Origin of the sequence: Novosphingobium sp. GV079 (assembly GCF_003058045.1) — a bacterium.
Classification (GTDB): Bacteria; Pseudomonadota; Alphaproteobacteria; order Sphingomonadales; family Sphingomonadaceae; genus Novosphingobium; species Novosphingobium capsulatum.
Genome location: NZ_QBUE01000015.1, coordinates 1 through 56,008, shown reverse-complemented (window position 1 = coordinate 56,008; position 56,008 = coordinate 1). Strand labels below are relative to the sequence as shown.

Here is a 56,008-nt window from a genome sequence, read left to right as displayed (position 1 = left end):
GCGCGGCCAGCATGGCGGCAACGATGACGACGGCGGGGGCCAGGTGCGCTGCCCGTCGATGATGCGCGATGCGTGCGGCTGGAATCATCCTGCGCGGCCTCCTGCGACGGCGGTGATGCCGGGCAGAGCCGATCATTGCCCAGCGCGCCGTCGCTCGCAACCACCGAAAACGCAGCGCCACCATCGCGTGGGCGTTGCACCGCCGCTGCCGGCTGGCTATGCCCGGCGGGCCTGGCGGGATTTCCGCTGGGCAAAGATCGCGCCGGTGCCCGGAAGGGCTCAATCGGGAATGCGGTGCGGGGCCATGGCGCCCCAAATCCGCGGCTGTCCCTGCAACTGTAAGCGGCGAGCGCGATGCATACCGCTTTCCCCGATATCGGCGGGGAGGGCAGCCACTGGGCCGGACGCCGAGACGGGCGAGGCCTGGGAAGGCATGCATCAAGCCTTGACCCGCAAGCCAGGAGACCGGCCGGCGCTTGGTCGCTCATGCCTTGGTCCAGGGGATGGCCGCGGCACGGTTCATTCCGTCAGAGCGACGCCGCCTGGCCGGCGTGTGGCTGCGTGGGCGCCTTGTGGCGTGCGCGTGGCGTCACACGTCCGGCTCCGTCGCCATTCTGGCCGGAGTATTCCGCTCGTGCCTGTTTCCTTTCCTTTTCGCCGTCTGCTGGCCCGTTCGGCCGTGCCCTTGCTGCGCCGGCGTATCGCTGCTCTTTTGGCCGCGTTGCTGCTGGCCAATGCCCTGGCCTGGCTGTGGGCGCTGGGCCTGTTCCACGATCAACCGCTGATGCTGGGCACCGCCGTGCTCGCCTGGGGGCTGGGGCTGCGCCACGCGGTCGATGCCGATCACATCGCCGCGATCGACAATGTCACGCGCAAGCTGATGCAGCAGGGGCAGCGGCCGATCGCCGTGGGCCTGTGGTTTGCCCTGGGCCACGCCACGATCATCGCCATCGCTTCGGTCCTGGTGGCGCTGACGGCCACGGCGCTCGCCCGGTTTGGCGCCTTTCGCGAGGTGGGCGGGATGATCGCCACGACGATATCGGCGCTGTTCCTGTTTGCCATTGCCGCCATGAACCTGGTGATCCTGCGTGGGGTGTGGCGCACCTTTGCCCATGTGCGCGCAGGGGGCACCTATGTGGAGGAAGACCTTGACCTGCTGCTGTCGGGCCGGGGCCTGCTATCGCGCCTGTTCCGCCCGATGTTTCGCCTGGTCACGCGATCGTGGCACATGGCGCCGCTTGGCTTTCTGTTCGGGCTGGGTTTCGATACGGCCACGGAAGTCGCGCTGCTCGGCCTGTCCGCCAGCCAGGCGGCGAGCGGCCTGGCGTTGGGCACGATCCTGGTGCTGCCCGCGCTGTTTGCGGTGGGCATGGCGCTGATCGATACGATCGATGGTGTGGTCATGCTTGGCGCTTATGAGTGGGCCTTCGTCAAGCCGATCCGCAAGCTCTATTACAACATCACCATCACGCTGGTTTCGGCCCTGGTGGCGATCGTGATCGGCGGGATCGAGGCGGCCGCACTGATCGGCCAGAAGCTGGGCCTGACCGGTGCGCCATGGCGATTGGCGGCCGATCTTGCCGGCAATTTCAATGGGCTGGGCTTTGCCATCATTGCCCTGTTCGCGTTGTGTTGGATGGCCAGTGCGGCGATCTATCGCTGGCAGCGGCTGGACGAGATCGAGGTGGTTCGCGCAATCTGATGTCATGCCCGGTTGGCTTGGCCGGCGAACTCGGCTAGGAGGGCAGGGCAGGCGCCGGTTTCGGCCGGTGCCGTGCAAAAGATCGTGTCGGTGCCCCGAGAGGGGCTTAATCGGGAATGCGGTGCGGGGCTTCGCCCCAAGTCCGCAGCTGTCCCTGCAACTGTAAGTGGCGAGCGCGATGCACTGGTCCCCGCACGACGGGGATGGCCACTGGGCCCCAAGCGGGCCTGGGAAGGCGTGCATCAAGCCCTGACCCACGAGCCAGGAGACCTGCCGGCGCACTGGTCGCTCTTGCCTTGATCCAGGGGATGGTCCGGGCACGGTAACGCTTCCGTCTGGGCGACGAAAACTTGTGCGGCTGGGGCTGCACGGGTTGCGTTGTGGTGGGCGCTATCGTGCGCCGGCCCGCTGCCGCGCGCCTGGCCGGATCGTTTTCCGGCAAGCCCTGCCGTGTCGCTCGTCTGGCGCCGCGGAAGGGTTTTGTGCATGCCGGATCTGGCAAAAGTGCCCGTCACCATCGTGACCGGTTTTCTGGGCGCGGGAAAGACCACGCTGATCAGCCATTTGATCCGCCACGCCGGCGGGCGCCGCCTGGCCGTGGTGGTCAACGAGTTCGGCACGCTGGGGGTGGATGGCGATATCCTCACGTCTTGCGCCATTCCCGATTGCCCGGCCGAAAACATCGTCGAACTGGCCAATGGCTGCATCTGCTGCACCGTGGCCGATGATTTCATCCCCACGGTCGAACGCCTGCTTGCGCTCGAGCCCCGGCCCGATCACATCCTGATCGAAACCTCGGGGCTGGCGCTGCCGAAACCACTGCTCAAGGCGTTCGACTGGCCGGCGATCCGCAGCCGCATCACGGTCGATGGCGTGCTGGCGCTGGCCGACGCAGAGGCGGTGGCCGCCGGCCGCTTTGCCCCCGATCTGGCCGCGCTCGACGCGCAGCGTGCCGCCGATCCGGGGATCGACCATGAAACCCCATTGGCCGAAGTGTTCGAAGACCAATTGGCGTGTGCCGATCTGGTGCTGTTGACCAAGGGGGATCTGGCCGGCCCGGAGGGCTTGGCCAAGGCGCGGGTGATCATTACTGAGACGGCGCCGCGCGCGGTTCCGGTGATCGACATGGCCGAAGGCGCAGCCGATCCGCGCGTGATCCTGGGGCTGAACGCCGCAGCCGAAGACGATATCGCTGCCCGCCCGTCGCACCACGATGGCGCCGACGATCACGAGCATGACGATTTTGCCAGCACCGTGGTGCCGCTGGGCGAGGTATCCGATCCGGCCGACCTGGCCGTGCGCATCGCCCGCCTGGCCACAGAGCACGGCGTGTTGCGCGTGAAAGGCCATGTCGCCGTGGCGGGCAAGCCGATGCGCCTGCTGGTCCAGGCGGTGGGCGCGCGCGTGCGCCATCAGTATGATCGGCCCTGGCAGGCGGGAGAGCCGCGCACCGGGCAACTGGTGGCGATTGCCGAGCGCGACAGGCTCGACCCCCAAACCATCAAGGCGGTGCTGGCGGCCTGAGCGGCGGCACCCCCCATGCACGTTATCTTCCGCGAAAGCCACGGGCTTGAGGAAACGGCCGTGCCCCAGGATCTGGAGCAGGTGCCGGCGCCGCTCGTCGTCCTGTCGTTTTCCGACAGCGACCTGGGCGCCTTTGCCGCTGGCTGGCACCTGGCGCGCCAGGCCGATCCGGCGTTCCCGCTGCTGCGCCTGGCCAATCTGGCCGCGCTGGAACATCCCTTGTCGGTCGATACCTATATCGAGCGCACGCTGGTTGGCGCGCGGGCCATCCTCATCCGCCTGATCGGTGGGGTTTCGTGGTGGCGCTATGGCCTGGGGCAGGTGGCGGCGCTGGCACGCGCACGCGGCGTTGCGCTGGCGGTGTTGCCGGCAGACGGGCGGGCCGATCCGCAGCTTGACGAAGCCTCTACCCTGCCGCGCGAGGCCCTGCGTGATCTGGCCGCGCTGTGCGAGGCGGGCGGCGCCGATGCTGCCCATTGCGCGCTGATGCAGCTGGCCCAGGCAGGCGGGCTGGCGATAAACGCGGCGGCCACTCCGCCGGTGGCGCCGCTGTCGGCGGCGGGCCTGTGGCATCCCCATGGCAAGGCGGTGGACGCCGCGCGCCCGCTGGTGCTGGTCGTGTTCTACCGCGCCTATCTCACCGCGCGCGATGTTGCGCCGGTAACCGCGCTGATCACCGCGCTGGAGGAAGCAGGCCTGGCCGCGCAGGGGCTTTACGTCACCTCGCTCAAGGAACCACAATCGCGCGCGGTGGTGGCGGCAGAACTCGGGCGGCTGCGCCCGGCCGCGATCATCAATGCCACGGCCTTTTCCGCGCAGGACGATGCCGGGCAGAGCCCGCTGGACTTAGCCGGCGTGCCGGTGTTCCAGGTGGCGCTGGCCACTGGCACGCGCGAAAACTGGACTGAGGCGGTGCGTGGCTTGGCGCCGGCAGACCTGGCCATGCATGTCGTTTTGCCAGAGATCGACGGGCGGCTGTTTGCCGGCGTTGCCAGTTTTAAGGAACCCTGCGCGCAGGATGCCGATCTCGGCTTTGCCCGCCACATGCACCGGCCCGATCCGGCGCGGATCAATGCCATCGTGGCGCGGGTGGCTGGCTGGATCGCGCTGGCCCGGCGCCCCGTGGCGCAGCGGCGCCTGGCCTTGGTGCTGTCAACCTATCCGGGCAAGGCGCATGCCATGGCGCATGCAGTGGGCCTTGATGCTTTGGCCTCTACTACAGCGTTGCTCGCCGATCTGGCCCAGGCCGGGTATGAAGTTGCGCCGCCCGGTGACCTGGCACACCGGCTTGGCCATGAGACGCTGGCCTTTCCGCTCGCCGCCTATCGTGCCGCGCTGGTGCAGCTGCCGGCCGCGCTGCAAACCGATCTGGCACAAAGCTGGGGCGCGCCGGAAGACGATACAGCAGTCCGCGATGGCGCCTTCCACTTTGCCGCGTTGCGCGCGGGGCAGGCGCTGGTGGCGTTGCAGCCCGAGCGCGGCGATCTGGTCGGGCGCGACGAAGCCTATCACGATCTGTCGCGCTGCCCGCGCCATGGCTATGTCGCGTTTTATCTGTGGCTGCGTGCGCAAGGGATCGATGCCCTGGTGCACATGGGCGCGCACGGCACGCTGGAATGGCTGCCGGGCAAGGCCGTCGCGCTGTCGGGTGCCTGCTGGCCCGAGGCGCTGATCGGCAGCCTGCCGGTGATCTATCCCTTCATTGTCAACGATCCGGGTGAGGCGGCCCAGGCCAAGCGTCGCATCGGCGCGGTCACGCTGGGCCACATGCCGCCGCCGCTGCGGCGCACGGAAAGCGGGGCGGGCCTGGCCGGGCTGGAGGCGCTGCTTGACGAGTTTTCCGGCGCGGTAGGCCTCGATCCGGCGCGGCGCGACCGGCTGATCGTGGCCATCCGCGCGCAGGCGCAGGCGCTGGGGCTTGAGGCAGAGCTGGGCATCGATCCGGCCGCCACCCCGGCTGAAGCGATTGCCCGGATCGACCGCTTTGTCTGCGACGTGAAGGATAGCCAGTATGGCGATGGCCTGCACATATTCGGCCGCGGCACGCAGGGCGGGGCAGAGTGCGATGGCGTGCTGGCCGCGCTCGACGGGCGCCGGGTTGCGGCGGGGCCGGCTGGATCGCCGTGGCGCGGGCGTACCGATGTGCTGCCCACCGGGCGCAATCTCTACGCGATCGATCCGCGCGCCGTGCCCAGCCGCGCCGCCCATGCGCAAGGCGTGATGCTGGCGCAGGAACTGGTGCGCCGCCACCTGCAGGACCACGGCGATTATCCCCACGCCCTGGTGGTGGACCTGTGGGGTTCGGCCACGATGCGCACCGGTGGCGAGGAATTTGCCATGGCGCTGCACCTGTTGGGCGCGCGGCCGGAATGGGATGCCGCCTCGCAACGGGTGACGGGGATCGAGATTCTGCCGATCGCTCGGCTCGATCACCCGCGTCTGGATGTGACGCTGCGTATTTCGGGCCTGCTGCGCGATGCCTTTCCGCTGCTGCCGGTGCTGTTCGGGCAGGCGGTGCGCGCCCTGGCCGCGCGCGACGAGCCGGCGGAGTGGAACCCGTTTGTCGGCAAGGCGCCAGGTGCGCGGGTCTATGGCCCGGCGCCGGGGCGCTATGGCCTGGGCATGGGGCAGACGGCGCAGACTTATGACGCCGCCGGCCGCCACGCGGCGGGTGAAGCCTGGCTGGCGGCATCGGACCACGCCTTTGATACCGCCGCGCCGCAGGCAGACCCGGCCGGTCTGCGCGCCCGGGTCGCGGCGGCCGGCGCCTTTGTCCACGCCCAGGATCTGCCCGAAACCGATCTGCTGCTCGCCGCCGACTATGCCGCACACGAAGCCGGCTTTGCCGCGGCGCAGGGGGTGGTCGGGGGTGGGGCGGCGCTTTATCACCTCGACAGCCGCGACCCCGCGCGGCCCGTGGCGCGGCCCTTGGGCGAGGAACTGGCCCGCGTGGTGCGCGCCCGTGCCGCCCATCCTGGCTGGATCGCCGGCATGATGCGCCATGGCTTTCGCGGCGGGGCAGAACTGGCTGCCACGCTCGATCATCTGGGCGCCTTTGCCCACCTTGCCCCCGGCAGTGTGCCGCCGCAGCTGTTTGATCTCTATTACCAGGCCACGCTGGGTGATGCTGCCGTGCGCGCATTCCTGGCGCGCGAGAACCCTGGCGCCTTGGCCGCGATGCAGCAGGGCTTTGCCGCGCTGCATGCCGCAGGCCTGTGGGCCACGCGGCGCAATGCCATTCTTGCCGATCTGGCCGATCACGCCGGGGGCAGGGCATGAGCGGCTTTCGCGTGGCGGGGTGGTGCCCCGATGCCTGGCGCCCGATGGCGGCGGGTGATGGCCTGTTGCTGCGGATCAAGCCGCGCCTGGCGCGCCTGTCTCGTGATGCGGCGCGCGCGGTCTGCGCGCTGGCCGTGCGGCATGGCAATGGCCTGATCGATGTGTCGCGGCGGGGCAACCTGCAGCTGCGCGGGCTCGATCACGCTGGGTGGCAGGCCGCGCTGGCCGAACTGCTGGCGCTGGGCCTGGTCGATGCCGATTCGCTGGCAGAGGCGCGGCGCAACCTGCTGGTGGCGCCCGGTTGGCGCAATGGCGATGACACGCAGCGCATCGCCCAGGCCTTGCTTGCCCGGCTGGATGAACTGCCCGCGCTGCCGGCCAAGGCCGGGTTCGTGATCGATGCCGGCGCGGCGCCGGTCTTGCTGGCAGAGCCGGGCGATTTCCGGGTCGAGCGCAGCAGCCATGGTGGCCTGATCCTGCGCGCGGCTGGGCGCGCCCATGGCGTGGCCTTGGCGCCCGGGGCAGAGGTTGATGGGCTGATCGCACTGGCCCGCTGGTTCGTGCAAAGCGGCGGGCAAGGGCGCATGGCGCGCCATCATGCCCCGCTGCCTGCGTGGGCGGCTGGGCAGGATCTTCCAGCGGCGTTGGCGCCGGCCTGGCGGCCAGGGCCTTGCGCGCTCGGCATGGTGCATGGCGCGCCATTCGGCCGGGTTGCAGCGCCGGTGCTGGACGCGGCGCTGGCCGAACCCGGCGCCCAAGCGCTGCGCATCACGCCCTGGCGTCTGCTGGTGGTGGAAGGCGCCGGCGGCGATGCCGTGCCCGGCCTGATTGCCGATCCGGCCGATCCGCTGCTGCGGGTGGAAGCATGCCCCGGCGCGCCGGCCTGCCCGCAGGCGCATGTGCCCACGCGCGATCTTGCCATCGCCCTGGCGCCGCATGTGCGCGGCACGCTGCACGTATCGGGCTGTGCCAAGGGCTGCGCCTGCACCCGCGCCACCGATCTTGTGCTCACCGGCCGCGCCGATGGCCGGTTCGACCTTGCGCGTGATGCCGCCGCCGGCGCGCCGCCGTGCCAGGCGCCGCTCACCGCCCAGCAAGTGCTCGACCAGTTTGCAAGTTGCCCCAGTGCGGAGCTGCCCAATGCCCCATGTCTATGAAACCGATGGCGCGGCCATCTATCGCCAGTCTTTCGCCATGATCCGGGCAGAGGCCGATCTGGCGCGCTTTTCGCCTGCCGAAGAGCCAGTGGCGGTGCGCATGATCCATGCGGCTGGCCTGGTCGACCTGGCGCCGCACATCCGCTTTTCCGCCCAGTTCGCCCTGGCCGCGCGCGCCGCGCTGCGCGCCGGGGCACCGATCCTGTGCGATGCGCGCATGGTGTCGGAAGGGGTCACCCGCGCGCGCCTGCCTGCCGCCAATCCGGTGCTGTGCACGCTGCATGATGCGGTGGTGCCGGCCCTGGCCCAGGCCATGGGCAACACCCGCTCTGCCGCCGCGCTGGAGCTGTGGCGCCCGCACCTGGCCGGCAGCGTGGTGGCGATCGGCAATGCGCCCACGGCGCTTTTCCACCTGCTGACCATGCTGGAAGACCCAGCCTGCCCGCGCCCGGCGGCGATCATCGGCTGCCCGGTTGGCTTTGTCGGCGCTGCCGAATCCAAGGCCGCGCTGTGGGCGTGGCACGGCGTGCCGTGTTGCATCGTCGAAGGGCGCCTGGGCGGCAGCGCGATCACCGTGGCCGCGATCAACGCCTTGGCGAGCGACGCGGAATGAGCGCGCCAGTCCTTGCGCCGGTTGGCACGGTCCACGGCGTTGGCCTTGGCCCCGGCGCGCCCGATCTGTTGAGCGTGCGCGCCGATCGGCTGGTGCGCGGCACGCGCCACATCGCCTACTTTCGCAAAGCCGGGCGGCCGGGCCAGGCGCGGCGCATCGCGGCAGACCTGCTGCGCGCCGATGCCGTGGAAATTCCCATGGAATACCCCGTCACCACCGAAATCCCGGTCAGCGATCCGCGCTACAACGCCTGCCTCGCCGCGTTCTATGCCGCGTGCGCCGTGCGCCTGGCTGATCTGGCCCGCAGCGGCGAAGACGTGGTCGTGCTGTGCGAGGGTGACCCGTTTTTCTATGGCTCGTTCATGCACTTGCACAGCCGCCTGGCGGGGCAGGTGCCGGTGCAGGTGGTGCCGGGCATCACCGGCATGGCGGGCGCGTGGAATGCCACCGGCGTGCCCATCACCTGGGGCGATGATGTGCTCACCGTCGCCATGGCCACCCTGCCCGAGGCGGAACTGACCCGCCGCATCCGCGATACCGATGCCCTGGTGGTGATGAAGATCGGCCGTCACCTGGCCAAGCTGCGCCGCGCCGTGGCTGCTGCGGGACGCGAGGGGGAGGCTTGGCTGGTGGAACATGCCGCCATGCCCGGCCAGCGGGTTACGCCGCTGGGTGAGGCCCAGGCCGTCACGCCCTATTTCTCGATCCTGTTGATCCACGGCCAGGGGCGCCGGCCATGAGCGGCACATTGGCGATCGCCGGGCTCGGCCCGGGCAGCGAAGCGATGATCACCCCGCAGGTGCGCGCGGCACTCGATGCCGCCACCGATGTGCTGGGCTATATCCCCTATGTCGCGCGTGTGGCGCCGCGCCCCGGCCTGGTGCTGCATCCATCGGACAACCGGGTGGAGCGGGAGCGCGCTGCTGATGCGCTTGACTTGGCTGCGCAAGGCCGCCGGGTGGTGCTGGTCTCATCGGGCGATCCCGGCGTATTCGCCATGGCCGCCGCCGTGTTCGAGGTGTTGGAAAGCGGCCCGCAAGCGTGGGACGATGTCGCGATCGAGGTGCTGCCGGGCATTACCGCCATGCTCGCCGCCGCCGCGCGCGCCGGGGCGCCGCTGGGCCACGATTTCTGCGCGATCAACCTCTCGGACAACCTCAAGCCGTGGGACATGATCGCGCGGCGCCTGCGCCTGGCGGCAGAGGCGGATTTTGCTATGGCGCTCTACAATCCGCGCTCTCGCGCGCGGCCAGTGGGCTTTGCCCGCGCGCTGGAATTGCTGCGCACATGCTGCGGCCCGCAGCGGCCGATCCTGTTTGCCCGCGCCGTCTCCACCCCGCAGGAAGACCTACGCATCGTCTCGCTGGCCCAGGCGCGGCCCGAGATGGCCGACATGCGCACCGTGGTCATCGTGGGATCGAGCCAGACGCGGATCGTGGCGCGTGCCGCTGGCCCGCTGCTCTACACCCCGCGCAGCGCGGGCGGGGTGGCGCCATGAGCGATCCAGTCCAGCACTTGCGCTGGCTCATGCACTTCCTGGCGCGGCGGGATGAACGGCCGGTCGATCATGATCACCGGCAGGCCCAGCGCGCGCGCGGCGATCAGCTTGGCCTGCGCGCCGCTGCCGCCGGCGTTCTTGCATACCACCACGCCGATCGCCTGGTCGCGCAGCAGCGCCAGATCGCCCGCCACAGTGAACGGCCCCCGGTCCACCACCAGGCGATGGCGCGGCAACAGCGGCGGTGCGGCGGGCGCGTCGACAAAGCGCAGCAGATAGTCATGCTGCGGCTGGGCGAGGAAATCGGCCACGTGCAGCCGCCCCAACGCCAGCATCACACGCCGCGCCGGGCCAGCGAGGGCCGCTACGGCGCCGGCCACGTCTGGCACCATGGTCCAGCGGTCTTGCGGCTGGCCCTGCCAGGCCGGGCGGGTAAGCGCGATAAGCGGCACCCCGGCCTGCGCGGCGGCGGCGATGGCATGGGCGCTGATCTGCGCGGCAAAGGGATGGGTGGCATCGACCAGGTGGGTGATGCCTTCCTCGCGCAGATAGGCGGCCAGCCCGGCCACGCCGCCAAAGCCGCCGATCCGCGTGGGCAGGGGCTGCGCCAGCGGGGCGTGGGTGCGCCCGGCATAGCTCAACCGGGCGGCAATGCCTTGCGCGGCAAGCAGGCGGGCCAGCGCGCTGGCCTCGCTCGTTCCGCCCAGCAGCAGGACATTGGCCATGGCTGATACCCCTTTGCGCGCATGGTTGACGATCATCGGCCTTGGCGAAAACGGCCGCGACGGCCTGTCCCCGGTGGCCTTGGCCGAACTGGACGAGGCCGAGGTGGTGATCGGCCCGCCGCGCCACCTGGCCCTGCTGGGCCCGCTTAGGGCCATGGCGGTGGAATGGCCAGTGCCGTTTGCCGATGGCGTTGCCCGTCTGCTCGCCCTGCGCGGGCGCCGTGTGGCGATGCTGGCATCGGGCGATCCGTTCTGGTTCGGCGCGGGCAGCAGTGTCATCGCCAACCTCGCGCCACACGAATGGCTGGCCCATCCGCAGCCATCGACGTTTTCCCTGGCGGCGGCGCGCCTGGGCTGGGCAGTGCAGGATTGCGCCTGCCTGGGCCTCCACGCCGCGCCCCTGGCGCGCTTGCGCCCGCATCTCGCGCCCGGCCAGCGCGTGATTGCCCTGCTGCGCGATGGCGCGGCGGTGGCAGACCTGGCCGCCTATCTCGTCGCGCTGGGCTTTGGCGCCAGCACGCTATGCGTGCTCGAAGCGCTGGGCGGCCCGCGCGAGCGGGTGCGTTGCTTTGAGGCGCAGGCTTTTGCCCTTGGCGATGTCGCCCATCCGGTGGCGGTGGGCATTGTCGTTGCCGGGCAGGGGCTGGCTCTGCCGCTCACGCCCGGACGGCCCGATGCGCTGTTCGCCGCCGATGGCCAGATCACCAAGTCAGCGGTGCGCGCGCTCACCCTGGCGGCGCTGGCGCCACGCGCCGGTGAACTGCTCTGGGATATCGGCGCCGGCTCTGGCTCTGTCGGCATCGAATGGCTGCTGGCCCATCCCGCCAACCGCGCCGTGGCGATCGAGGCCGATCCGCAGCGTGCCACCCGCGCGCGCGGCAATGCCGTGGCACTGGGCGTGGATCGCCTGCGCGTGATCACCGGCCGTGCGCCGGCGTGCCTGCCCGATGATCCGCCGCCCGATGCGGTGTTCATCGGCGGTGGGCTGTCGGCCGCGCTGCTCGATGCGCTGTGGGCGCGGCTGCCGGCCGGCACGCGGCTGGTCGCCAATGCGGTGACGTTGGAATCGGAGGCGCTGCTCGCCGCCTGGCATGGCCGCGCTGGCGGCAGCCTGCTGCGGATCGCACTGGCCGACGCCGCGCCGCTCGGCACGCGGCATGGCTGGAAGGCGCGCTATCCGATCGTGCAGTGGAGCGTGGTGCGATGACCATGATCGTCGCCGGCCTGGGCTTTCGCGCGGGCGCCCCGCTTTCGGCCCTGCGCGCGGCCTTTGCCCTGGCGCAGGAAGGACTGCCCGCCGCCACCCATCTGGCCACGGCGGCAGACAAGGCCCCGGCTGTGGCGCCGCTGGCGCGCGCGCTGGGCCTGCCGCTGATCCCGGTGGCGGCCGATGCCGTGCAGCGCTGCGGCACGGCCACGCAATCCGCCGCCAGCCTGCGCACGCGCGGCACTGGCAGCCTGGCTGAAGCAGCCGCGCTGGCCGCAGCGGGGCCGGGCGCGCAGTTGCTGTGCCACCGCCAGATATCGCCCGATCGCATGGCCACTTGTGCCCTTGCTCAGGGCCATGCCCAGGAAATTGAACAATGACGGTCCATTTTATCGGCGCCGGCCCCGGCGCGCCCGATCTCATCACCTTGCGCGGGCGCGATCGTATCGCCGCGTGCCCGGTGTGCCTCTATGCCGGGTCGCTGGTGCCCACGGCACTGCTCGCCCATTGCCCGCCCGGCGCGCACATCGTGAACACGGCGCCGCTCTCGCTTGACCAGATCATGGACCACATCATCCAGGCCCATGCCGCTGGCCACGATGTCGCGCGGCTGCATTCGGGCGATCTGTCGGTGTGGTCTGCGCTGGGCGAGCAACTGCGGGCCTTACGGGCGCTAGGCATTCCCTTCACCATCACGCCCGGCGTGCCCGCCTTTGCCGCCGCCGCCGCTGCACTGGAAAGCGAGCTGACGCTGCCGGCGCTGGGCCAGTCGGTGGTGCTGACCCGCACGCCGGGCCGGGCCAGCGCGATGCCACCGCGCGAAAACCTGGTGGCCTTTGCCCAGACCGGCGCGACGCTGGCCATTCACCTGTCGATCCACAACCTGGCGCAAGTGGTGGCCGATCTGCTGCCCGATTATGGCGGCGATTGCCCGGTGGCGGTGGTGTGGCGCGCCAGTTGGCCCGATGAGCGCGTGGAGCGCGCCACGCTGGACACGATAGTGGCCGCCGTGGCCGGCACGATGGAGCGCACCGCGCTGATCCTGGTTGGCCGCGTGCTGGGCGCTACTGATTTTGCCGAAAGCAGCCTCTATGCCGCCGATTATGATCGGCGCTTTCGCCCGCAGCATGGCGGCGAAAGCGACGGGGCGCCCGCATGAGCGTGCCGGGCCTGATGATCGCCGCGCCCAGTTCGGGCGCGGGCAAGACCACGCTTATGCTGGGCCTGCTGCGCGCGCTGCATGGCCAGGGGCTGGCGGTGCAGCCGTTCAAGAACGGGCCGGACTATATCGATCCGGCGTTTCACCAGGCCGCCTGCGGGCGCGCATCGTTCAACCTCGATAGCTGGGCCATGATGCCCGGCCTGATCGATGCTCTGGCAAGCCAGGCTGGTGGCGCCGATCTGGCCCTGGCTGAAGGATCGATGGGCCTGTTCGATGGCGTGGCCAGCCCGGGCGCCACCGGCAATGGCGCCAGTGCTGATGTGGCGCGCCGGCTGGGCTGGCCGGTGGTGCTGGTGCTCGATGCATCGGGCCAGGCGCAATCGGCGGCAGCGACGGCGCTGGGCTTTGCGCGGTTTGATCCCGCGCTGCCGGTGGCCGGCGTCATCCTAAACAAGGTGGCAAGCGCGCGCCATGAAAGCTTGCTGCGCGCCGGCATGGCGGCGATCGGCATGCTGGTGCTGGGCGCCCTGCCGCGCCGCGCAGACCTTGCCTTGCCAGAGCGGCACTTGGGCCTGGTCCAGGCGGTGGAGCATCCCGATCTGCCCGCCCGCCTGGATGATCTGGCGGCGTTCGTGCGCGATCATGTCGATCTGGCGGCGCTGGTCGCAGTGGCGCGCGCAATGGACACCCCGCACGCCGCATCAGCCGCGCTGCCGCCGCCCCCTGCGCAGCGTCTTGCCGTGGCGCGCGACGCGGCATTCTCGTTTCTCTATCCCCACCTGCTGAACGGCTGGCGGGCGGCCGGCGTGCAGATCCTGCCGTTCTCGCCGCTGGCCGATGAACCGCCGCCGGCCGATGCGGACATGGTCTGGCTGCCCGGCGGCTATCCCGAACTGCATGCCGGGGCCATCGCGGCGGCGGGGACTTTCCTGGCGGGCCTGCGCCGCCACGCGCAGACCCGGCCGGTGCACGGTGAATGCGGTGGCTACATGGTGCTGGGCCAGGGCCTGGTCGACAAGGCCGGTGCGCGCCATGCCATGGCCGGGCTGCTGGCGCTGGAAACCAGCCATGCGCAGCGGCGCCTACACCTGGGCTATCGCGCGGCCCGGCTGCTGGCGCCGGTGGGCAGCATGGCGGCCGGCACCGCGCTGCGCGGCCACGAATTCCACTATTGCACCATCCTGGCTCAAGGCGATGCGCCACTGGCCACGGTGGTCGATGCCACCGGCGCGGCCGTGGCGGAAAGCGGATCGCGGCGCGGGCAGGTGACGGGCACGTTCTTCCACATGATTGCGGGGGCCGTGTGATCCAGCTCGATCTTATAGGGATAGGCACGGGCAACCCCGATCACCTTACCCTGGCGGCGGTGCGCGCGATCAATGGCGCCGACGTGATCCTGCTGCCCGACAAGGGCGCGGACAAGGTCGGGCTGATCGACCTGCGCCGCACGATCTGCGCGACGGTGCTGACGCGGGCCGTACCGATCGTCGAATTCGCCATGCCGCTGCGCGATGGCGCGGGTGACTATGCAGCGGCAGTGGATGCCTGGCATCACGCCATCGCGCGGGTGTGGCAGGCCACCCTGGCCCAGGCCCTGCCGCAGGGCGGCCGCGCCGCGCTGTTGGTGTGGGGCGATCCCGCGCTCTACGACAGCAGCCTGCGCATCGCGGCGCGGCTGATGGGGCAGGGTGCGGCCCTGGCGGTGCAGGTCGTGCCGGGGATCACCAGCATCGCGGCGCTGACCGCCGCCCACGCCATCCCGCTCAATCCGCTGGCCGGGCCGGTGATGATCACCCCCGGCCGCCTGCTGCGCACCCATGGCTGGCCGGTGGGGGCTGATCATCTCGTCGTGATGCTTGATGCCGGCGGTGCGTTTGCCGCGCTGGACCCTGCGGGCATCACCATCTGGTGGGGCGCATACCTGGGCATGGCGCACCAGGCGCTGGAGCATGGCCCGCTGGCGGCGGTGGGCCCGCGTATTCTCGCCCGCCGTGCCGCGCTGCGCGCGCAGCATGGCTGGATCATGGACATCTATCTGCTGAAAAGGGAAACGGCCGATGCAAGCTGATGAAGACGCGCGCCACGCCGACAAGATGCGCAAGAAACAGGCCGCGCGTGACAAGATCATGGCCACCAAGACCCAGGAAAAGGGCCTGCTGATCGTCCATACCGGCAAGGGCAAGGGCAAGACCACTGCGGCCATGGGCATGGTGGTGCGCGCCATCGGCCATGGCCAGCGCGTGGGCGTGGTGCAGTTCGTCAAGGGCGCGATGACCACCGGCGAAAAGGCCGTGTTCGATGCCTTTCCCGCCCACGTCGATTTCAAGCCGATGGGCGAAGGCTTTACCTGGGACACGCAGGACCGCGCGCGCGATGTGGCCGTGGCCCGCGCCGGCTGGGACGAGGTGACGCGCATGATCGCCGATCCAGCCTATGCCATGGTCCTGGCCGACGAACTCAACATCGTGCTGCGCTACGACTATCTGCCGCTCGACGAGGTGCTGGCCGTGCTCACCGCGCGCCCGGCGATGAAGCACGTGATCGTGACGGGCCGCAACGCGCCCGATGAACTGATCGCGGCGGCCGATCTCGTCACCGAAATGGCCCAGATCAAGCATCCGTTCCGCGCCGGGGTGAAAGCCCAGGCGGGCATCGAGTTCTGACCCTTTCCCTCTGCATCACAAGGATTTCCCCCCATGCTTACCCCTGTTGACGATGGCCCCGCCGTGGTGGCCTGCAACACCTGCCGGTTGAGCGCCGACGCGCGCGAGGATGACCAGGGCCAGCGCGGTGGTGCGCGGCTGTTGGCGGCGCTGCGCGCGGTGCAGCAGGGCGATGCCCGCTATGCCGGGATTGCCGTGCAGGAAATGGCCTGCCTGTTCGCCTGCAAGGACCACTGCACCGTGCACCTGCGCGCGCCGGGCAAGGTGGGTTATGTGCTGGGCCGTTTTGACGCGGACGAAGCGGCCGCCACGGCAATCCTCGATTATGCCGCCGCCTATGCGCAAAGCGAGCATGGGCGCGTGCCGTTCAAGGAATGGCCGCAAGGGGTGAAAGGCCATTTCATCAGCCGCACGCCGCCGGCCGGGTTCGTCGCGGCATGAGCGCGTTTGCGTCTCCGGCCGCGTTCGACGCGGCGCTTGCCGATCTGGCCATGCCCGACGCTGCGGCGGCCGCCGCAGCGCGGGCGCGGCAGGATGACCTGACGAAGCCGCCCGGATCGCTGGGCCGGCTGGAAGACATCGCCGTGTTCATGGCCGGCTGGCAAGGGCGCGAACGCCCGGTGATCGCGCGCGGGCGCACGGCGATCTTTGCCGGCAACCATGGCTTTATGGTGCACGGCGTCAGCGCCTTTCCCACCAGCGTGACCGCTGGCATGGTGGCAAACTTTGCCGCCGGGGGCGCGGCGATCAATGCGCTGGCGGGCGTTGCCGGCCTTGAGTTGATGGTGGTGCCGCTCGATCTTGATCGTCCCACCGCCGATTTCACCTGCGCCCCGGCGATGACTGAGGCGGAATGCCTGGCGGCGCTCAACGCTGGTGCCGCGGTGGTTACGCCCGATCTCGATATCCTGACGCTGGGTGAAATGGGCATCGGCAATACCACGGCCGCTGCCGCGCTCTGCGCGCGCAGCCTGGGTGGCGGCGCGGCGGAGTGGGCAGGGCCGGGCACCGGGCTCGATGCCGCCGGCGTGGCGCGCAAGGTTGCGGTGATCGCCCGGGCGCTGGCCTTCCATGCCGACGCGCCGCACACCCCGTTCGAAACCCTGCGCCGGCTGGGCGGGCGAGAGATTGCGGCGATGGCTGGCGCGGTGTTGCGCGCGCGGGCCTTACGCATTCCGGTGGTGCTTGATGGCTTCATTACCTGTGCTGCCCTGGCGCCACTCGCCGTGGTGGCACCGGGCATTGTCGATCATTGCCTGGCCGGGCACTGTTCGGCCGAACCGGGGCATGTGCGCCTGCTGGCGCGGCTCGGCTTGGTGCCGCTGCTCAACCTGGGCATGCGGCTGGGCGAGGGCAGCGGCGCGGCGGTGGCCGTAGGGGTGATCCGCGCCGCGCTGGCTGCGCATGACCAGATGGCAACCTTTGCCCAGGCCGGCGTGGCATCGGGCGTGGCAGCGGGCGCGGAAGGGCAGGCGTGAGCGGCTTCCTGCTGCATCTGTTGCGCCACGGCGCGCCGGCCACGCCTGGGCTCTTGCTGGGCCACGACGACATGGCGCCCACGGCTGCCGGCCTGGCTGCCTGTACGCAGCGGGCGCAGAGCGTGGATTTTGCCGGCATCGTGGCATCGGACCTGCGCCGCTGTGCTGCTGCTGCCCAGGCCATTGCCGCCCCGCGCGCCCTGCCGGTGCAGCTGGACCGGCGCTGGCGCGAGCTGGATTTCGGCGCTTGGGATGGTCTCGCCCCCGCGCAGGTAAGCTGCGCGGCACTGACCGCGTTCTGGGTCGATCCCGATGCTCACGCCCCGCCGGGTGGAGAGCGCTGGTCGGCGCTGCGCGCGCGGGTAGCAGCGGCGCTGGCCGATCTGCCCGGCAGCGACACCCTGGTGGTGACGCATGGTGGCGCGATGCGTGCGGCGCTCACCGTGCTGTGCGGGTTCGTGTCGGAACAGGCCTGGGCGTTTGACCTGCCCTATGCCGCGCTGCTCAGCCTGCGGGTTTGGCCCGGCGAGCGGCCCATGGCGCAGATCGTGGGGCTGGCGACGTGAAGGGGTTGATCCTGGCAACGCAGTTCCTCACCCGCCTGCCCATGCCGCGCGTGGCTGCTGAGGCTGGCGATTTTGCCGCCTCGATGCGGTGGTTTCCCGCCGTGGGCGTGATCGTGGGTGGCTGCGTGGCCGGGGCGGTCTGGGCTGGTGGGTGGCTCGATCCGTGGATTGGCGCGATGGCCGGCCTGGCGGCATGGGTGGTAGTGACGGGCGCGCTGCATCTCGATGGCCTGGCCGATCTGGCCGATGCCAGCGGCGCTGCCCATCGCGATCGCGCGCGGTTGCTGGCCGTGCTGGCCGATCCGCATCTTGGCAGCTTTGGCGTGGTGGCGGTGGTGATGCAGCTTATGGCCAAGCTGGTGCTGCTCCATGCGCTGGTGGCGCAGGGCATGATGGCGGGCATCGTCTGGGTGCCTTTCGCCGCACGCCTTGGCCCGCTTGCCTGGGCGCGCTGGCTGCCGCCCTTGCACGCCGGGCTGGGGGCGCGTTTTGCCGGTGTGGTGCGCCGCCGCGATCTGGTGCTGTGGGCCGGCGCGCTGGCGCTGGCCGCCTGGTGGTATCCGGCCTTGCTGATCGCGGTGCCGGGCATGGCGCTGTGGGGCTGGTGGCTCAAGGTGCGGATCGGCGGTATTTCCGGCGATGGCCATGGCGCCGGCATCGAATGGAACGAAACCGTTCTATTACTGGCACTGTGCATCGGGGGCCGGCTGTGGGGCTGAACCGCTTTACCTGGCATGGCGGCGGGCTGGCGGCGGCGCGCGCGCAGTTTGGTGATGGGCCTTGGCTGGACCTGTCCACCGGGATCAACCCGTGCCCCTGGCCCCACGCCGGGGCGGTAGCGGCGGCGGTGGATTGGCAGCCCCTGCCCGATGAAAGCGCGCTGCGCGGCCTGGAGCAGGCCGCGGCAGCGCACTTTGGCTGCGCGGCCGCTCAAGTCTGCGCGGTGCCTGGCACCGAGATCGGGCTGCGGCTGATTGGCGATCTGATCGGTGGCACGGGCTGCCATGCCGTGCCGGGCTATCGCACCCATGTCGAGATGCTGCGCGCCAGCGTGGCGGTGGCCGACCCGGAAAGCGCCGATGGCGCCAGCCTGGTCCTGGCCAATCCCAACAACCCCGATGGCCGCCTGTTGACGCCGCCGATGCTGCGCGAATTGCTGCACCGGCGCGGGGATCATGGCTGGCTCTTGCTGGATGAAGCCTTTGCCGACGCGCACCCGCAAGCCAGCCTGGCCGGCGATATTGCCGACGCGCGGCGGCTGGTGATCTTCCGCTCGTTCGGCAAGTTCTTTGGCCTGGCGGGCCTGCGCCTGGGCTTTGTGCTGGGGCCGCGCGCGCTGTTGGCGGCGTTGCGGGCGCGGCTGGGGGCCTGGCCGCTGTGCGCTGCGGCGCTGGCCGTGGGGGAGGCAGCCTATCGCGATGGCACGTGGATCGCGGATACGCGCGACGCCTTGCAGGAACGCGCGGCCAGCCTGGATGCCGCGCTCTGTTCAAAGGGCTATACGGTTGGTGGGGCCTGCCCGTTGTTCCGCCTTGTGCGCGGCGTGGATGGCGCGGCGCTGTTCGATCATTTGGCGCGGCAGCATATCCTGGCGCGGCCTTTTGCCGATCGGCCCGATTGGTTGCGGCTGGGCCTGCCAGGCGATGCTGCACGTCTGGCGCGGCTGGTGCAGGCCTTGCCCAGCCATGGTTGAAACGCTCGCTGCCCTGGCACTCGCGCTGGCGCTCGATCTCGCGCTCGGCTGGCCAGCGGCGCTCTATGCGCGCCTGGGCCATCCGGTGGGCGGCTTTGCCCGCGTGATCGGCTGGTGCGCGCGCCTTGGCAATCGCCCGCAGTGGAGCGCGGGGCGCCGCCGCGCCATGGGCGTGGTGACAGTGCTGGTGCTGCTGGCCGTGGCGATTGGCCTCGCCGGCGCGCTCCAGGCCCTGGCAACCTGGCTTGCTGGCGGCTGGGCGTGGATCGTCATCGGCCTGCTGGCCTGGCCAGGCCTGGCCCTGCGCAGCCTGCACGATCACGTGCGGCCCGTGGCGCTGGCCCTGGCGCGCGATGATCTTGCCGGCGCGCGGCGCGCCGTGGCGATGATCGTGGGCCGCGATACTGCCACGCTCGACCGCGCCGGGGTGGCCCGCGCGGCGATCGAAAGTCTGGCCGAAAGCTTTTGCGATGGGGTGGCGGCGCCGCTGTTCTGGATGGTCTTGGCCGGCCTGCCGGGGCTGTGGGCTTACAAGGCGATCAACACTGCCGACAGCCTGATCGGCCATCGCGAGGCGCCGTGGGGGCCGTTCGGCTGGGCGGCGGCGCGGCTGGACGATGCGCTGAACCTGCTGCCGGCGCGGCTGGGCGCGGTCTTGCTGTGCCTGGCGGGCGGTGGCGGCTGGGCGGTGCTGTGGCGCGATCATGGCCGGCATGCCTCGCCCAATGCGGGGTGGACCGAAGCGGCGATGGCCGGGGCGCTGGGCCTGCGGCTGGCCGGACCGGTGGTCTATGATGGCGTGGCCGTGGCCAAGGACTGGATCGGGCAGGGGCGCGCTGCGGCCGATGCGCGCGATGTGGCGCGGGCGCTGCGGCTCTATCGGCGGGCCTGCGCGCTGTTGATCGCGGTGGCGCTGGGCGCGGTGGTGGTATGGAAGGGATGACGATGGGCGCATTGATGGTGCAGGGCACCGGGTCTGACGTGGGCAAATCGGTGCTGGTGGCAGGGCTGTGCCGCGCGCTCGCCAACCGGGGCCTGCGCGTCTTGCCGTTCAAGCCGCAGAACATGTCGAACAACGCCGCTGTCACCAGCGATGGCGGGGAAATCGGCCGGGCGCAGGCGCTGCAGGCGCTGGCTTGCCGCGCTCCGGCGCATACCGACATGAACCCGGTGCTGCTCAAGCCGCAGGCTGATCACACCTCGCAACTGGTGGTGCATGGCCGGGTGCGGGGCACGCTGGGTGGCGGCAATTTTCGCATGGGCCGCGCCGCGCTGCTGCCCGATGTCATGGCCAGTTGGCAGCGGTTGCGCGCGCAGGCCGATGTGGTGGTGGTGGAAGGGGCAGGCTCGCCAGCGGAAATCAACCTGCGCGCCGGCGATATTGCCAACATGGGCTTTGCCCGTGCGGCGCGGGTGCCGGTGGTGCTGGTGGGCGACATCGACCGGGGCGGGGTGATCGCCGCGCTGGTGGGTACGCGGGCCGTGCTCGATCCGGCTGACGCGGCCATGATCCGGGGCTTTGTCATCAACAAGTTCCGAGGCGATCCCGCGCTCTTTGCCGATGGCTATCAGCAGATTGCCGCGCTTTCGGGATGGCGCGGCTTTGGCGTGGTGCCCTGGCTGGCCGAAAGCGCGCGCCTGCCGAGCGAAGACGCCGTGGTGCTGGAACGCCATGCCCCGTTGCGCGCGGGCGCGCTGCGGATTGCCTGCCCGATCCTGCCGCGCATTGCCAATTTCGATGATCTCGATCCGCTGAAAGGCGAAAGCGGGGTGGAACTGGTGATGGTGCCGCCGGGCCAGCCGATCCCGCCCGATTGCGCGCTGATCGTGCTGCCGGGATCGAAGGCCACGCTGGCCGACCTCGCTGCATTGCGTGCGCAAGGCTGGGACATCGATATCCTCGCCCATCACCGCCGTGGCGGGCGCGTCCTGGGCATTTGTGGCGGATACCAGATGCTGGGCAAGACCGTGGCCGATCCCCATGGGATCGAGGGGCCAGCGGGCGAAATGCCCGGGCTGGGCCTGCTCGACGTGGCCACCGTGCTCACCGCGCACAAGGCGCTGCGCCAGGTGGCGGGGCGGGCGCTGGGCCAGGCGTTTGCCGGGTTCGAGATGCACATGGGCCATACCGAAGGCCCCGATTGCGCGCGGCCCTTTGCTCTGCTCGATGGTGACAGGCCCGATGGCGCGATTGACGCGGGCGGGCAGGTCATGGGCAGCTATGTCCATGGCGCGCTTGGCGGGCCGGCGCTGCGTGGTGCGCTGCTCGGCTGGATCGGTGGAGTATCCGATGGGGCAAACCATTCTGCGGTGGTCGACGCCGCACTCGATGCGATTGCCGCCCGGTTGGAACAGCATCTCGATATCGACGGCCTCTTGGCCCTGACGCGCGAGGCTGGCGATGCCTAGTCTGTTCGTGATCGGCGGGGCGCGATCGGGCAAGAGCCGCTATGCCCAGCAGCGTGCCGAGGATAGCGGCCTGGCGCCGCGCTACATCGCCACGGCCCAGGCCTTTGACGCGGAAATGACCGTGCGTATCGCCCGCCACCAGGCAGAGCGCGATGCTCGCTGGCAAACCGTCGATGCGCCGCTCGACCTGCCCCATGCGATCGCTGCCCATGCCGCGCCCGATCGCGTGCTGCTGGTCGATTGTCTGACGCTGTGGCTCAGCAACCTCATGCTGGCCGAACGCCACATGGCCGCCGCGCTCGACGATCTCGGCCAGGCCGTGGCCGGGGCGGCGGGCCTGGTCATCCTGGTCAGCAATGAAGTGGGCCAGGGCATCGTGCCCGACAATGCCTTGGCGCGGCGCTTTCGCGACGAGGCGGGCTGGGCAAACCAGCGCATGGCGGCGGTGTGCGACGAGGCCGTGCTGGTCTGCGCTGGGCTACCGTTGAAGTTGAAATAGAATGGAAAAAAGCTCCATCCTCTTCAGAGGAGGGGGTTGGGGGTGGTGGAAACCTTGCGCCAGTCCTCGCACCACCCCCCGACCCCCTCCTCTGAAGAGGATGGGGAGAAAGAGGTCAGTTTTTGGCCAGCTCTTCGTCGAGCAGTTGCATCACGCGCGCTTCGTCGGGAAAGCCTTCGGCCACCCAGCGTGCCTCTACCGCGCGCAGGGTGCGTGCCACGTCTGGCCCGGCGCCGACGCCGCGTGCCACGATCTGCCCGCCCTTGAGCGGCAGGCGTGGCACGGCCCAGCCAGTCAGATCGGCAATATCGCGTCCTGCCAGCAGCAGGCGGTCGATCGCCTCGTCCCGGCCCAGTTCATAGGCCATCGCGCGTGGCGGGCGCAGTGCATCGAGCGGGCTGCGCGCGGCGGCGGCGACCAGGCGCTTGCGCTGCGCGATCGAGAGGCGCAGCCGCGCGGCGACCTGTTCCACCACCGGCGGATCGGCGGGCAGCAGCGCGGCCATACGGCGCAGGGCATCGGGGGCCTGGCCCGCCTTTGCCTCTGCGGCGATCAAGGCGGGCAGGGCGGCCGGGTCGGCCTCGGGCAAGACTTGCGCCAGCACGCCCAGCTGCGCCATGCGCGCCACCGTCGCGGCCGGATCGGGCAGTGCAAGCAGGCCGAGCAATTCGCTGGCCACGCGTTCGCGCGACAGGCCCTTCATCCCCGGCGCCAGCGCCGCGCAAGCCGCCTCGGCCGCAGGATCGGCCGGCAGCGAGCCGAACCGCGCCTGAAAGCGGAAATAGCGCAGGATGCGCAAGTAATCCTCGCGGATGCGCTGGTCTGCCGCGCCGATGAAGCGCAGCGTGCGGCTGGCCAGATCATCCAGCCCGTCGAAATAGTCGCTCACTTCCAGGGTGCGCGGATCGGCGTAGAGCGCGTTGATGGTGAAATCGCGCCGCGCGGCGTCTTCCTGCCATTCGCGGGAAAAGGCGACAGTGGCATGGCGCCCATCGGTCGACACGTCGCGCCGCAGCGTGGTGATCTCCACCGGGCCGCCGGGCAGCACGGCAGTAATCGTGCCATGGGCGAGGCCAGTGGGCACCTGGCGGATGCCGGCGGCTTTCAGCAGCGCCTGTGTTTCCTCAGGCAGGTGCGGGGTGGCCATGTCGATGTCTTTGACATCGAGGCCCAGCAGCGTGTCGCGCACGGCACCGCCGACATAGCGGCACAGGCCCGCGCCGTCGGGATCGAGCGCCGCAACCAGGCCGGCCAGGTCTTCGCGCGTGGTCCACGGGGCAGGGGGCAGGATGGTGGTGTTCATGCGTCGGGCCATTGCATGCGCTTGGCAAGGTTGGCGATGATCGCGGCGGTCACGCCCCAGATGCGGTGCCCTTGCCACAGGATTTCGATCGTGCGGCCGCGCCGGCCGTTCCATTCCGCCTCGATCCAGTCGTGGCCGCGTCGATCCAGCAGCAGCGACAGCGGCGGTTCGAACCAGCCGGCCACCTCGGCCGGGTTGGGTTGCAGCGGCAGGTCGGGCGGCACCACGGCGAGAACCGGGGTAATGTCATACCCCGTGCCGGTGCGATAGCGATCGGTCGGGCCAATCACGCGCACCATGGCCGGATCGATGCCCAGTTCCTCGTTCGCCTCGCGCAGGGCCGCCTCTACCGGGGTTTCGCCCGGTTCTATCTTGCCGCCGGGAAAGGCGGCCTGGCCGGGATGGGCGCGCATGTGGCTGGGGCGATGGATCAACAGCACGCCCGGGCCATCAGGATGATCGACGCGGTCGGTTACGGCGATCAGCACGGCGGCCGGGCGCAGGCCATCGGGCACCACGCGCCAATCGGCGATCAGATCGGGTGCCGGCCCTTCATGCCCGGTGCGGTGCAGCGCGGACAGACGGTCGAACAGCGCCGTGTTCATGGCGCCGGAACCAGCGGAAAACGTGCGCCCCGGCTTTCCACCATCAGGCCGTGCGGCTGGTCGGCGGCGGGCGAAACCTCCAGCGCGTGGGCGATCAGCTGGCCATAGGTGCTGCGGTTGAGGCGCGCCTCGATCCCGTGGCGCACCGCCAGGTAGAACGCCGGCAGCTCTGCCGTGCCGGCCACGCGCAGGGGGTGATCGGGACCGCACAGCACCACGTCATCGGTGTTGAGGCGGAATGCCAGCACGGCCTGGCCATTGGTCGGATCGTGGCGCACTTCCATGTCGATGGCGACCAGCGCAGCATCGTCCACCGCGATGGCCAGCCGCTCGTGCGGGGTGACCAGCCAGTGCTGGCCGTCCGCGTCACGCAGCAGCAGCGAGGCAAAGGCGCGGACCATCGCCGGGCGGGTGATCGGGCTGCCTTCATGCAGCCAACCGCCATCGGCAGTGATGCGCATGTGGCTTTCCCCGCTGTGCGCAGGGTTCCACTGATCGAGCGGGGGCAGGCGGCGGCTTTGCGCGAGCGCGGCGATTTCGCTGAGCGAAAGGCCGGCCAGTTCGGGGGGAGGTTCGTAAGGCACGGCATGAGCCCTGCCAGACTTGATCAGCCCCGCCAAGGCCCCAGCATGCCTTCGCCCGGAAGGACGGCAGGGTTGGCCGTGCGGCACAGCAGGCGATGCTGATCAAATGGCCCGGGCAATTGCCAGCCAGCGGTGTGCGCGTTGCTGAAGCCGAAAAAGCGTTCGTAGTATTCCGGATCGCCGATCATCACCTGCGGCAGCGGCGCCCGTGGATCGATCGCGGTCAGGCTGGCCGTGACCAGCGCCTTGCCATAGCCGCGCCCCTGCTGGCCGGGCATGACGGCCACCGGGCCAACCATGATCATCGGCACACGGCGCCCCTCGGGCGTGGTCAGCGCCACGGGCCAGCACTGGATCGTGCCGGCCAGCATGTCTTCATCGTCCAGCGCGGCAAACGACAGGCCGGGCAGGCAATCGATCCCCTCGCGCAGGCGATAGGCGGTGCGCTGGCGCCGCTCCGGCTCGAACGCGGCATCGAGCAGCTCTTCAACCAGTTGCGGATCGACATCGGCCAGGGGAATGATCGTGGACAAGAACAGGCGCCTTGGGAATCGTGAAACGTGCCGGGCCGATAGCGGCCGGGGGGCGGGGGGTCAAACGATTGGGGGTGGGAAGGGACGTGCTCCCCATCCTCTTCAGAGGAGGGGGCTGGGGGGTGGTGGATGCCACGCGCGCCGGGTCAGCGTTCCACCACCCCCAACCCCCTCCTCTGAAGAGGATGAGGCTATTGTTGGTTCGCTGCTCAGCTTTCGCTGAAAACGTAGGGCACGGCCGCGCGGCGATAATCGTCGGGCAGGATTTCGCGGCCCAGCGGGGGCTGGGCGCGGGCCGGGCATTCCGCGCGCTGGCACAGGCGGCAAGTTACACCCACCGGTGTTGTAACGGCGGTTTGCGGATCGACGCCGCGCGCCGCCGCCAGGCGCGGGGCGGCCTGGGCCGGGCAGACCAGCGCCATGGCGCGGCGCACTGGCGGCAGGCCGGGGCCGGCGGGCGTATCGATCGTGCGCGCCATCGAAAAGAAGCGGTCGCCATGGGGCATTTCCAGCCACTGCGTCAGCACCTCGCCAGGACGGGCAAAGGCTTGGTGCAGGCTCCACAGCGGGCAGCCGCCGCCCTGCGCGGCAAAGGAAAAGCCCGCGCCATCGATGCGCCGGACCACGTTGCCGGCGCTATCGAGTTCCACCAGGAAGAATGGCACACCTTCCTGGCCCGGCTTGGTCAGCGTGGCCAGGCGCAACGCGGCCTGCTGCCATTCCACGCCGAACAGATCGGCCAGGCCCTGCACGTCATAGCCCTGCGCCTGGGCAGCGCGGGCAAAGCGGTCATAGGGCATGAGCACGGCCGCTGCGCCCAGTTCGGCCAAGGCGCGGCGGACCAGTTGCGCCGCCGTTGCGCTGGCAAAGCTTTCCCCGCGCACGATCGCGGCAATATCGGGGCGTAGGCTGGTATAGGCGATGTGCAGCGCGATCTGCCATGCGCGGCGCTGGGGGCCCAGGCATTCGTCGAGCAGCAGCTGTTCGTTGTGCCGGTCATAGCGCGCCAGGGCACCCATCATCACGCTGGCCGGCATGGCACGCACGCGCAGGCCATTGCGGCGCAGCCATTCGGCGCCACCGCCGGCCGTCTCGATCTCAGCGCTCAGTGCCTCCGCGCGGGTTTCAATGCCTGCAAACCAGTGCCCGCGCGCGGCCAGGAAGCGCCGCGCCTCACCCACCGGATCGGCAGCCGGGGCAGCGCCAGCCGCCTCGCGTCCTTCGGCCAGGGCCTGGCCGGCGCGGGCATAGGCGCCGTGCAGGCGCAGCATCGCCTCGGTCATGCCGGGAAAGCTGCTGGCAAGGTCTGCCACTTCCAGCGCGGGCAGGTCGATCTCGGCAAACAGCGGATCGCGCAGCGCCTCGGCCAGGCGGCGGGCGTGATCGTCGCGGTCCTGCGCGGCGAGGTCGGCCATGTCGAGCCGATAGGTCGCGGCCAGGCGCAGCAGCAGGTCGGCGGTCAGCGGGCGCTGGTTGCGCTCGATCAGCGCGATGTAGCTGGGCGAAACGCCCATGTCCTCGGCCATGGCCTGTTGTGTCAGCCCCAGTTCGCGGCGCAGGCGCTTGATGCGGGGGCCAAGGTAAAGCGGGCGGGAAGGAGCTGCAGGGCGGGCCATGGCGCCATTCTTGTCATGCCTGCACAACTTTACAAGCGAAACCTGTAAAGTTTGACAACAAGACCCCGCAGCACATTCCGCAGTGCATCATGCCGACCTATTCCGGGTGCAACGAAACACCATCGTATAGCGGAAGGGGCACATGCCATGACGTACCAGCAATCGATCATCGAGGCAGATCGCACGATCACGCCGAACACCCACTGGGATGGCATTGCCGCCGAAAGCGTGGCGCGCATGCGCCTGCAGAACCGCTTCCGCACCGGGCTCGACATCGCGCGCTACACTGCCGGCATCATGCGCCGCGACATGGCTGCCTATGATGCCGATCCGGCCAACTACACCCAGTCGCTGGGGTGCTGGCACGGCTTCATCGGCCAGCAGAAGATGATTTCCATCAAGAAGCATTTCGGCACCACCAAGGGCCGCTACCTTTACCTGTCGGGCTGGATGGTTGCGGCGCTGCGCAGCGAGTTCGGCCCGCTGCCCGACCAGTCGATGCACGAAAAGACCAGCGTTGCCGCGCTGATCGAGGAACTCTACACCTTCCTGCGCCAGGCCGATGCGCGCGAGTTGAACCAGCTGTTCCGCGATCTGGATGCCGCGCGCAATGCCGGTGACCAGGTCAAGGCCGCCAAGATCCAGCACGATATCGACACCTACGAAACGCACATCGTGCCGATCGTTGCCGATATCGACGCCGGGTTCGGCAATGCCGAGGCAACCTATCTGCTGGCCAAGAAGTTCATCGAGGCGGGCGCCTGCTGCATCCAGATCGAAAACCAGGTTTCCGATGAAAAGCAGTGCGGCCACCAGGACGGCAAGGTCACCGTGCCGCATGAAGACTTCATCGCGAAGATCCGTGCGGTGCGCTATGCGTTCCTCGAACTGGGCGTGGACGATGGCGTGATCGTCGCCCGTACCGACTCGCTCGGTGCTGGCCTGACCAAGCAGATCGCCTTCACCCGCGAGGCTGGCGACATTGGCGACCAGTATAACGCCTTCCTCGACTGCGAGCCGGTCGATCCGGCCAAGATCGGCCATGGCGACGTGCTGATCACCCGCGATGGGCAACTGATGAAGCCCAAGCGCCTGCCGTCGAACCTCTATCAGTTCCGCCCTGGAACCGGCGAGGATCGCTGCGTGCTGGATTGCATCACCAGCCTGCAGAACGGCGCTGACCTTTTGTGGATCGAAACCGAAAAGCCGCACATCGGCCAGATCGGCGGGATGGTCTCGCGCATCCGCGAGGTGATCCCCAATGCCAAGCTGGTTTACAACAACTCGCCCAGCTTCAACTGGACGCTCAATTTCCGCCAGCAGGTGTTCGATGCCTGGGCCGCGGAAGGCAAGGACGTGAGCGGCTTTGACCGGGCGCGGCTGATGAGCGTGGACTATGACGAAACCGAATTGGCGGCAGAGGCCGACGAGCGCATCCGCACCTTCCAGCGCGATGCCGCCCGCGAAGCCGGCATCTTCCACCACCTGATCACGCTGCCGACTTATCACACGGCCGCGCTCAGCACCGACAACCTGGCCAAGGAATACTTCGGCGAGGCGGGCATGCTGGGCTACGTCAAGGGCGTGCAGCGCCAGGAAATCCGCCAGGGCATTGCCTGCGTCAAGCACCAGGCCATGGCGGGTTCGGACATCGGCGACGATCACAAGGAATACTTTGCCCGCGACGCCGCGCTCAAGGCTGGCGGCGCACACAACACCATGAACCAGTTCGCGGCTTGAGCCGAGCCGCGAATATAATCCAAGGAGAAGGACAATGGCTGAACCTGCCCGTGCCCGTGCAGTCCTCTCGACTGAGGACTTCAAGCTGATCCGCGAGGCTGTGCTGCACTACCTCAAGGCTATCGAGGACAAGCCCGAATCGGTGAAGTTCTCGCATCTCTATCATCGCCTCGGCAGCGCCATGGGCCGTTGAGCCCGCGCTGACACGAGGAAGACCACGACTTCGCTTTTCCTGGGGAGGAAAGGCTGGCCCGTCGGGCGCCACAGCGGCGCACGGCGGGCCTTCTTCTTGGGTGCTCAAGGAAATCTTTGGTGGCCTTCAGCTTTTCTCGAATGACCTTTATCAACTGAAACGGTAGAGAAGGTGCATCGGCTCCGTCCGGTCGCGGCTTTTGATCCTGCCAGCTTGCTCCGCGTCACCAACAGCTAAAGCGCACGAAAGCGAGGCCATGTGGCCAGGTTCGTGTTCGGCCCTGTGAAAAGGAGAATGCGACGATGTCCCGTTTGAACGCCCGCCCGATTTCCCGCCGTCCGGCCCCCCTCCGCGCCAATGCACCGCTGCCCCATCCTTCGTGGGGCACGCTGGGGCTGGCGCGGCCGGATGGCGAGCGGCCCAGCACGGCGGAAGAATTCTTTCGCCGGCTGGGCCTTTGAATGCTGCCTTATGTTCAGCCACGCGGCTGTAGAAAACCGCATGGGCCTGCTTGCCGGCCTGCAACCGATTGATCACGATAAGGCCCCATGAAGTCCGCGCTCATCATCCGCCACGTGCCCTACGAAGGGGTGGCCGGCTATCGCCAGCCGATCGAGCATGCCGGTTACGATGTTGACCGCATCGATGTGTGCGATCCGGCGTTTCCGTCGCTCGACCTGTGCGAGCCTGATCTGCTGATCATGATGGGCGGGCCGATGGGCATCTATGACCAGATCGAGCATCCCTGGATCCGCTGCCAGATGCGCCGCTTGGCGCTGCGCCTGGCAGCAGACCGGCCGACGCTGGGCGTATGCTTTGGCGCGCAGATGATCGCGGCGGCGTTGGGGGCCGATGTCTATCGCGGCCATGCGCGCGAGGTGGGATTTCATCCCGTGCAGGTGCATGTGGCCGACAGCCCGCTGCGCCATGTTGCCGGCGTGCCGGTGCTGCACTGGCATGGCGACACGTTCACCCTGCCGCCGCATGCTGAACTCCTGGCCTCAAGCCATGTCTATCCGCACCAGGCGTTTCGCCGGGGGCGCAATCTGCTGGCGCTGCAATTCCATGCCGAGATGGGCGAGGACCCGCGCTTTGACGCGTGGCTGGCGCAATCGCCCAATGATGTGGCCGCTGCTGGCCATACCCAGGCCACGTTGCGCCGCGCCCATGATGCCCACGGCCCCGGCGCGGTGCAGGCAGGGCGGGCGATGATCGGGGAATGGCTGGCTGGCCTGGCCTAAGCCGTCCGGCAGGCGCGGGGCACGATGGCCCCGCCGCCTGCCTTGGTTCTGGCTTTAGCGGCCCTGCTGCGCGAGCAGGCGCAGGCGCAGCGCGTTGAGCTTGATGAAGCCGGCCGCGTCCTTCTGGTCGTATGCGCCGGCATCGTCTTCGAACGTCACATGGCGTTCGGAATAGAGGCTGTCGGGCGACTGGCGACCGACGACCGAGGCCAGGCCCTTGTACAGCTTGAGGCGGACGGTGCCGTTGACCTTGGCCTGGCTGTGGTCGATCGCGGCCTGGAGCATCTCGCGCTCGGGCGAGAACCAGAAGCCGTTGTAGATCAGCTCGGCATACTTGGGCATCAACTCGTCCTTGAGGTGAGCCGCGCCGCGATCGAGCGTAATCGATTCGATGCCGCGATGCGCCACCGCATAGATCGTGCCGCCCGGGGTTTCATACATGCCGCGGCTCTTCATGCCGACGAAGCGGTTTTCCACCAGATCGAGGCGGCCGATGCCGTGCTTGCGGCCCAGGTCGTTGAGTGCGGTGAGCAGGCTGGCGGGGCTCATCGCCTCGCCATTGAGCGCCACGCCATCGCCCTTGGTGAAATCGATGGTGATGTATTCCGGCACGTCTGGCGCGTCTTCCGGGTTGACCGTGCGCGAATAGACATAGTCGGGCACTTCCTGCCACGGGTCTTCCAGCACCTTGCCTTCCGACGAGGTGTGCAGCAGGTTGGCATCGGTCGAGAACGGGCTTTCGCCGCGCTTGTCCTTGGGCACTGGAATCTGGTGCTTTTCAGCCCAGGCGATCAGCGCGGTGCGGCTGGTCAGATCCCATTCGCGCCACGGCGCGATCACCTTGATGCCCGGCTCCAGCGCATAGGCCGAAAGCTCGAACCGCACCTGGTCGTTGCCCTTGCCGGTGGCGCCATGGGCCACGGCGTCTGCCCCGGTTTCGCGGGCGATCTCGATCAGGCGCTTGGAAATCAGCGGCCGCGCGATCGAGGTGCCGAGCAGGTAATCGCCTTCATAGCGGGCATTGGCGCGCATCATCGGGAAAACGAAATCGCGCACGAATTCCTCGCGCAGGTCGTCGATGTAGATGTGCTCGGGCTTGACGCCCATCAGTTCGGCCTTGGCGCGGGCCGGTTCGAGTTCCTCGCCCTGGCCCAAGTCGGCCGTGAAGGTCACGACCTCGCAGCCGTATTCCACCTGGAGCCACTTGAGGATGACGGAGGTATCGAGCCCGCCCGAATAGGCCAGGACGACACGCTTGATCTCGGACATGGGCGGGGCACTCCTCAAACTGAAAGACGCGACAACCAAAAGACGGGGCGCGCCTAACAGGGAGGGGGGCAGATCGCAAGGCAAACGGGGGATTTCGCCCCCGCCGCCGCGATACATCAGTTCATGAACCAGCCGTGGCTGGCCACCAGCGACTGGCCGGTGAGCGCGTTGGTCGGGAATGCGGCAAAGAACAGCGCCACTTCGGCGATATCGTCCACCGTGGTAAATTCGCCGTCCACCGTCTGGCCGAGCATGACGTTCTTGATCACCTCGTCCTCGCTGATGCCCAGCTCCTTGGCCTGCTCTGGAATCTGCTTGTCCACCAAAGGCGTGCGCACGAATCCGGGGCAGATCAGGTTGCTGCGCACGCCCTTCTTGCCGCCTTCCTTGGCGATGGTGCGCGCCAGGCCCTCAAGGCCGTGCTTGGCCGTGACATAGGCGCTCTTGAGCGGCGAGGCTTCCTTGGAATGGACCGAGCCCATGAACAGGATTGCGCCGCTGCCCTTGGCATACATGTGCGGCAACACGGCCTTGCTCGTCAGGAAGGCGCCATCGAGATGGATCGCCAGCATCTTTTTCCAGTCGGCAAAGGCGAAGTTTTCCACCGGGTTGACGATCTGGATACCCGCGTTCGACACCAGAATGTCCACGCCACCCCACGCGTCCACCACCTTGGCCACGCCGGCGTTGACCTGGTCTTCGCTGGTCACGTCCATTTCCACGGCCATGGCGGCGCCGGGGTGATCGGCATTGATGCCATCGGCCGCAGCCTGCGCCGCGTCGAGCTTGAGATCGGCAATCGCCACGCGGCCACCGGCGGCGGCATAGCGCTTGGCAATGGCCAAGCCGATCCCGCTGGCAGCACCGGTGACGATGGCGATCTTGTTGTCGAGATTCATGGTTTCACTCTCCAGGGTGTTTGGCCATGGGCCGTGGTCGGTCCCCAAGCAGGAAGCGTAAAAATCGGGTGGATCAGGCCAGATCGAGCGTGACGATGCCGCGCTGTGGCCGCTTGCGGTTTTTCCAGCGCGGGCTGGCAAACGAGCGCTCGACATCGCGCCGGCCGTTTTCCCAGTGGCCGGTCGCGGTCATGCGCGAAAACTCATAGTCCTTGTTCTGCGTTTCATAATCCTCGCTGCGGTTGATCAGGTGCAGGATCGTTACCGGCCCGTCCTGGGCGTGGGCGGTCAACGTGGCGAGGTCGGCATCGTCGGCAAATTCGGGCGGCAGCCGTTCAGCAAGGCGTGCGGCGGCTGCCTCAAGGGCTTCGATCCGCTTCTGCATGTCGGTGTTGAGCCGGGTGCGGCTGGAAAAGCGGATGTCCTTCTCGCGCTGCGCTGTCTCGGCCAGGCTGCGCGGCATCATGCCGTGGGCGGAAAACAGATCGACCTGAAATACCAGCACGGGATCGCGCGCCGCCTGGGCGCGGGCCGGATCGTGGCGGTCAGCCTCGCGCGCGCGCTCGTCCAGCACGAATTGCAGCGGGGTATTGGAAACCAGGCCCCCGTCCCAATAGGGATCGCCATCGATCATCACCGGCGGAAAGCCGGGGGGCAGCGCGCCGCTAGCCATGATGTGCTCAGGCTCGATCAGGCGGTCGCGGTTGTCGAAATAGGCGAAGTTGCCGTTGAGCACGTTGACCGCGCCCACGCTGAAACGCACCTTGCCACTGTTGATCAGATCGAAATCCACCAGTTCCAGCAGCGTTTTGCGCAAGGGGCTGGTATCATAAAGGCTGATCGATTCCGGCGATCCGGGCAGGGCCAGCCACGATGGCGTAGTGCGCGGGGTGAAAAAGCCGGGAATGCCGGTCAGCGCCACGGATGCTGCGGCCCATTCGTTGAACAGGCGGCGTCCCCAGCCATCGGCGAACGGCGATTTGAACGGAATGCGCGAGCTGGCCTGTTCCCAGAACGCGCGCAGGTTGCGCACCCGGCGTTCGGGCGGATTGCCGGCAATCAGCGCGGCGTTGACCGCACCGATCGAAATGCCGGCCACCCAATCGGGGCTATAGCCATTGCTGGCCAGCGCCTCGAACACGCCGGCCTGGTAGGCGCCCAGCGCTCCGCCGCCCTGAAGCACCAGAACACATCTTTCGCGCGTGGCATCAGCCATGGTCATTCCCGTCCTGCACCCGGCCTGTCGTGCACCCAGTGAGGGGATGATGCCGGCTTGTGCACTGCACTATGAAGCGAGTGTGTGGCGCCAACGTGAAACTGGCAAGAGCGGTTCCCACCGCAGTGTGCCGATTATCGGAGAGCCACTTGCAAATTCCGCATGCTCTGGCGCTTTCCATGCCGGCAATACCACCCTACATGGGCAGGCATCATGGCAAGACCCACACCCCTCGCATTCGACAAGAAGAAGATCGTCGCCGAAAACCGCCGCGCGCGGTTCGAGTATTTCGTCGAAGACGTGTACGAGGCGGGGATCGCGCTCACCGGCACCGAAGTGAAATCGCTCCGCTTTGGCGAGGGATCGATCGCCGAATCCTATGCCGAGGTGAAGAACGGCGAGGTGTGGCTGGTCAATTCCAACGTGCCCGAATTCAGCCACGGCAACCGCTTCAACCACGAGCCCAAGCGCCCGCGCAAGCTGCTGCTCAAGGAACGCGAGATCGCCAAGTTCCACGGCGCGGTGGAGCGCAAGGGCATGACACTGGTGCCCCTGTCGATCTATTTCAACGGACGCGGCCGGGCCAAGGTGGAACTCGCCCTGGCCAAGGGCAAGAACGCGGCCGACAAGCGCGCTACGATCAAGGAGCGCGATTGGCAGCGCGACAAGGCGCGGATCATGCGCGAACACAGCTGATGGTGCCGGGCCAGATGCACGTTCGGCTTCATCGCTTGGCAAGCTGAACAGATGCATTGTGGCACTTCCGGCCGGACACGGTCTCACCGGCTATGCGCCACCACTCCTTGGGAATCGCCGTTTCAATGCGCCAGAAGATTGCCGCGATGGTCCGCTCTTCCATGCCCACGCGCGAGCAGATGGAGCGCAACCGCCTGACCGGGCGACTGGCAGCGCGGGCCGAGCTGTGGCGCTTTACCCGGCGCTCGGTGCCGCGCGGCGTGGCGATCGGGCTGCTCGTCGGCATCTTTGCGATGATCCCCGGGGTGCAGATCGCCGGCGCTGCGGCGATGTGCCTGCCATTCCGGGGCAACGTTCCGATCGCGGCGGGGATGACGTTCCTGTCCAATCCGGCGACAACGCCACTGTTCATCGCTGCCTCGCTGGCGCTAGGCAACTGGTTCGGCTTTCACGCCGATGTCGCCACGTTCATGGCCCTGTTCGAACGCGGCGCCAGCGTGGCGGAATGGACCGGCTGGCTGCTGTCGGATGCGGCCCCGGCGTTGATTTTCGGGTTGTTCGTGATCTCGGTGGTGGCCGCCGCGCTGGGCTATGTCATCGCTGCATTTGCCTGGCGCTGGTGGACGGTGCACAAGCGGCGCACGCGCCTGGCGATGCGGGTGGAGCAATAAAGGGGGCGGGCGGCCCATGCTGCCTGTCATGGTGAAGGGAGCAAGCGTGCCGGCCGCAGCGGGCGATATCGACGGGGGCAACAATCTGTCCGGGGCGCCGCACGCCGCTGGCAAGGGCCCGGCATGGCGGCGCGATGCGGCCTGGGTGGCTGCCGCCGCACTGGCCGGGGCTGCGCTGCTGTGGCTGCTGGCGGGCGATGCCGTGCTGGCCGCAGCCTACCTGGTGGGCATTGCCGTGCTGGCCTTGATGGCGCGCCTGCTGCTGCGCTTCGTTCCGGCACGCGGAGAGACTGCACCGGCCGCGCCCGACTGGTCGGTGACCTTTGCCGCGATCGAGCGGCCCGATGAAGCACTGGCGATTTTGGACCGGGCCGGCCGCCTTGCCTGCGCCAACAGCCGCTTTGCGGAGTGGTTTGGCCATGTCGCGCCGCCGCGCCTGCCGCTCGATGGGCCGGCTGTCGAAGCGCTCGATGGCGCGGTGCGCGCGGCCTGGCGCGATGGCCGTGCCCAGATTGGTGAAATCACCTCGGCCAAGGGGCGCTGGCGGGTGGAACTGCTGCGCGCCGGGCGTGGGCAGGATCACCTGGTGTGCCGGTTCATTCCCCTCGAACAGGCAGACCTGGTGGCTGACATGGCCGGGCACGTGGCCGGAAAGCTCGGCCGTGCCTTGGCCCGCGAAGGCATCCAGGCGGCCGTGGTCATGCCCGATGGCCTGGTGCGCGCCGCCAACCGCGCCTTTGCCACCCGCGCTGGCGGGGAAGGCGCGCAGGTGGGCGGCAGCGATTTTGTCTCGTGGTTCCGTGCCGATGATGCCGAACGCATTTTCTATGCCCGCGAAGGCGCGCGCGGCACGCCGGTGCGCTTTGTCCACGTACCGATCGCCGATCCCGATGGCGTGGCCAGCACCGATCCGGCGCGGGTGCCTTCGCTGTTCCTGATCATCGACAACGATGGCGCGCTGGGTGACGCGCGCGCCGGGCTGCCGCAGATCGAGGCGCTGCTCTCGCGCCTGCCGCTGGGCCTGGCGATGACCGATCGCGATGGCCGCTTCCTCTTTGCCAATCGTGCGTTCCTGCGCGCCGCCGGCCATGACGATACCGTGCCGCCGCCCTATCCCTCCGACCTGGTGATCCGCGAGGACAAGGGCGCGCTGGCCGATGCCGTCCGCCGCTATACCCAGGGCGCGCCCACGGCGGGCGACGTGGCGGTGCGCCTGCGCGCCTCGCCCGAAGAGCCGGTTTCGCTCAGCCTCGCCGGCGTGCGCGGCATGGGCGAGGGGGCCGTGCTGCTCAGCCTCAAGGATTCGACCGAGGAAGCCCGCCTCAAGCGCGAGATTGCCCAGGCCACCAAGATGCAGGCCGTGGGCCAGCTCGCCGGCGGCGTGGCGCACGATTTCAACAACGTGCTTACCGCGATCATCGGCTATTGCGATCTGATCCTGATGCGCCACACGCCGGGCGACAGCGATTACGACGATATCCAGCAGATCAAGGCCAATTCCAACCGCGCTGCCTCGCTCACCCGGCAATTGCTGGCCTTTTCGCGCCAGCAGACGCTGCGCCCCGAAGTGCTGCAACTGCCCGATGTGGTGGCCGAGGTTTCCACCCTGCTCAAGCGCCTGTTGGGCGAGAAGATCCAGCTCGACGTGACCCACGATCGCGATCTGGGCCTGGTCCGCGCCGATCCGGTGCAGCTGGAGCAGGTGTTGCTCAACCTTGCCGTCAATGCCCGCGATGCGATGACCGCCAACGGCGCCGATACCAAGACCGGCGGCACGCTGCGCATCGCCACGCGGCGGGTGAGCGCCAATGACGTGCGGGCGATGAAAAGCGAAATCCTGCCCGTGGCAGACTATACCGCGCTGGTGGTGGAAGACACCGGGCACGGCATCAAGCCCTCGCAGATCGGCAAGATCTTCGAACCGTTCTTCACCACCAAGGAAAAGGGCAAGGGCACCGGCCTTGGCCTTTCCACTGTCTATGGCATCGTCAAGCAATCGGGCGGCTTCATCTTTGCCGATAGCGAGGTGGGCAAGGGCACGCGCTTTACCATCTACCTGCCGGTGCATGTGCCCGATCCGGCCGATGTGGCAGAGGCGGCCAAGCCCAAGGGCGAGACGCGCCGCACGCAATGGACCGGCGGCGGGCGCGTGCTCTTGGTCGAGGACGAGGACACCGTGCGCGCCGTGGCCGAGCGGGCGCTGGTGCGCCAGGGCTATGAGGTCACCACGGCGGCCGATGGCGAGGACGGCCTGGAAGCGCTGTCACGCATCATGGCGGTTGGCGGGGATATCGACCTGGTGGTGTCCGACGTGGTCATGCCTTCGATGGACGGGCCGGCCATGGCGCGCGAGATCCGCCGGGTTAAGCCCGATCTGCCGGTGCTGTTTATGTCAGGCTATGCCGAGGAACAGCTCCGCCGCGAGATCGACATCCCCAACATGCATTTCCTGGCCAAGCCGTTTTCGGTGGCGCAGATCGTGGCGGCGGTCGAACAGGTGCTGCGCGGGGAGTGATTGCCCCTCCACCACCCGCTGCGCGGGCGGTTCCCCTCCCCACGATGTGGGGAGGGCCTTCAAGATCCTCCCCACATCGTGGGGAGGTGGCAGGCCGCAGGCCTGACGGAGGGGCGGGCCGAACAAGCCAGCTGAGTCGCCAATTCCGCCACGATGGCAGCATTTTCCCAAACTGGGGAAATGCCATGCCGAGCGTGGGTTGCTGCGTGGGAGAGCTTGAAAAAGTCCCTGAAATCCCCATGTTTCCAGTGCGCAGCGGAAATTGTCTCCACTCTGGAAAGAATTTTCTGTTCCCCCCTTGTTCCATAAGAACAGAATAAGTACATTGTTCTGTGTGTTGACGGTTCGTGTCAGCCATCTCTAGGCAAGGGGAAGCAGCCATGGCGGCGCAGCTCAAGCTCATTCAGGAAGGCAAAGAAAAGGACATGGATCGTCAGAAGGCGCTAGACGCCGCACTGGCCCAGATCGACCGCGCATTCGGCAAGGGCTCGGTGATGAAGCTGGGCTCCAAGGAGACGATGCAGGTGGAAGCGATTTCCACCGGCTCGCTCGGGCTGGATATCGCGCTGGGCATTGGCGGCCTGCCGCGCGGCCGCATCATCGAAATCTATGGCCCGGAAAGCTCGGGGAAGACCACCCTGGCGCTGCACGCCATTGCCGAAGCGCAGAAGACCGGTGGCACGGCGGCCTTTGTTGACGCCGAACACGCGCTCGATCCGGTCTATGCCAAGAAGCTGGGCGTCAACATCGATGAACTGATCGTCTCGCAGCCCGACACGGGCGAGCAGGCGCTGGAAATCGTCGATACGCTGGTCCGCTCCAACGCCATCGACATTCTCGTCGTCGACTCGGTCGCCGCGCTGGTGCCCCGCGCCGAAATCGAAGGCGAAATGGGCGACAGCCACGTCGGCCTCCAGGCCCGCCTGATGAGCCAGGCGCTGCGCAAGCTGACCGGCTCGATCAGCCGTTCGCGCTGCATGGTGATCTTCATCAACCAGGTGCGCATGAAGATCGGCGTGATGTACGGCAACCCGGAAACCACCACCGGCGGCAACGCTCTCAAGTTCTATGCCTCTTGCCGTCTCGACATTCGCCGTACCGGCCAGATCAAGGATCGCGACGAAATCACCGGCAACACCACCCGCGTGAAGGTCGTCAAGAACAAGGTCGCCCCACCGTTCAAGCAGGTCGAATTCGACATCATGTATGGCGAAGGCATCTCCAAGATCGGCGAAATCCTCGATCTCGGGGTCAAGGCCGGCCTGGTCGAAAAGTCGGGCGCATGGTTCAGCTATGACTCGGTGCGCATCGGCCAGGGCCGCGAAAACGCCAAGAACTTCCTGCGCGAAAACACCGAACTGCGCGATCGCCTGGAAGCGGCGATCCGTGGCCGGACCGAGCAGGTGGCCGAAGGCCTGATGGCCGGCCCTGACGCTGACGACGATATCTGATCAGGCGTTGACCTGATCCGCAGGGCGCGATGGCGGCAGGCTGCCGCGCCACGCCCTGCCGTTCCTTGCTCCCGGCGCGTCGTTCCAGGTGAATGGCGCGCCGCTGGCGTTTTGGCCAGGCAAAGTCTTTCATCCCGGCGACAACGCCAGGATCAGGGCGTGACGCAAGCGCCGCTGTCGCCAAGCTCGCGGCGATCATTTATACCGGCAGCATGACACAGGCGATGGATTGGCAGGGCGGCGTCGGCCGCGCCTGGGCAGAAGAATGGCAGCGCACCGATCGCACCTTTGCGCAACTGACGCCGGCCTTGCTGGCAACGATCGCTGCCATGCCCGGCCATCGGGTGCTCGACATCGGTTGCGGTGCGGGCGAACTGGCCTTGTCGCTGGCCGCTGCCAGACCCAAGGGCGCGGTATGCGGGATCGACCTGTCGGCTGATCTCATCGCTGCCGCGCAGCAGCGTGGGGCCGGCCGCGCCAATGTGCGCTTTGCCATCGCCGATGCCAGCCGATGGCAGGATCCTGCTTTCACGCCCGATCTGCTCGTCTCGCGCCATGGCGTGATGTTCTTTGCCGATCCGCCCGCCGCCTTTGCCCATCTGGCCGCCGTGGCGGCGCCGGGGGCGCGGCTGGTGTTCTCGTGCTTTCGCGCCCCGGCTGAAAACGCCTGGGCCAGCGCCATGGCGGGCCTGGTGCCGCCGCCGGCGCAGCCTGCTGATCCGCATGCGCCCAACCCCTTTTCTCCAGGCCCGTTTGCCTTTGCCGATCCCGATCATGTGCGGGCCATGCTGGCGGGGTGGACAGACCTGGCCTTCACGCCCCACGATTTCGCCTATCTGGCAGGCGAGGGGCCTGACGCCGCCGAGCAGGCCCTGGCCCTGTTCCGCCGCATCGGGCCGGCCGCCTCGGCCTTGCGCCAGGCAGCGGAGGCTGACCGCGCCGGGATCGAGCAGCGGCTGCGCGCGGTGATCGCCGCCCACACCCGCGATGGCAAAGTCATGTTCTCCGCTGCCGCCTGGATCGTTACCGCCACGAAAGCGTAATGCGATCACGGTTAGCGATGAATCCCGCTTGTTCCCAAGCCACGCCTCGCCTAATCGGCGGGGCATGACTTCGACGAACGAAATCCGCCGGTCCTTCCTGGAATACTTCGGCTCGCAAGGCCACGAAGTGGTGCCATCCGCGCCGCTCGTTCCTTACAACGACCCGACGCTGATGTTCACCAATGCGGGCATGGTCCCGTTCAAGAACGTCTTCACGGGCCTGGAAACGCGCAGCATTCCGCGCGCCACGTCTTCGCAGAAGTGCGTGCGCGCCGGGGGCAAGCACAACGATCTGGATAACGTGGGCTATACCGCGCGGCACCACACGTTCTTCGAAATGCTGGGCAATTTCTCGTTCGGCGATTACTTCAAGGAACAGGCGATCACCAACGCCTGGACTCTGCTGACCAAGGTTTGGGGCATTCCTGCCGAAAAGCTGCTGGTTACCGTCTATCACACCGATGAAGACGCCGCCGCGCTGTGGCGCAAGATTGCCGGACTGCCCGACGACAAGATCATCCGCATCGCCACCAAGGACAACTTCTGGGCGATGGGCGATGATGGCCCATGCGGCCCGTGCTCGGAAATCTTCTACGATCATGGCGCGCATATCGCCGGTGGCCCTCCGGGCAGCCCGGACGAGGACGGCGATCGTTTCATCGAAATCTGGAACCTCGTGTTCATGCAGTTCGAGCAGGCCGCCGGCGAGATCGTCGGCGAGCTGCCCAAGCCCTCGATCGATACCGGCATGGGGCTGGAGCGCATTGCCGCCGTGCTCCAGGGCGAGCACGACAACTATGATACCGACACGTTCCGCGCGCTGATCGCCGCCTCGGAAAGCCTGACCGGCGTCAAGGCCACCGGCGAACACACTGCCAGCCACCGCGTGATCGCCGATCACCTGCGCTCGTCCAGCTTCCTGCTGGCCGATGGCGTGCTGCCGTCGAACGAAGGACGCGGCTATGTGCTGCGCCGGATCATGCGCCGCGCCATGCGCCACGCCCACCTGCTGGGCGCCAAGGATCCGCTGATGCACCGCCTGGTGGGTTCGCTGGTGACCGAAATGGGCCAGGCCTATCCCGAACTGGGCCGTGCCCAGCCGCTGATCGAGGAAGTGCTGCAGCGCGAGGAAACCCGTTTCCGCCAGACGCTGTCGAACGGCCTGCGCCTGCTCGATGAAGCGTCGGCTGGGCTGGGCGAAGGCGACAAACTGCCTGGCGAAACCGCGTTCCGCCTCTATGACACGTTCGGCTTCCCCTATGACCTCACCGAAGACGCGCTGCGCGCCCGTGGCGTGAGCGTCGATCGCGAAGGCTTTGACGCGGCCATGGCCCAGCAGAAGGCCGCCGCGCGCGCTGCGTGGAAGGGTTCGGGCGAGGCGGCATCGAGCGAAGTGTGGTTCGACATCGCCGAGCGCGAAGGCGCGACCGAGTTCACCGGCTACACCGCCACGAGCGGTGAGGGCGTTGTCGTGGCCCTGGTCAAGGACGGCGTTGAAGTTACCGAAGCCCAGGCCGGCGACACGGTGACCGTGCTGACCAACCAGACGCCGTTCTATGGCGAAAGCGGCGGCCAGATGGGCGATGCCGGCACGATCGCCGGCGCCGATGGCCTCATGCTGACGGTGACCGATACGGCCAAGCCGCTTGGCCGCCTGCACGCCCACCAGGCCGTGGTCGATGCCGGCACGATCCACGTCGGCGATGCCGTGCAACTGGCGGTCGACGTGGTGCGCCGCGATGCTACGCGCGCCAACCATTCGGCCACGCACCTGCTGCACCAGGCGCTGCGCAACCGTTTGGGCGCGCATGTCACGCAAAAGGGCTCGCTGGTGGCGCCCGACCGCCTGCGGTTCGACTTTTCGCATCCCACGGCGCTGAGCGCGGACGATATCGCCGCGATTGAAACCGAGGTGAACGCCGAAATCCGCGCCAACGAGGCGGTCAACACCCGCCTGATGACGCCCGACGACGCCATCGCCGCCGGTGCCATGGCGCTGTTCGGCGAAAAGTATGGCGACGAAGTGCGCGTGCTGTCGATGGGCCGCACCACGGACAAGGTCTATTCGATCGAACTGTGCGGCGGCACCCATGTGCGCGCACTCGGCGATATCGGCGTGTTCCGCATCGTGGGCGAAAGCGCAGTGTCTTCGGGCGTGCGCCGGATCGAGGCGCTGACCGGCGAAGGCGCGCGGCAGTGGCTGATCGGCCGCGAAGACGCGCTCAAGCACACTGCCAGCCTGCTGCGCACCACGCCGGATGACGTGGAAGCCCGCGTCGCCGCGCTGATCGAAGAGCGGCGCAAGCTGGAGCGCGAACTGGCCGAAGCCAAGAAGGCGCTGGCCCTGGGTGGCGGCGGCGCCAAGGCCGAAGCGGCCGACGAAAGCGTGGGCGGCGTGACGTTCTCGGGCCAGGTGCTCGACGGGCTCGATCCCAAGGAACTGCGCGGGTTGCTCGACCAGGCCAAGCAGCGCATCGGTTCGGGCGTGGCAGTGATCGTCGCGGTCAACGATGGCCGCGCCTCGATCGCGGCGGCGGTAACCGAGGATCTGGCTGGCAAGGTCAGCGCCGTCGATCTGGTCCGCGCCGGCGTGGAAGCGCTGGGCGGCAAGGGCGGCGGCGGCCGTCCCGACATGGCCCAGGGCGGCGGCCCCGATGGCAGCAAGGCGGCCGATGCGCTGGCTGCGGCCAAGGCCGTGCTCGCCGGGTAATTTTCTGATGCTGGAGGGGTTGGTTGTTCGCCAGCCCCTCCGTCAGCCCTTTGGGCTGCCACCTCCCCACCTTGTGGGGAGGACCGTACCAGATCCTCCCCACACCGTGGGGAGGGGGACCACCGCGCAGCGGTGGTGGAGGGGCCCTTACCTTCCTTCCGTCACCGCTCGCGCAAACGGCTGGCCTTGAGGCGCGGCGGGGCGGCGAGTTCGCCCTCGGCCATGATCTGCTGGCGAAACTGATCGCGCTTTTCGTGGATCGAGGCGATCACCGGGCCCATTGGCACGCCCAGGTCGACCAGCACAGCTTCTGACAGTTGCAGCGAGCTTTCCAGCGTTTCGGGCACGGCGTGGCTGGCCCCGGCACGATAGAGCTGTGCGGCGTGGCCGGGATCGCGTGCGCGCACGATGATCGGCACCTCTGGCGCCAGGGTGCGCAGCTTGCGCACGATGCGCAGGGCCAGCACCGGTTCGTCCATGGTCACGATCACCGCGCTGGCGTCAGCCAGATTGAGCCGGTCGATCACCGCAGCGCTGTCGATATTGCCGAACAGCACCGGCAGCCCGGCGGCGCGCGCGGCGCGGACCACGGCCGGTTCGGCATCGAGCGCGAGGTAGGGGCGGCCGTGCTCGGCCAGCATTTCGCCGATCAGGCGGCCCACGCGGCCAAAGCCCAGGATCACGGTGCGGCGGCCCTCAGGCTCTTCCACAGCGACCTCGTCCGCCCGGGCGCGATTGCGCACGCGGCCGGCGCCCACCTGGCCCACTTTGGCCAGCAGCGGCGTGATGGTGAGGCCAATGGCAGTAACGATCTGCCAGAACTGCGCGGTGGCTGGCTGGATCAACTGGGCCTGCGCCGCCGTACCCAGCACGATCAGCGTGGTTTCCGATGGGCTGGACATGAGAATGCCGGTCTCGATCGCAGTCGACCTTTCCTTGCCCCAGAACAGAAGCAGCAGACCGGTCACCACTGCCTTGGCCACGACCACGCCCAGCACGCCCAGCGCCAGAGGGCCGAAATTGGCGGCCAGCACGCGCAGGTCGATCCCCATGCCCACGGTGATCAGGAACACGCCCAGCGCCAGGCCCTTGAACGGCTTGGTAATCGCCTCGACTTCGCCATGGTATTCGGTCTCGGCGATCAGCAGGCCAGCGAGCAGTGCGCCCATGATCGGCGAAAGGCCGGCTGCGCCGGTGGCGAGCGCCGCCACGATCACCACCAGCAGGCTGGCGGCCAGGAACAGTTCCGGGCTCTTGGTCTTGGCGGCTTGGGCAAACAGCGGCGGCAGGCCAAACCGTCCGAACACCAGCAGCGCCACGATCACCGCGCCGCCCTTCCACAGTGTTTCGACCAGGCTGGGTGCGTTGGCGGCAGCAACCGGAGCCATGGCGCCAAGCAGGAAGATGATCGGCACCAGCGCGATATCTTCAAACAGCAGCATCGACAGCGCAGCCCGGCCAACCGGCCCTTGCGTGCCCGAGATCGGCAGCACCAGCGCGGTAGACGAGAGCGCCAGCGCCAGACCCAGGCCGAGTGCCCCAGCCACCGGCTGACCCAGCAGCATAAGGCCCAGGCCCACGAGCAGCGCCGAGCCGATCAGTTCCATCGCGCCCAGCCCGAACACGAGCCGCCGCATCGACCACAGGCGATTGAACGACAGTTCCAGGCCAATCTCGAACAGCAGCAGGATGATGCCGAACTCGGCAAACGGCTCTATCGCGTGGGGATTGGATATCGTGATGTAGTGCAGCCAGGGCAGCTGCTGCGCCAGCGAGCCCAGGCCATAGGGGCCCACCAGCAGGCCAACCAGGATGAAGCCAATGATCGGCGTGATGCGAAAGCGCGCAAAGGCGGGAATGACGATACCCGCCGCCCCTAGGATCACCAGGGCATCGGAAAGTGCGGACGTGGGAAGAAGCTGGCCTGCCATGCCGCGCAGGCTAGGGGGTGGAGTCCGGCTTGGCCACCCCTGGCGACGGTAAGTTTGTGTGGCTGACCAGCAAAAGCGCCACCGTTCCGGGTGGGAATCGGCTCAGACGGCGGGCGCGGTCACCTCGACGGCGGCAAACTGTCGCGCGGCAAGGTCTTCGGGCGTGATCCAGAACTGCAGGACGTGGTCACCCAGGTGGTGGCCCAGTGCTTCGTCGGCCGAGAGTTCCAGCAGCAGCAATTGGCGGCGGATGCGGTCGGATTGATCGGCCTCGGTTTCGCACGGCGCGGCGAGCAGGCGATCGGGCACGCGGGCGTGCACGCGCGCAGCGGTGCGCACCGCCAGCGCGTGGCGATAGGCCAGCCGCGCCACGAGTTCATCGGGAAACGCCGCCGCGCTGCCGGGCAGGGCGTGCAGCGTGGTTTCCACCGCGGCCACGCAGCCACGCGGCGCCACCAGGCGGGCGAGGGGGGCATAGCTGGAAAACCATTGCCAGAACGCGTCGCGCACCGGCGCGGTGACATCGGCAAAGGCCGCCTTGTTGCGCGCCAGGGCATGCCATTCGCCGCATTCGCTTTCGATCTGGGCGAGCAGCGTGCGCCGATCCTCATCCGCCAGATCGGGCCAGAGCGCGCGGGCGGCAGCCACGCTGGTTCGCCCGGCTTCGCGCAGCAGCATCGCCACCAGCGTCTGGATCGACAGCCAATCGTGCGGGAAGCCCGGCCAGGGCCGATCCATCAGGCCATCGTCGCCCAAGTTGAAATCGTTGGGCGAGAGGGCAAAGACCGCAACCGGGCTGCCCTGTGCGGCCAGCAGGGCATCGGCGGTGGCCGCGCTTTCCGGCCAGGGCAGCGGCGGCGCGGCCGGATCGTGGGCCGCCGTGGTCAGTTCGATCACAGCGGGCGCGAACGGCCAGCGCGGCAGTACCTGTGGCGCGTCGGCCGCATCGACGGCCCATGGCCAGGCCTGAGCGGCCGCATCGGCATAGGCCGGCGGCAGATCAGCGGGGGGCTCTGCCTCGGTCCATTCGGCAGAGCCAGCATCATCGATCCAGATCACGCGGCCTTCGGTTGCGGCGGGACCACCGGGCACGGCAGCGAGATCGGCAAAGAACAGCAGTGCGCCGCTGCCGGGCAACACGCCCAGGCGTGCGCGGGGCGGCACTTGCGCACAATCCACCTGCAACAGGAAATGCAGCGGCAGGCCGGTGTGGGCAGACCGCGGCCACTCCAGAGGCCCCGGGGTGAACGGCACGCCGCCATAGAAGCTGTGCGCCCCGGTGGGCACGGGCGGGAAGGACTGGCGAAACACCACGGCCTGGGCCAGAGCGCCGGCGATGGCGGCGGGCAACCCGCGCGACTGGCGCGGGGCAGCCGGTTCGGCCACGAATGGCGCGGTCGGTTGCGCGTCGGCACTGGCTGCCTGGGCAGCGGTGACGAACGCGGGCAGGCTCGGGCCATCGTCTGGCATATCAGCCTGATCGGCGGCGGTGCCGGCGCCGGGGCCAAAGTTGCGGCGGCGCTGCGGTGGGGGCGGGGCTTCTTCGACAAGTTCGGCCTCTTGCGCGGCCAGGGCGGCGGCGCGGCGGCGGCGCACGATCAGCAGCACCACAAGCGTGGCGAGCACGGCCACCACGGCCAGCGCGATCCCCACCATGGGTGCCAATTGCGTCATGCTACTCACTTTGCCCAAGGCCCCCTTGCCCACGGCTGCTTGCGCCTGTTGTGCCCCGCAAGACCGCGTTTATTCCTGTTAGGACGTTCCCACCCCAAAAGAAAAGGCCCCGGCAGACGCCGGAGCCTTTCTTTTTCATGCGAAATGGCGCGGGTTCAGGCCCAGGCAGCCATTTCCTTTTCCAGGTTTTCCACGATCGCTTCGAAGAACTTTTCCGTGGTCATCCAGGGCTGGTCGGGGCCGATGAGGATCGCGAGGTCCTTGGTCATCTTGCCGCTTTCCACGGTTTCGATGCACACGCGCTCCAGCGTTTCGGCAAAACGCACCACATCGGGGGTTTCGTCGAACTTGCCACGATACATCAGGCCGCGCGTCCACGCGAAGATCGAGGCGATCGGGTTGGTGCTGGTCGCCTTGCCCTGCTGGTGCTGGCGATAGTGGCGCGTGACGGTGCCGTGGGCCGCTTCGGCTTCCACGGTCTTGCCGTCGGGCGTCATCAGCACCGAGGTCATCAGGCCGAGCGAGCCGAAGCCCTGCGCCACGGTGTCGGATTGCACGTCACCGTCATAGTTCTTGCAGGCCCACACGAACTTGCCCGACCACTTGAGCGCGGAAGCGACCATGTCGTCGATCAGGCGGTGCTGGTATTCGATGCCGGCGGCAGCGAACTTTTCCTTGAAGCCTTCGCTGTCGAACACTTCCTGGAACAGGTCCTTGAAGCGGCCGTCATAGGCCTTGAGGATGGTGTTCTTGGTCGACAGATAGACCGGCCAGCCCAGGTTCAAACCATAGTTGAAGCTGGCGCGGGCAAAGTCGCGGATCGAATCGTCAAGGTTGTACATCGCCATGGCGACGCCGGCCGACGGGAAATCGAACACTTCGAGATCGATCGATTCGCCGTTCACGCCGTCAAACACCAGGCGCAGCTTGCCCGGGCCGGGGATCAGGGTGTCGGTGGCCTTGTACTGGTCACCAAAGGCGTGACGGCCAACCACGATCGGGTCGGTCCAGCCCGGCACGAGGCGGGGCACGTTCTGGATCACGATGGGCTCGCGGAACACCACGCCGCCCAGGATGTTGCGGATCGTGCCGTTGGGCGACTTCCACATCTTCTTGAGGCCGAATTCTTCGACGCGGGCTTCGTCCGGGGTGATCGTGGCGCACTTCACGCCCACGCCGTACTGCTTGATGGCGTTGGCCGAATCGATCGTGATCTGATCGCCGGTTTCGTCACGCTTTTCGACCGAAAGATCGAAATACTTGAGGTCCAGGTCGAGGTAGGGAAGGATCAGGCGTTCGCGGATCCATTCCCAGATGATGCGGGTCATCTCGTCGCCGTCGATCTCGACGATCGGGTTCTTCACCTTGATCTTCGCCATAGCCGTCCTGTTGCCTTGCCTGGGGAGTTGAACTTACCGCCCCCTTAGCAGGTGCGGAACGCGGCGCAAGCGCGGCTCCGGCGATTCTTGAACCGAGCTTATGTTTTGCGCCGCAGTGCGGCAACGTGGCGGCCATTCAAGGGCAGCTGCGCAGATCGTACATCGCCTCGCCCACGCGCACGCGGTGGCGGCGCGCGATGTGCCAGCCGGCGTCCTCCAGCAGGCGGGCAAAGCGCGCCGGCCCATGGCGATGCAGCCAGATCACCTCCTTGCGGCGCAGGCGCATGGCCCACAGCACATCCTGCACCGACGCGTGGTTGTAGGACAGAACGACGCGGTCGAACTGGCGCAACTGGGTAAACAGGCGCGGTAGATCGGTGACATATTCCACCACGCCGAGCATGGCGGCGGCGCGTTCGGCAAAGCGGGGCAGCGGATCGGCGTTGAGATCGGTCAGGACCGTGCCGGGCCCGCGATCGACAATGTCCACTGGCACATAGCGGGTGCCGGCCGGCAGATGGTCGCGCAGCGGCATCAGCCCGCAACCGATATCCACCACGCCGGCCTCGTCCGCCAGCCACGCCGCGGCCTGCCGGGTGCGGCGGTCCCACCGATCCTGCAGTGCGGACCAGTACAGACGCCGGCACGCCAGGGTCGCATCGGTGGAAACATCATTCATGCCGGGCACGTGGCCTGTGCGGCACTCCGCGATCAAGCGCAGTTGGCTCGCATGTGGCGCAATTGCAGAGCCAAGCATGGCTATACGGGGTGTTCAATTAAATTTGTAGACAATGGCTGGCGTCCGGCTGACCTCTGCCGCGCCGTTCCATCCTGTTGCAAGGAGCCTGTCATGCCCGCATCCCGCCTTTCCCGCCGCGCAGCCCTGGCCGGCCTTGCTGCCGGAGGCGCGGCACTGGCATCGCCAGCGCTGGGCGTGCCCGATACGGGCAAGAAGCTGAATTTCCTGTATATCATGGCCGATGACATGGGCTATGCCGATGTCTCGTGCTATGGCCGGCGCGATTATGCCACGCCCGCAATCGATGCACTGGCGCAGCAGGGCGTGCGCTTTACCCAGGCCTATGCCAACAGCGCGGTGTGCACCGCCACGCGCGTGGCGCTGATTACCGGGCGCTATCAATATCGCCTGCCGGTGGGGCTCGAAGAGCCGCTGGCACAGCGCGCGATCGGCCTGCCGCCCAGCCAGCCCACGCTGCCTTCGCTGCTGCGCAAGGCCGGCTATGCCACCGGGCTGATCGGAAAGTGGCATCTGGGCAGCCTGCCCGACTACGATCCGCGATTGAGCGGCTATGACGAATTCTGGGGCATCCGCAGCGGCGCGGTGGACTATTACACCCACGCCACCTCGGGCGGGCGGCCGGATTTGTGGGATGGCGCCACGCCGGTGCAGCAGGCCGGATACCTGACCGATCTCTTGGGTGATCACGCCGTGGCGGCGGTGCGGCGCAATGCCGGCATCGGCAAGCCCTGGCTGCTCAGCCTGCATTTCACCGCGCCGCACTGGCCTTGGGAAACCCCGGACGACGACAGCGAGTCAAAGCGGCTGGCCCAGTCCAAGGACCCCGAGGCGCTGATGCATTTCGATGGTGGCAGCCAGAAAACCTATGCCGCGATGGTGCAGGGCCTCGATCTTCAGGTCGGGCGCATTCTCAAGGCACTGGCGGATTCGGGCCAGGCCGACAACACCGTGGTGGTGTTCACCAGCGACAATGGCGGCGAACGCTTTGCCGATACCTGGCCGTTTACCGGGCGCAAGACCGAACTGCTCGAAGGGGGCTTACGCATCCCCGCGATCGTGCGTTGGCCCGGCCTGAGCCAGCCGGGCAGCACCAGCACGGCACAGATCATCTCGATGGACTGGCTGCCCACGTTCGTCGCTGCGGCGGGCGGCGCGCCCGATCCTGCCTTTGCCCCCGATGGCATCGACATCCGCAGCGCGATTGCCGGTGGCAGCCTGCCGGCACGCACGCTCTATTGGCGTTACAAGCTGCACGACCAGCAGGCGGCGCGCCGCGGCCAATGGAAATACCTGAAAATCGGCGACAACACGTTTCTGTTCGATGTCGAGGCCGATCCCATGGAACGCGCCAACCTCAAGGCGCGGTATCCCGATGTCTTTGCCGCGCTGACGCAGGATTGGAACCGCTGGAACGCCACGATGCTGCCGCTCGATCCGCAAAGCTACAGCCATGGGTTTACGGCCAAGACTCTGGCCGATCACTTCATCGCCACGGATTGAGCTTTAGAAAAAACGTGCGTAACGGACAATGCAGTCTATTACGCACAGATATCATATCCAACAATGTCCGCTCTTTGGCAAAAGACAGGGCTTCGAACTTTGAAATTCAACCGTCGTCTTTATGTGTGGGTATAGTCGGTAGTGCGCCTTGAGCCAGCTTATCTATTACAATCGGTGCTGACGCGCCGAGGTAGAAAGCCGCCATGGTGGTACTTGCCTCAAACACCTCTGCAAGCGTCCCGCCAGCAAGAGCGAGAAACGTGCGTACTGCGATATAGCCAAGCTTGCGATACCGCTTTGGTACATCGCCATCGGAATTCGAAGTAGCGCGGTAACAGGCTGCGATTTCAACAACCACACTTCCTAGAACGCCTACCCAAAAGCGGGAAATATCGCCAAAGATCGGTAGATGCAGGGGTCACCAACGCCGATATGGCCTCGACGGTCGATAGCTGTCGCTCATTCGTAGCATCGCCACTGCACGTGAAAATGGAAACAATACCCGCATGGCCAGTCGGCGCTTATGCAGGATCGTCATCACGATCACGAATAGGTTGGCTGCAATCAGAAAAAACGAAACAGTCGCCGTCAAGGCACTAAGGATGTCGATGAGCAGCCGCACGGTCATCTCCTCTCAATCCCCTGTTTATGCACAAGCCCGTTGTTCGTTCCGGTGTATGGTCGCATGCAGAAATTTCGTCAATCGAGGAATTCTGCCAAAATGACAGATAAAACCTAACGAAGTTTTCGGGTTCCTATAGGAATTTATTCGAGCAAAATCATGAATTTGCCATTACCCGACCATGGCTTGTGAGCTGAGCTTCATGCCCCTTAAACGGGAGGCTTGGACCATATCGCAGTAATGTGAATGTGCTTTGCCAAAGCGAACAGCATCTATCGAACTTGATGCCGATGCGCGTTTGCCATTTCATGCGAAATGGCCCTAGTGTCGCCAAACGCGGCAAACGAAAAACCCCGCCGAAGCGGGGCTTTTCAAGGGTTTCCGATGGTGGGCGTAGCAAGGATTGAACTTGCGACCCCTACGATGTCAACGCAATGGTTGTAGGAAGAAATGGCTGGTTTCCGCCGTTTCTGCGGTTTGAAGTGCCGGAACAGTGCGCGAACATGGCTGGTTTTTGAGCGATTCTCACGCAAAACTCGCGCAAGTCGATTGGCCTTTTTGGGATTCCCCCGCGCGCTGAATGTGCTATGGTGCGCCATCGCAAGCAATCTCCAATCATAGGAGGCAGCCATGCAACCGGCCGGGAAAGCCCGGTGCAATCGGCGACGTGGGATGGAGCAGTCCGGTAGCTCGTCAGGCTCATAACCTGAAGGTCGCAGGTTCAAATCCTGCTCCCGCAACCGCCATTTTTCATCGGTCGTCTAATGGCAGGACACGGCACTTTGACTGCCGCAATCTAGGTTCGACCCCTAGCCGGTGATCCAGCTACCTCGCACACCCCTGCAACAGCGCCACAGTCGTCAAGGATTGCTTGATGCCACGGCTACGCCCGCATCGATCAGGGCTTGGGCATCCTGATACACTTTGGCGAGCCTGAGGCTGTTGCCGACGAGGATGTCGTAGTCGGCGCGGGAGACGGCAACATCGAGGCTTGCTGCACTGGATCGGTCATTGACCGGGGCAGCGTGATCGGCTCCGGGCAGATCGGCATTGCTGACCGGACTTCCAGGGCACGTTGGCAGCACCCGGTGAGCATCAGCATAGGCAGCGCCAGCAGCACGGCCGCGCTCATAATAGGCTTGGGCATCGACATTGGATTTCTCCGCGATCTGCGCCGCAGCTGCGGCGGGTGCATGGTTTACGATGGCCTGCGCCTGGGCCGCCTCGGGCTGGGCTTTCTTCACGGCCGCGAGCGCGGCGATGGCGTCGTCGCGCTCCTTGCGCAGGCCATCGACCTTGATCAGCCACAGGTGGAAGCCCTCGATGCGCACTGTCTGCCAGGCCCATCCGCCGGCGAAGAACAGCAGGAGGCCGAGTAGGATCGGCACCAGGATGGGTGCCAGCAGGTTCACCAGCCGCGCCCAGGCGCGGGTAAAGAGCGCGCCGATCACTGTCCATCTCCCGGTTTGGGCGGCTGCGGCAGCCGGCGCGCGATCGTGGGTAACGCGAAGGCGGCGAAGCCCACGGCCGCCGACGCCAGTGGGCGCCACCCCTCTGGCACATAAGCTACGACGCGCGGCAGTAGCGTTGGGTCGCTCATCAGATATGCGACAAACAAGCCAGCCAAAGCCGCGATCTTGACTGACCACAGGCGCCATAGTGACGCCGCCTCGGCGCGCGCGTGCGAGATCCAGGTCTTGATCATGATATGCTCCATGCAATCAGTGCCCAGGCTACCTTGCACAGCAGATGGATTGCCTGATCGGCGTTGAAGGAAATGCGCCCACGACACTTGGCATCATCGGTCGCGAAGTGGATTGCCGCCTCGGCAATCGCCAGCCACCAGATGCCAGTGATCAACGCCACCAGCGCACCATGGATCGTGACATGTGCGCCAAGAGCCTGCCACCACGGTACGCCGGGAATCGGCGCCGTGCGGTTCTTGGCCTTTGAGAGGAAATCGCCTTGGCCGGGATAGTCGGCAAAAGCGTGAGCTCCGATCAGCAGGATCAACATCATCGATATGCTCATGATCACGCCTCGTTCGTGGAAAGCTGGCCTTGGGCGGCCACGCGATAGGGTTTCACGCTCGCGGGCTGCACCTGGTAGACCGGCCGGCGCGCGGCGTAGAATCGGCTCTTGGCGATGCGGGCGATGCTCACCCGGTCGCCCTGGTTGCCGCCGAGAACGTGATAGGCCGCCTCATCCTCCGCCACGTAGAGCCCCACATGTCCACCCCCGTCGCGCCGGAAGGTCAAGACGTCGCCCAAGCCCGGCACAGGTGCCGGGTTGCCGAATTGCGCCCAGGACAGCGCCCAGAGCGGATTGGCGGGCACGGTCTTGCCGGCGCGATCGGCCACCACCGCCATGAACAGGCCGCACCAGGCGATGCTGTCGGCCGTGTAGACCTTGGCGACGGTGCCGCCGAGTTCCTTGGCCCAGCCGATGATCTGGGGGTTGTTCGCGGCGCCGGGCATTTCCGTGACGCCGTAGAGCGCGAGGGCCGCGTCGATCATGCGCGGACGCTGGGCAAGCGCCGAGAGCCAGCCATAGGCCGGGGGCAGGGTGGGCATAGCGATGTCTCCGAAGGGTGGCGCAGCGCGCCCGGGATCAGATCAGCAGCGTCTTGGCGCGCAGGACATAGCGGCGGCGGCTGTCGATACCGTTTTCGCCGCCGTTGATGCGATGGGTAATGGCATCATCTGCGCCGGCGTCGGCCAAGGCCGACAGCTTGCGCAGGTTCCAGAACTCGCAGGCGGTGCGCACGGCCGTGGGGGCAAGCTCGGCCATCTCCGGCTGCGCCTCAAGGTCCATTCCGATTCTGCCGCCCATGATGCGATAGGCAGCGCGCCCGGTGATCTGGAACAGGCCACGGCCGAGGTAGCGCTTGCCGTCCCCTGGCTGCGTGTTGCCCAGGTCTTCGCGCCCTTCATAGCCGCGCTGCGCATCCGTCGGCCCCCAGATTTCGCGCAGCACGCGATAGCCGCCGGTTTCGTGCGCGGCCTGGCCCAGCCAGTTGGCCAGGCGCGCGCTGGTATCGAGCAGCCCAGCCGGCGCCAGCCATATCGCCGCGGCGCCGCCCAGCGGCAGGAGCGGCGCCATTGGCCGGCCAGCGACGGCCGCCATCAGCGCCGTCATGGTCTTGGCGCCGGCAACACCGTCGACCGCGCCGATCGCGTAGCCGGCACCGCGCAGCCTGGCTTGCAGCTTGCAAATATCGATCATGGTCATTTCACTTCCAGAAATGGTTGACCAGCAGCCCAAACATGGCCGCCACGAACGAGGCGATGAGCGACGCGACCGCGACCAGGACGGCCCAGCCACCCTTGCGCTTGGCCTCTGTCTCTTCGATCCGGGCCATGCGCTGATCGATCCGCTCAAGGACCACCTCTATTTTCGTCAGGCGATCTTCCACGGCGTCGAGGCGTCCTTCCATGCGGCCCAGGTCTCGATGAATGTCGGAGGGAGTCATGGCCGCCACCCGGCAAGCGCCAACGGCCAAAGACCGGCAAGGAGGATCACAGCCCAAATACCGCGTGCTTTGCCTTCCACTCAGCCTGCCGCCGAACTTCGGGATCGAAACCGGAAATGCTACAGTTTTCCATGATCAACCGGCTGAACTTGGCATCGTCCGGCCCAGCGAAAGCGGAAGTTGCCTTGCCTAGGCCAAAGCTAACGGTCGGTTGTGCCGCCAAAGCCGGGGTTTTGGTAACCTGGGCAATCTGAGCGTTGTTCAGGAAAATCGTAATCTTTCGCTGCCCAGAACCAGCATCGGCGCAAGTCATCTGGATGCAAAAGGCCTTGTTGATGAGCGCGGTAGCATCAGCCGATGAAGAACCAGACCCATCGATAACGGCTGACAAACCGAGAAGCGGCGTATTGTTGTAATTATACCACGCCCCGAAAGACATTGCCCCGGTCGTATTGCCGAATCCAAAAAGCCGATGGGTCCCGCTGGCAACAGGATTTGCCGGCATCTTGCCCCAGCACGTCATTGCAAAATTGGGATAGTCCAGCGCCTTGAGATCAAACAGCCCAGCAGGCCAGTAGATGCTGCCGGTGGTGGCGGCAGCGAACTGGGCGCCAGTGGCATCATAGACTGGCATGACCCCCGACTGCTGGATACCGTCAGCGAAATTTTCGCTCAGGTTTTTCCAGCTGTCGCCTGCATTGACCGCGCCGCCGATTACTGCGGTGGGCCATTGCGCGGCAATGGATGGGTCCCAAAGAAGCATGGTGCCCGCATTGACTTGATCGTCATAGGCAAGCAGCGGCCAGTTGGCGTCGGTGGTGGTGATGGTGCCGTCGAGCGCCACGACTGTAGTAGTAGGCATAGTTAGGCCCAACCTTTTGCTTTGATAAAGTTGACGATGGCAACGGTGGCCAGATCATTGCCCGCATTGCCCAAGTGGAAGCCGTCACCCGCGCTCAATGATGGCGGGACCAATCCCTGCGACACAGCTGTCGCGTCCGACGGTGCTGCGTTCGCGTAGAGCGTCGGCATCAGATCAAGCCAATTATTGGGATAGGCGGCCTGGACTGCGGCATTGAGTGCATCGATGTCTGCCCGGCTCGCCGAACCGATTGTGTCGGTAGTGCGCGGAAACTCGCGCAGGATGACAAAGCGTTTGCCCAGTGATTTGAGCGCGGCGACAATCATGTTGAGATTAGCGAGCGACGCTGCACGGCCAGCACTGCCATGATCATCGTTCACAAGAGTCCAGATCAAAGCAACGCCCGAAAAAGCCAAGCCAACGTCCGGTATCCAAGTTGCTCCCGCCGAAATCGGGACAGCATCGCCAGCCGTGGCCCGCCAGAAACGTTCGCCAGCCACAGAGTCCCACGTCAGATATCCATAGACCCCGCCCAGCCATCCGTAGATTGAGCGCGGGCCATAGGCGGAAACGATAAAATCGTTCGGCGTGACGGCGGTTATAGTAACCGGGCCAGAGGCCGGGATCGTATTCCCGGTTACGGTCAGCGTGGTGGCCACAAGTCCCGCACGAGCGACTTGCTGCGCCGAACCCGCGCCCTGGATTGCAAAATTGGCCAAAGGCCAATTGAGCGCCGACGCCACTTTATCAGGCAGCGGAGGCTGGCGGTTCGTAGCATAATTGGCCAGCATTGAGTGTCCGACAGCCCATATAAGCGGGCGGGCCGTTACAGGGCCGGCTATGCCAGCATCGAGATCACAATAATCGCTATAGGTGCCATCGGTCAGCCACGCAGCCACGCTGCCATTGATTTGCAAATCGGTGTGGTTGCCTGTGGTGGTCAGTGCCGTGACCTGTCCGGTTGCACGGTTCTGCTTATAGACCTGGTAATTTCCACTGGCATCGGGCGCGGTGAACACAACCCAGTTTGCGTTGTAGACTGAAGCGGAACCGATGCGGATAGTGCCCGCCGTCAAGGTTACGGCCTGCGCGCGATATGCCCAGATTGTGCCGTCGGTGAGCAACGCCCAAATCTTTCGACGCGATCCGTCGATGTAGGCCCAGAACACTCCCGGATAGGACCCCGGCGACTTGAGAGCCGCCGCGCCGATGCGCAGCGAACCCGCAATATTGAGCAGAGTCGTGACGTTTAGTGAGGTGGTGCCGTTTTTCTGGACAGGATGATAAGCTCAGCCTGACCTGAGGAATGGACTGGAATGAAGACGACGAGAAAGCGCTACAGCGCGGA

At 67.2% G+C, this 56,008-nt stretch carries 55 protein-coding genes, 2 tRNA genes and 2 riboswitches (1 of these 59 cut by a window edge); of the genes, 34 read left to right on the top strand and 23 right to left on the bottom strand.

The annotated features are described in order from the left end of the window. Positions 1–88, bottom strand: partial view of a hypothetical protein gene (locus tag C8K14_RS17165; RefSeq protein WP_107717868.1) — the 5' end (the start) only. The gene continues 911 nt to the left of window position 1, outside the view; only the first 88 of its 999 coding nucleotides appear in the window; it begins with the start codon at positions 86–88; its stop codon lies off the left edge, out of view. A 158-nt stretch (positions 89–246) separates the two neighbouring features. After that, a riboswitch (cobalamin riboswitch) is annotated at positions 247–489 on the top strand. A gap of 190 nt (positions 490–679) precedes the next feature. Between C8K14_RS17165 and C8K14_RS17160 the strand changes: the two genes are divergently transcribed. The 7 genes from C8K14_RS17160 to cobJ all read left to right on the top strand — a co-directional run bounded on the left by C8K14_RS17160 (position 680) and on the right by cobJ (position 9,773). Continuing rightward, positions 680–1,702, top strand: a complete 1,023-nt coding sequence (locus tag C8K14_RS17160; RefSeq protein WP_369974063.1) for a HoxN/HupN/NixA family nickel/cobalt transporter — start codon at positions 680–682, stop codon at positions 1,700–1,702. Between the two features lie 71 nt (positions 1,703–1,773). Beyond that, positions 1,774–1,995, top strand: a riboswitch (cobalamin riboswitch). A gap of 193 nt (positions 1,996–2,188) precedes the next feature. Next, positions 2,189–3,226: a cobalamin biosynthesis protein CobW gene (gene cobW, locus C8K14_RS17155; protein WP_107717866.1), complete on the top strand. Its 1,038-nt coding sequence runs from the start codon at positions 2,189–2,191 to the stop codon at positions 3,224–3,226. A gap of 15 nt (positions 3,227–3,241) precedes the next feature. Beyond that, positions 3,242–6,505: a cobaltochelatase subunit CobN gene (gene cobN / locus C8K14_RS17150; protein ID WP_107717864.1), complete on the top strand. Its 3,264-nt coding sequence runs from the start codon at positions 3,242–3,244 to the stop codon at positions 6,503–6,505. Next, positions 6,502–7,662: a cobalamin biosynthesis protein CobG gene (locus tag C8K14_RS17145; RefSeq protein ID WP_107717862.1), complete on the top strand. Its 1,161-nt coding sequence runs from the start codon at positions 6,502–6,504 to the stop codon at positions 7,660–7,662. The genes cobN and C8K14_RS17145 overlap by 4 nt, the downstream gene beginning before the upstream one ends. After that, entirely contained in the window at positions 7,646–8,275 is a 630-nt protein-coding gene (locus C8K14_RS17140) for a precorrin-8X methylmutase (RefSeq protein WP_107717860.1), read from the top strand. Before C8K14_RS17145 ends, C8K14_RS17140 begins: the two co-directional genes overlap by 17 nt. Further along, the gene (gene cobI, locus C8K14_RS17135) at positions 8,272–9,015 is read left to right on the top strand and encodes a precorrin-2 C(20)-methyltransferase (protein WP_107717858.1); all 744 of its coding nucleotides are present in this window, start codon (positions 8,272–8,274) and stop codon (positions 9,013–9,015) included. The genes C8K14_RS17140 and cobI overlap by 4 nt, the downstream gene beginning before the upstream one ends. Further along, the gene (gene cobJ, locus C8K14_RS17130; RefSeq protein WP_107717856.1) at positions 9,012–9,773 is read left to right on the top strand and encodes a precorrin-3B C(17)-methyltransferase; all 762 of its coding nucleotides are present in this window, start codon (positions 9,012–9,014) and stop codon (positions 9,771–9,773) included. The genes cobI and cobJ overlap by 4 nt, the downstream gene beginning before the upstream one ends. Here cobJ and C8K14_RS17125 read toward each other — a convergent pair. Then, positions 9,737–10,498, bottom strand: coding sequence for a cobalt-precorrin-6A reductase (locus C8K14_RS17125; RefSeq protein WP_107717854.1), 762 nt, complete (start codon positions 10,496–10,498; stop codon positions 9,737–9,739). The genes cobJ and C8K14_RS17125 overlap by 37 nt on opposite strands. Between C8K14_RS17125 and cbiE the strand changes: the two genes are divergently transcribed. The 14 genes from cbiE to cobU are packed head-to-tail and all read left to right on the top strand — an operon-like array spanning position 10,497 to position 22,175. Next, positions 10,497–11,705 carry a precorrin-6y C5,15-methyltransferase (decarboxylating) subunit CbiE gene (gene cbiE, locus C8K14_RS17120; RefSeq protein ID WP_107717852.1) on the top strand — a complete coding sequence of 403 codons (1,209 nt, stop codon included), beginning with the start codon at positions 10,497–10,499 and terminating at the stop codon, positions 11,703–11,705. The two genes, C8K14_RS17125 and cbiE, sit on opposite strands and share 2 nt — an antisense overlap. 2 nt (positions 11,706–11,707) lie before the next feature. Continuing rightward, positions 11,708–12,085, top strand: a complete 378-nt coding sequence (locus C8K14_RS17115; RefSeq protein WP_107717955.1) for a cobalamin biosynthesis protein — start codon at positions 11,708–11,710, stop codon at positions 12,083–12,085. Next, a complete protein-coding gene (gene cobM / locus C8K14_RS17110) occupies positions 12,082–12,864 on the top strand; it encodes a precorrin-4 C(11)-methyltransferase (protein ID WP_107717850.1) in 783 nt (260 codons plus the stop codon). The genes C8K14_RS17115 and cobM overlap by 4 nt, the downstream gene beginning before the upstream one ends. Then, entirely contained in the window at positions 12,861–14,174 is a 1,314-nt protein-coding gene (locus C8K14_RS17105; protein WP_107717848.1) for a cobyrinate a,c-diamide synthase, read from the top strand. The genes cobM and C8K14_RS17105 overlap by 4 nt, the downstream gene beginning before the upstream one ends. After that, a complete protein-coding gene (cobF, locus tag C8K14_RS17100; protein ID WP_107717847.1) occupies positions 14,171–14,935 on the top strand; it encodes a precorrin-6A synthase (deacetylating) in 765 nt (254 codons plus the stop codon). The genes C8K14_RS17105 and cobF overlap by 4 nt, the downstream gene beginning before the upstream one ends. Then, positions 14,925–15,530 (top strand): cob(I)yrinic acid a,c-diamide adenosyltransferase, encoded by a 606-nt coding sequence (gene cobO, locus C8K14_RS17095; protein WP_107717845.1) that lies wholly within the window; start codon positions 14,925–14,927, stop codon positions 15,528–15,530. The genes cobF and cobO overlap by 11 nt, the downstream gene beginning before the upstream one ends. A 33-nt stretch (positions 15,531–15,563) precedes the next feature. Next, a complete protein-coding gene (locus C8K14_RS17090; RefSeq protein ID WP_107717843.1) occupies positions 15,564–15,971 on the top strand; it encodes a DUF1636 domain-containing protein in 408 nt (135 codons plus the stop codon). Beyond that, the gene (cobT, locus tag C8K14_RS17085; RefSeq protein WP_107717842.1) at positions 15,968–17,008 is read left to right on the top strand and encodes a nicotinate-nucleotide--dimethylbenzimidazole phosphoribosyltransferase; all 1,041 of its coding nucleotides are present in this window, start codon (positions 15,968–15,970) and stop codon (positions 17,006–17,008) included. Before C8K14_RS17090 ends, cobT begins: the two co-directional genes overlap by 4 nt. Beyond that, positions 17,005–17,574 carry a histidine phosphatase family protein gene (locus C8K14_RS17080; RefSeq protein ID WP_107717840.1) on the top strand — a complete coding sequence of 190 codons (570 nt, stop codon included), beginning with the start codon at positions 17,005–17,007 and terminating at the stop codon, positions 17,572–17,574. Before cobT ends, C8K14_RS17080 begins: the two co-directional genes overlap by 4 nt. After that, positions 17,571–18,293 (top strand): adenosylcobinamide-GDP ribazoletransferase, encoded by a 723-nt coding sequence (locus tag C8K14_RS17075; protein ID WP_107717838.1) that lies wholly within the window; start codon positions 17,571–17,573, stop codon positions 18,291–18,293. The genes C8K14_RS17080 and C8K14_RS17075 overlap by 4 nt, the downstream gene beginning before the upstream one ends. Further along, complete coding sequence (locus tag C8K14_RS17070; protein ID WP_233251130.1) at positions 18,290–19,267, top strand: aminotransferase class I/II-fold pyridoxal phosphate-dependent enzyme; 978 nt, start codon at positions 18,290–18,292, stop codon at positions 19,265–19,267. Before C8K14_RS17075 ends, C8K14_RS17070 begins: the two co-directional genes overlap by 4 nt. Next, the gene (gene cbiB / locus C8K14_RS17065; RefSeq protein ID WP_107717835.1) at positions 19,260–20,210 is read left to right on the top strand and encodes an adenosylcobinamide-phosphate synthase CbiB; all 951 of its coding nucleotides are present in this window, start codon (positions 19,260–19,262) and stop codon (positions 20,208–20,210) included. Before C8K14_RS17070 ends, cbiB begins: the two co-directional genes overlap by 8 nt. A gap of 2 nt (positions 20,211–20,212) precedes the next feature. Next, positions 20,213–21,676 (top strand): cobyric acid synthase, encoded by a 1,464-nt coding sequence (locus C8K14_RS17060; RefSeq protein WP_107717953.1) that lies wholly within the window; start codon positions 20,213–20,215, stop codon positions 21,674–21,676. Continuing rightward, positions 21,669–22,175, top strand: coding sequence for a bifunctional adenosylcobinamide kinase/adenosylcobinamide-phosphate guanylyltransferase (gene cobU, locus C8K14_RS17055; RefSeq protein WP_107717833.1), 507 nt, complete (start codon positions 21,669–21,671; stop codon positions 22,173–22,175). The genes C8K14_RS17060 and cobU overlap by 8 nt, the downstream gene beginning before the upstream one ends. 115 nt (positions 22,176–22,290) lie before the next feature. On the opposite strand, the gene C8K14_RS17050 is transcribed toward cobU, so the two are convergent. The 5 genes from C8K14_RS17050 to C8K14_RS17030 all read right to left on the bottom strand — a co-directional run bounded on the left by C8K14_RS17050 (position 22,291) and on the right by C8K14_RS17030 (position 26,816). Further along, positions 22,291–23,478, bottom strand: a complete 1,188-nt coding sequence (locus C8K14_RS17050) for a CCA tRNA nucleotidyltransferase (protein WP_107717831.1) — start codon at positions 23,476–23,478, stop codon at positions 22,291–22,293. After that, a complete protein-coding gene (locus C8K14_RS17045; RefSeq protein WP_107717829.1) occupies positions 23,475–24,083 on the bottom strand; it encodes a CoA pyrophosphatase in 609 nt (202 codons plus the stop codon). The genes C8K14_RS17050 and C8K14_RS17045 overlap by 4 nt, the downstream gene beginning before the upstream one ends. Beyond that, positions 24,080–24,667 (bottom strand): DUF1285 domain-containing protein, encoded by a 588-nt coding sequence (locus tag C8K14_RS17040; RefSeq protein WP_107717951.1) that lies wholly within the window; start codon positions 24,665–24,667, stop codon positions 24,080–24,082. Before C8K14_RS17040 ends, C8K14_RS17045 begins: the two co-directional genes overlap by 4 nt. Positions 24,668–24,690: 23 nt before the next feature. After that, positions 24,691–25,200, bottom strand: a complete 510-nt coding sequence (locus C8K14_RS17035; RefSeq protein ID WP_054131932.1) for a GNAT family N-acetyltransferase — start codon at positions 25,198–25,200, stop codon at positions 24,691–24,693. A 209-nt stretch (positions 25,201–25,409) separates the two neighbouring features. Then, entirely contained in the window at positions 25,410–26,816 is a 1,407-nt protein-coding gene (locus tag C8K14_RS17030) for a short-chain fatty acyl-CoA regulator family protein (protein WP_107717827.1), read from the bottom strand. Between the two features lie 147 nt (positions 26,817–26,963). Between C8K14_RS17030 and C8K14_RS17025 the strand changes: the two genes are divergently transcribed. The 4 genes from C8K14_RS17025 to C8K14_RS17020 all read left to right on the top strand — a co-directional run bounded on the left by C8K14_RS17025 (position 26,964) and on the right by C8K14_RS17020 (position 29,990). Further along, positions 26,964–28,556, top strand: coding sequence for an isocitrate lyase (locus tag C8K14_RS17025; protein WP_107717826.1), 1,593 nt, complete (start codon positions 26,964–26,966; stop codon positions 28,554–28,556). A gap of 34 nt (positions 28,557–28,590) precedes the next feature. Continuing rightward, positions 28,591–28,749 carry a hypothetical protein gene (locus C8K14_RS22915; RefSeq protein ID WP_022678438.1) on the top strand — a complete coding sequence of 53 codons (159 nt, stop codon included), beginning with the start codon at positions 28,591–28,593 and terminating at the stop codon, positions 28,747–28,749. Positions 28,750–29,051: 302 nt separating this feature from the next. After that, on the top strand, positions 29,052–29,210 hold the full coding sequence (locus tag C8K14_RS22690; RefSeq protein ID WP_156306574.1) for a hypothetical protein: 159 nt from the start codon (positions 29,052–29,054) through the stop codon (positions 29,208–29,210). A gap of 87 nt (positions 29,211–29,297) precedes the next feature. Next, a complete protein-coding gene (locus tag C8K14_RS17020; protein ID WP_107717824.1) occupies positions 29,298–29,990 on the top strand; it encodes a glutamine amidotransferase in 693 nt (230 codons plus the stop codon). Positions 29,991–30,044: 54 nt separating this feature from the next. Here the strand turns inward: C8K14_RS17020 and C8K14_RS17015 are convergent, their stop codons facing one another. The 3 genes from C8K14_RS17015 to C8K14_RS17005 all read right to left on the bottom strand — a co-directional run bounded on the left by C8K14_RS17015 (position 30,045) and on the right by C8K14_RS17005 (position 33,374). Then, positions 30,045–31,259 (bottom strand): argininosuccinate synthase, encoded by a 1,215-nt coding sequence (locus tag C8K14_RS17015; RefSeq protein ID WP_107717822.1) that lies wholly within the window; start codon positions 31,257–31,259, stop codon positions 30,045–30,047. 116 nt (positions 31,260–31,375) lie between these two features. Further along, positions 31,376–32,158 carry a 3-hydroxybutyrate dehydrogenase gene (locus C8K14_RS17010; RefSeq protein WP_062781696.1) on the bottom strand — a complete coding sequence of 261 codons (783 nt, stop codon included), beginning with the start codon at positions 32,156–32,158 and terminating at the stop codon, positions 31,376–31,378. 73 nt (positions 32,159–32,231) lie between these two features. Beyond that, positions 32,232–33,374 (bottom strand): patatin-like phospholipase family protein, encoded by a 1,143-nt coding sequence (locus tag C8K14_RS17005; RefSeq protein ID WP_082209337.1) that lies wholly within the window; start codon positions 33,372–33,374, stop codon positions 32,232–32,234. A 213-nt stretch (positions 33,375–33,587) separates the two neighbouring features. Here C8K14_RS17005 and smpB point away from each other — a divergent pair, with 213 nt between their 5' ends. The 6 genes from smpB to alaS all read left to right on the top strand — a co-directional run bounded on the left by smpB (position 33,588) and on the right by alaS (position 42,460). Next, positions 33,588–34,070, top strand: a complete 483-nt coding sequence (gene smpB, locus C8K14_RS17000) for an SsrA-binding protein SmpB (protein WP_107717820.1) — start codon at positions 33,588–33,590, stop codon at positions 34,068–34,070. A gap of 125 nt (positions 34,071–34,195) precedes the next feature. Further along, positions 34,196–34,741: a DUF2062 domain-containing protein gene (locus C8K14_RS16995; protein WP_199223767.1), complete on the top strand. Its 546-nt coding sequence runs from the start codon at positions 34,196–34,198 to the stop codon at positions 34,739–34,741. 16 nt (positions 34,742–34,757) lie between these two features. Next, positions 34,758–37,256, top strand: coding sequence for an ATP-binding protein (locus C8K14_RS16990; RefSeq protein ID WP_233251126.1), 2,499 nt, complete (start codon positions 34,758–34,760; stop codon positions 37,254–37,256). A 380-nt stretch (positions 37,257–37,636) separates the two neighbouring features. Continuing rightward, on the top strand, positions 37,637–38,707 hold the full coding sequence (recA, locus tag C8K14_RS16985) for a recombinase RecA (protein WP_022678432.1): 1,071 nt from the start codon (positions 37,637–37,639) through the stop codon (positions 38,705–38,707). Positions 38,708–38,919: 212 nt separating this feature from the next. After that, the gene (locus tag C8K14_RS16980; RefSeq protein ID WP_107717947.1) at positions 38,920–39,750 is read left to right on the top strand and encodes a class I SAM-dependent methyltransferase; all 831 of its coding nucleotides are present in this window, start codon (positions 38,920–38,922) and stop codon (positions 39,748–39,750) included. 64 nt (positions 39,751–39,814) lie between these two features. Next, positions 39,815–42,460, top strand: a complete 2,646-nt coding sequence (alaS, locus tag C8K14_RS16975) for an alanine--tRNA ligase (protein ID WP_107717816.1) — start codon at positions 39,815–39,817, stop codon at positions 42,458–42,460. Positions 42,461–42,621: 161 nt separating this feature from the next. On the opposite strand, the gene C8K14_RS16970 is transcribed toward alaS, so the two are convergent. The 4 genes from C8K14_RS16970 to C8K14_RS16955 form a co-directional block, all read right to left on the bottom strand. After that, on the bottom strand, positions 42,622–44,391 hold the full coding sequence (locus tag C8K14_RS16970) for a cation:proton antiporter (protein WP_107717814.1): 1,770 nt from the start codon (positions 44,389–44,391) through the stop codon (positions 42,622–42,624). Between the two features lie 102 nt (positions 44,392–44,493). Beyond that, the gene (locus C8K14_RS16965; RefSeq protein ID WP_133726864.1) at positions 44,494–46,065 is read right to left on the bottom strand and encodes a DUF1963 domain-containing protein; all 1,572 of its coding nucleotides are present in this window, start codon (positions 46,063–46,065) and stop codon (positions 44,494–44,496) included. A gap of 155 nt (positions 46,066–46,220) precedes the next feature. Continuing rightward, positions 46,221–47,444, bottom strand: a complete 1,224-nt coding sequence (locus C8K14_RS16960) for an NADP-dependent isocitrate dehydrogenase (protein WP_022675940.1) — start codon at positions 47,442–47,444, stop codon at positions 46,221–46,223. A 136-nt stretch (positions 47,445–47,580) separates the two neighbouring features. Beyond that, on the bottom strand, positions 47,581–48,123 hold the full coding sequence (locus tag C8K14_RS16955; RefSeq protein WP_107717810.1) for a hypothetical protein: 543 nt from the start codon (positions 48,121–48,123) through the stop codon (positions 47,581–47,583). 171 nt (positions 48,124–48,294) lie between these two features. On the opposite strand from C8K14_RS16955, the gene C8K14_RS16950 reads away from it, so the two are divergent. Next, positions 48,295–49,704 (top strand): sulfatase, encoded by a 1,410-nt coding sequence (locus tag C8K14_RS16950; protein WP_107717808.1) that lies wholly within the window; start codon positions 48,295–48,297, stop codon positions 49,702–49,704. A 418-nt stretch (positions 49,705–50,122) separates the two neighbouring features. Here the strand turns inward: C8K14_RS16950 and C8K14_RS16945 are convergent, their stop codons facing one another. Further along, positions 50,123–50,332: a hypothetical protein gene (locus C8K14_RS16945; protein WP_107717806.1), complete on the bottom strand. Its 210-nt coding sequence runs from the start codon at positions 50,330–50,332 to the stop codon at positions 50,123–50,125. Positions 50,333–50,992: 660 nt separating this feature from the next. On the opposite strand from C8K14_RS16945, the gene C8K14_RS16940 reads away from it, so the two are divergent. Beyond that, positions 50,993–51,066: transfer RNA gene (locus C8K14_RS16940), tRNA-Met, on the top strand. Positions 51,067–51,076: 10 nt separating this feature from the next. Then, positions 51,077–51,150, top strand: a tRNA-Gln gene (locus tag C8K14_RS16935). Positions 51,151–51,186: 36 nt separating this feature from the next. Here the strand turns inward: C8K14_RS16935 and C8K14_RS16930 are convergent. From C8K14_RS16930 to C8K14_RS16895, 8 genes are all read right to left on the bottom strand, one after another. Then, positions 51,187–51,777, bottom strand: coding sequence for a hypothetical protein (locus C8K14_RS16930; protein ID WP_107717805.1), 591 nt, complete (start codon positions 51,775–51,777; stop codon positions 51,187–51,189). Beyond that, entirely contained in the window at positions 51,774–52,031 is a 258-nt protein-coding gene (locus C8K14_RS16925) for a hypothetical protein (RefSeq protein ID WP_107717803.1), read from the bottom strand. The genes C8K14_RS16930 and C8K14_RS16925 overlap by 4 nt, the downstream gene beginning before the upstream one ends. After that, entirely contained in the window at positions 52,028–52,345 is a 318-nt protein-coding gene (locus C8K14_RS16920; RefSeq protein WP_199223766.1) for a DUF3307 domain-containing protein, read from the bottom strand. The genes C8K14_RS16925 and C8K14_RS16920 overlap by 4 nt, the downstream gene beginning before the upstream one ends. 14 nt (positions 52,346–52,359) lie before the next feature. Further along, positions 52,360–52,842 carry a TIGR02594 family protein gene (locus C8K14_RS16915; protein WP_233251125.1) on the bottom strand — a complete coding sequence of 161 codons (483 nt, stop codon included), beginning with the start codon at positions 52,840–52,842 and terminating at the stop codon, positions 52,360–52,362. Positions 52,843–52,936: 94 nt separating this feature from the next. Next, a complete protein-coding gene (locus tag C8K14_RS16910; RefSeq protein WP_199223765.1) occupies positions 52,937–53,557 on the bottom strand; it encodes a glycoside hydrolase in 621 nt (206 codons plus the stop codon). A gap of 1 nt (position 53,558) precedes the next feature. Further along, positions 53,559–53,798 carry a hypothetical protein gene (locus C8K14_RS16905; RefSeq protein WP_133726863.1) on the bottom strand — a complete coding sequence of 80 codons (240 nt, stop codon included), beginning with the start codon at positions 53,796–53,798 and terminating at the stop codon, positions 53,559–53,561. Positions 53,799–53,844: 46 nt separating this feature from the next. Continuing rightward, complete coding sequence (locus C8K14_RS16900) at positions 53,845–54,642, bottom strand: hypothetical protein (RefSeq protein WP_107717795.1); 798 nt, start codon at positions 54,640–54,642, stop codon at positions 53,845–53,847. A 20-nt stretch (positions 54,643–54,662) separates the two neighbouring features. Then, positions 54,663–55,784, bottom strand: coding sequence for a hypothetical protein (locus C8K14_RS16895; protein ID WP_107758312.1), 1,122 nt, complete (start codon positions 55,782–55,784; stop codon positions 54,663–54,665). Positions 55,785–56,008: the final 224 nt, after the last annotated feature.

Coding starts and splice junctions, on each gene's coding strand:
- cobW (WP_107717866.1), top strand. CDS start 2,189: ATGCCGGATCTGGCAAAAGTGCCCGTCACCATCGTGACCGGTTTTCTG.
- cobN (WP_107717864.1), top strand. CDS start 3,242: ATGCACGTTATCTTCCGCGAAAGCCACGGGCTTGAGGAAACGGCCGTG.
- C8K14_RS17145 (WP_107717862.1), top strand. CDS start 6,502: ATGAGCGGCTTTCGCGTGGCGGGGTGGTGCCCCGATGCCTGGCGCCCG.
- C8K14_RS17140 (WP_107717860.1), top strand. CDS start 7,646: ATGCCCCATGTCTATGAAACCGATGGCGCGGCCATCTATCGCCAGTCT.
- cobI (WP_107717858.1), top strand. CDS start 8,272: ATGAGCGCGCCAGTCCTTGCGCCGGTTGGCACGGTCCACGGCGTTGGC.
- cobJ (WP_107717856.1), top strand. CDS start 9,012: ATGAGCGGCACATTGGCGATCGCCGGGCTCGGCCCGGGCAGCGAAGCG.
- cbiE (WP_107717852.1), top strand. CDS start 10,497: ATGGCTGATACCCCTTTGCGCGCATGGTTGACGATCATCGGCCTTGGC.
- C8K14_RS17125 (WP_107717854.1), bottom strand. CDS start 10,498: ATGGCCAATGTCCTGCTGCTGGGCGGAACGAGCGAGGCCAGCGCGCTG.
- C8K14_RS17115 (WP_107717955.1), top strand. CDS start 11,708: ATGATCGTCGCCGGCCTGGGCTTTCGCGCGGGCGCCCCGCTTTCGGCC.
- cobM (WP_107717850.1), top strand. CDS start 12,082: ATGACGGTCCATTTTATCGGCGCCGGCCCCGGCGCGCCCGATCTCATC.
- C8K14_RS17105 (WP_107717848.1), top strand. CDS start 12,861: ATGAGCGTGCCGGGCCTGATGATCGCCGCGCCCAGTTCGGGCGCGGGC.
- cobO (WP_107717845.1), top strand. CDS start 14,925: ATGCAAGCTGATGAAGACGCGCGCCACGCCGACAAGATGCGCAAGAAA.
- C8K14_RS17090 (WP_107717843.1), top strand. CDS start 15,564: ATGCTTACCCCTGTTGACGATGGCCCCGCCGTGGTGGCCTGCAACACC.
- cobT (WP_107717842.1), top strand. CDS start 15,968: ATGAGCGCGTTTGCGTCTCCGGCCGCGTTCGACGCGGCGCTTGCCGAT.
- cbiB (WP_107717835.1), top strand. CDS start 19,260: ATGGTTGAAACGCTCGCTGCCCTGGCACTCGCGCTGGCGCTCGATCTC.
- C8K14_RS17060 (WP_107717953.1), top strand. CDS start 20,213: ATGGGCGCATTGATGGTGCAGGGCACCGGGTCTGACGTGGGCAAATCG.
- cobU (WP_107717833.1), top strand. CDS start 21,669: ATGCCTAGTCTGTTCGTGATCGGCGGGGCGCGATCGGGCAAGAGCCGC.
- C8K14_RS17050 (WP_107717831.1), bottom strand. CDS start 23,478: ATGAACACCACCATCCTGCCCCCTGCCCCGTGGACCACGCGCGAAGAC.
- C8K14_RS17045 (WP_107717829.1), bottom strand. CDS start 24,083: ATGAACACGGCGCTGTTCGACCGTCTGTCCGCGCTGCACCGCACCGGG.
- C8K14_RS17030 (WP_107717827.1), bottom strand. CDS start 26,816: ATGGCCCGCCCTGCAGCTCCTTCCCGCCCGCTTTACCTTGGCCCCCGC.
- C8K14_RS17025 (WP_107717826.1), top strand. CDS start 26,964: ATGACGTACCAGCAATCGATCATCGAGGCAGATCGCACGATCACGCCG.
- C8K14_RS22915 (WP_022678438.1), top strand. CDS start 28,591: ATGGCTGAACCTGCCCGTGCCCGTGCAGTCCTCTCGACTGAGGACTTC.
- C8K14_RS22690 (WP_156306574.1), top strand. CDS start 29,052: ATGTCCCGTTTGAACGCCCGCCCGATTTCCCGCCGTCCGGCCCCCCTC.
- C8K14_RS17020 (WP_107717824.1), top strand. CDS start 29,298: ATGAAGTCCGCGCTCATCATCCGCCACGTGCCCTACGAAGGGGTGGCC.
- C8K14_RS17015 (WP_107717822.1), bottom strand. CDS start 31,259: ATGTCCGAGATCAAGCGTGTCGTCCTGGCCTATTCGGGCGGGCTCGAT.
- C8K14_RS17010 (WP_062781696.1), bottom strand. CDS start 32,158: ATGAATCTCGACAACAAGATCGCCATCGTCACCGGTGCTGCCAGCGGG.
- C8K14_RS17005 (WP_082209337.1), bottom strand. CDS start 33,374: ATGGCTGATGCCACGCGCGAAAGATGTGTTCTGGTGCTTCAGGGCGGC.
- smpB (WP_107717820.1), top strand. CDS start 33,588: ATGGCAAGACCCACACCCCTCGCATTCGACAAGAAGAAGATCGTCGCC.
- C8K14_RS16995 (WP_199223767.1), top strand. CDS start 34,196: ATGCGCCAGAAGATTGCCGCGATGGTCCGCTCTTCCATGCCCACGCGC.
- C8K14_RS16990 (WP_233251126.1), top strand. CDS start 34,758: ATGCTGCCTGTCATGGTGAAGGGAGCAAGCGTGCCGGCCGCAGCGGGC.
- recA (WP_022678432.1), top strand. CDS start 37,637: ATGGCGGCGCAGCTCAAGCTCATTCAGGAAGGCAAAGAAAAGGACATG.
- C8K14_RS16980 (WP_107717947.1), top strand. CDS start 38,920: ATGACACAGGCGATGGATTGGCAGGGCGGCGTCGGCCGCGCCTGGGCA.
- alaS (WP_107717816.1), top strand. CDS start 39,815: ATGACTTCGACGAACGAAATCCGCCGGTCCTTCCTGGAATACTTCGGC.
- C8K14_RS16970 (WP_107717814.1), bottom strand. CDS start 44,391: ATGGCAGGCCAGCTTCTTCCCACGTCCGCACTTTCCGATGCCCTGGTG.
- C8K14_RS16965 (WP_133726864.1), bottom strand. CDS start 46,065: ATGACGCAATTGGCACCCATGGTGGGGATCGCGCTGGCCGTGGTGGCC.
- C8K14_RS16960 (WP_022675940.1), bottom strand. CDS start 47,444: ATGGCGAAGATCAAGGTGAAGAACCCGATCGTCGAGATCGACGGCGAC.
- C8K14_RS16955 (WP_107717810.1), bottom strand. CDS start 48,123: ATGAATGATGTTTCCACCGATGCGACCCTGGCGTGCCGGCGTCTGTAC.
- C8K14_RS16950 (WP_107717808.1), top strand. CDS start 48,295: ATGCCCGCATCCCGCCTTTCCCGCCGCGCAGCCCTGGCCGGCCTTGCT.
- C8K14_RS16945 (WP_107717806.1), bottom strand. CDS start 50,332: ATGACCGTGCGGCTGCTCATCGACATCCTTAGTGCCTTGACGGCGACT.
- C8K14_RS16925 (WP_107717803.1), bottom strand. CDS start 52,031: ATGATCAAGACCTGGATCTCGCACGCGCGCGCCGAGGCGGCGTCACTA.
- C8K14_RS16920 (WP_199223766.1), bottom strand. CDS start 52,345: ATGATGTTGATCCTGCTGATCGGAGCTCACGCTTTTGCCGACTATCCC.
- C8K14_RS16915 (WP_233251125.1), bottom strand. CDS start 52,842: ATGATCGACGCGGCCCTCGCGCTCTACGGCGTCACGGAAATGCCCGGC.
- C8K14_RS16910 (WP_199223765.1), bottom strand. CDS start 53,557: ATGACCATGATCGATATTTGCAAGCTGCAAGCCAGGCTGCGCGGTGCC.
- C8K14_RS16905 (WP_133726863.1), bottom strand. CDS start 53,798: ATGACTCCCTCCGACATTCATCGAGACCTGGGCCGCATGGAAGGACGC.